This is a genomic window from Variovorax flavidus, from assembly GCF_030317145.1.
In the GTDB taxonomy this organism is placed as follows: domain Bacteria; phylum Pseudomonadota; class Gammaproteobacteria; order Burkholderiales; family Burkholderiaceae_C; genus Variovorax; species Variovorax flavidus.
In genome coordinates this window covers 167951-224375 of sequence record NZ_JASZYE010000001.1, presented here as the reverse complement: position 1 = coordinate 224375, position 56425 = coordinate 167951, and the positions used below count along the sequence as shown (strand labels likewise).

Annotated in this window: 51 protein-coding genes, 4 tRNA genes and 1 riboswitch (2 of these 56 cut by a window edge); of the genes, 17 read left to right on the top strand and 38 right to left on the bottom strand. The window is 65.9% G+C overall.

Annotation, left to right across the window (positions count from 1 at the left end; all coding sequences use genetic code 11):
• The 3 genes from QTH90_RS01090 to QTH90_RS01080 all read right to left on the bottom strand — a co-directional run.
• Positions 1 to 2880: the 5' portion of an efflux RND transporter permease subunit gene (locus tag QTH90_RS01090; protein WP_286662700.1), read on the bottom strand. 390 nt of this gene lie to the left of the window's left edge; the window shows 2880 of its 3270 coding nt (coding positions 1-2880); its start codon is at positions 2878 to 2880; its stop codon lies off the left edge, out of view.
• A gap of 24 nt (positions 2881 to 2904) precedes the next feature.
• Positions 2905 to 4149 (bottom strand): efflux RND transporter periplasmic adaptor subunit, encoded by a 1245-nt coding sequence (locus QTH90_RS01085; protein WP_286662699.1) that lies wholly within the window; start codon positions 4147 to 4149, stop codon positions 2905 to 2907.
• A 248-nt stretch (positions 4150 to 4397) separates the two neighbouring features.
• Complete coding sequence (locus QTH90_RS01080) at positions 4398 to 5258, bottom strand: alpha/beta hydrolase (protein WP_286662698.1); 861 nt, start codon at positions 5256 to 5258, stop codon at positions 4398 to 4400.
• A 164-nt stretch (positions 5259 to 5422) separates the two neighbouring features.
• Here QTH90_RS01080 and QTH90_RS01075 point away from each other — a divergent pair, with 164 nt between their 5' ends.
• From QTH90_RS01075 to QTH90_RS01065, 3 genes are all read left to right on the top strand, one after another.
• The gene (locus QTH90_RS01075) at positions 5423 to 6337 is read left to right on the top strand and encodes a LysR family transcriptional regulator (RefSeq protein ID WP_286566495.1); all 915 of its coding nucleotides are present in this window, start codon (positions 5423 to 5425) and stop codon (positions 6335 to 6337) included.
• Positions 6338 to 6432: 95 nt separating this feature from the next.
• The gene (locus tag QTH90_RS01070) at positions 6433 to 6810 is read left to right on the top strand and encodes a hypothetical protein (RefSeq protein WP_286662697.1); all 378 of its coding nucleotides are present in this window, start codon (positions 6433 to 6435) and stop codon (positions 6808 to 6810) included.
• An 11-nt stretch (positions 6811 to 6821) separates the two neighbouring features.
• Positions 6822 to 7058, top strand: coding sequence for a YMGG-like glycine zipper-containing protein (locus tag QTH90_RS01065; RefSeq protein WP_286662696.1), 237 nt, complete (start codon positions 6822 to 6824; stop codon positions 7056 to 7058).
• 5 nt (positions 7059 to 7063) lie between these two features.
• Here the strand turns inward: QTH90_RS01065 and QTH90_RS01060 are convergent, their stop codons facing one another.
• The 8 genes from QTH90_RS01060 to QTH90_RS01025 form a co-directional block, all read right to left on the bottom strand.
• Positions 7064 to 8065 carry an aminotransferase class I/II-fold pyridoxal phosphate-dependent enzyme gene (locus QTH90_RS01060; protein ID WP_286662695.1) on the bottom strand — a complete coding sequence of 334 codons (1002 nt, stop codon included), beginning with the start codon at positions 8063 to 8065 and terminating at the stop codon, positions 7064 to 7066.
• Positions 8062 to 9018: an adenosylcobinamide-phosphate synthase CbiB gene (gene cbiB, locus QTH90_RS01055; RefSeq protein ID WP_286664436.1), complete on the bottom strand. Its 957-nt coding sequence runs from the start codon at positions 9016 to 9018 to the stop codon at positions 8062 to 8064. Before cbiB ends, QTH90_RS01060 begins: the two co-directional genes overlap by 4 nt.
• Positions 9019 to 9114: 96 nt before the next feature.
• A complete protein-coding gene (gene cobO, locus QTH90_RS01050; RefSeq protein WP_286662694.1) occupies positions 9115 to 9684 on the bottom strand; it encodes a cob(I)yrinic acid a,c-diamide adenosyltransferase in 570 nt (189 codons plus the stop codon).
• 19 nt (positions 9685 to 9703) lie between these two features.
• Positions 9704 to 10480, bottom strand: a complete 777-nt coding sequence (locus QTH90_RS01045) for an ABC transporter ATP-binding protein (RefSeq protein WP_286664435.1) — start codon at positions 10478 to 10480, stop codon at positions 9704 to 9706.
• Positions 10481 to 10491: 11 nt separating this feature from the next.
• Positions 10492 to 11496: a FecCD family ABC transporter permease gene (locus tag QTH90_RS01040; protein ID WP_286662693.1), complete on the bottom strand. Its 1005-nt coding sequence runs from the start codon at positions 11494 to 11496 to the stop codon at positions 10492 to 10494.
• 28 nt (positions 11497 to 11524) lie between these two features.
• Positions 11525 to 12388 (bottom strand): ABC transporter substrate-binding protein, encoded by an 864-nt coding sequence (locus QTH90_RS01035; RefSeq protein ID WP_286662692.1) that lies wholly within the window; start codon positions 12386 to 12388, stop codon positions 11525 to 11527.
• Positions 12385 to 12954, bottom strand: a complete 570-nt coding sequence (gene cobU, locus QTH90_RS01030) for a bifunctional adenosylcobinamide kinase/adenosylcobinamide-phosphate guanylyltransferase (protein ID WP_286662691.1) — start codon at positions 12952 to 12954, stop codon at positions 12385 to 12387. Before cobU ends, QTH90_RS01035 begins: the two co-directional genes overlap by 4 nt.
• Positions 12951 to 14834, bottom strand: a complete 1884-nt coding sequence (locus QTH90_RS01025) for a TonB-dependent receptor domain-containing protein (protein ID WP_286662690.1) — start codon at positions 14832 to 14834, stop codon at positions 12951 to 12953. The genes cobU and QTH90_RS01025 overlap by 4 nt, the downstream gene beginning before the upstream one ends.
• Positions 14835 to 14915: 81 nt before the next feature.
• Positions 14916 to 15154: riboswitch (cobalamin riboswitch) on the bottom strand.
• Positions 15155 to 15193: 39 nt separating this feature from the next.
• On the opposite strand from QTH90_RS01025, the gene QTH90_RS01020 reads away from it, so the two are divergent.
• The 5 genes from QTH90_RS01020 (at position 15194) to QTH90_RS01000 (ending at position 17963) form a co-directional block, all read left to right on the top strand.
• Positions 15194 to 15418, top strand: a complete 225-nt coding sequence (locus tag QTH90_RS01020) for a DUF904 domain-containing protein (protein ID WP_286662689.1) — start codon at positions 15194 to 15196, stop codon at positions 15416 to 15418.
• Entirely contained in the window at positions 15418 to 15735 is a 318-nt protein-coding gene (locus QTH90_RS01015; RefSeq protein WP_286662688.1) for a cell division protein ZapA, read from the top strand. The genes QTH90_RS01020 and QTH90_RS01015 overlap by 1 nt, the downstream gene beginning before the upstream one ends.
• Before the next feature lie 374 nt (positions 15736 to 16109).
• Positions 16110 to 16925 carry a sulfite exporter TauE/SafE family protein gene (locus QTH90_RS01010; protein ID WP_286662687.1) on the top strand — a complete coding sequence of 272 codons (816 nt, stop codon included), beginning with the start codon at positions 16110 to 16112 and terminating at the stop codon, positions 16923 to 16925.
• Positions 16926 to 17028: 103 nt separating this feature from the next.
• On the top strand, positions 17029 to 17472 hold the full coding sequence (locus QTH90_RS01005) for a universal stress protein (protein ID WP_286662686.1): 444 nt from the start codon (positions 17029 to 17031) through the stop codon (positions 17470 to 17472).
• 65 nt (positions 17473 to 17537) lie between these two features.
• The gene (locus tag QTH90_RS01000; RefSeq protein WP_286662685.1) at positions 17538 to 17963 is read left to right on the top strand and encodes a universal stress protein; all 426 of its coding nucleotides are present in this window, start codon (positions 17538 to 17540) and stop codon (positions 17961 to 17963) included.
• Between the two features lie 4 nt (positions 17964 to 17967).
• Here the strand turns inward: QTH90_RS01000 and QTH90_RS00995 are convergent, their stop codons facing one another.
• The 7 genes from QTH90_RS00995 to QTH90_RS00965 all read right to left on the bottom strand — a co-directional run bounded on the left by QTH90_RS00995 (position 17968) and on the right by QTH90_RS00965 (position 25452).
• On the bottom strand, positions 17968 to 19518 hold the full coding sequence (locus QTH90_RS00995) for a malonate--CoA ligase (RefSeq protein WP_286662684.1): 1551 nt from the start codon (positions 19516 to 19518) through the stop codon (positions 17968 to 17970).
• 7 nt (positions 19519 to 19525) lie between these two features.
• Complete coding sequence (locus QTH90_RS00990) at positions 19526 to 20302, bottom strand: enoyl-CoA hydratase/isomerase family protein (protein ID WP_286662683.1); 777 nt, start codon at positions 20300 to 20302, stop codon at positions 19526 to 19528.
• Positions 20299 to 21288, bottom strand: coding sequence for a Bug family tripartite tricarboxylate transporter substrate binding protein (locus QTH90_RS00985; protein WP_286662682.1), 990 nt, complete (start codon positions 21286 to 21288; stop codon positions 20299 to 20301). Before QTH90_RS00985 ends, QTH90_RS00990 begins: the two co-directional genes overlap by 4 nt.
• A gap of 72 nt (positions 21289 to 21360) precedes the next feature.
• Positions 21361 to 22797, bottom strand: coding sequence for a malonyl-CoA decarboxylase (locus QTH90_RS00980; protein ID WP_286662681.1), 1437 nt, complete (start codon positions 22795 to 22797; stop codon positions 21361 to 21363).
• On the bottom strand, positions 22794 to 23462 hold the full coding sequence (locus QTH90_RS00975; protein ID WP_286662680.1) for a GntR family transcriptional regulator: 669 nt from the start codon (positions 23460 to 23462) through the stop codon (positions 22794 to 22796). Before QTH90_RS00975 ends, QTH90_RS00980 begins: the two co-directional genes overlap by 4 nt.
• A gap of 126 nt (positions 23463 to 23588) precedes the next feature.
• A complete protein-coding gene (lgt, locus tag QTH90_RS00970) occupies positions 23589 to 24416 on the bottom strand; it encodes a prolipoprotein diacylglyceryl transferase (RefSeq protein WP_286662679.1) in 828 nt (275 codons plus the stop codon).
• Positions 24417 to 24525: 109 nt separating this feature from the next.
• Complete coding sequence (locus QTH90_RS00965) at positions 24526 to 25452, bottom strand: LysR family transcriptional regulator (protein WP_286662678.1); 927 nt, start codon at positions 25450 to 25452, stop codon at positions 24526 to 24528.
• A 98-nt stretch (positions 25453 to 25550) separates the two neighbouring features.
• Here QTH90_RS00965 and ilvD point away from each other — a divergent pair, with 98 nt between their 5' ends.
• Entirely contained in the window at positions 25551 to 27245 is a 1695-nt protein-coding gene (ilvD, locus tag QTH90_RS00960) for a dihydroxy-acid dehydratase (RefSeq protein WP_286662677.1), read from the top strand.
• Positions 27246 to 27369: 124 nt separating this feature from the next.
• Here ilvD and QTH90_RS00955 read toward each other — a convergent pair whose 3' ends face one another.
• On the bottom strand, positions 27370 to 27606 hold the full coding sequence (locus tag QTH90_RS00955) for a TIGR04438 family Trp-rich protein (RefSeq protein WP_286662676.1): 237 nt from the start codon (positions 27604 to 27606) through the stop codon (positions 27370 to 27372).
• Between the two features lie 105 nt (positions 27607 to 27711).
• Here QTH90_RS00955 and QTH90_RS00950 point away from each other — a divergent pair, with 105 nt between their 5' ends.
• Positions 27712 to 28017, top strand: coding sequence for a c-type cytochrome (locus tag QTH90_RS00950; RefSeq protein ID WP_286662675.1), 306 nt, complete (start codon positions 27712 to 27714; stop codon positions 28015 to 28017).
• A 12-nt stretch (positions 28018 to 28029) separates the two neighbouring features.
• Here QTH90_RS00950 and QTH90_RS00945 read toward each other — a convergent pair whose 3' ends face one another.
• Both QTH90_RS00945 and acs read right to left on the bottom strand, forming a co-directional pair.
• Entirely contained in the window at positions 28030 to 28536 is a 507-nt protein-coding gene (locus QTH90_RS00945; protein ID WP_286662674.1) for a LapA family protein, read from the bottom strand.
• Between the two features lie 84 nt (positions 28537 to 28620).
• Positions 28621 to 30615, bottom strand: coding sequence for an acetate--CoA ligase (acs, locus tag QTH90_RS00940; RefSeq protein ID WP_286662673.1), 1995 nt, complete (start codon positions 30613 to 30615; stop codon positions 28621 to 28623).
• A 151-nt stretch (positions 30616 to 30766) separates the two neighbouring features.
• On the opposite strand from acs, the gene QTH90_RS00935 reads away from it, so the two are divergent.
• Positions 30767 to 31384: a YqhA family protein gene (locus QTH90_RS00935; RefSeq protein WP_286662672.1), complete on the top strand. Its 618-nt coding sequence runs from the start codon at positions 30767 to 30769 to the stop codon at positions 31382 to 31384.
• Between the two features lie 21 nt (positions 31385 to 31405).
• Here the strand turns inward: QTH90_RS00935 and fumC are convergent, their stop codons facing one another.
• Together fumC and QTH90_RS00925 are read right to left on the bottom strand one after the other, a co-directional pair.
• Positions 31406 to 32803, bottom strand: a complete 1398-nt coding sequence (gene fumC, locus QTH90_RS00930) for a class II fumarate hydratase (RefSeq protein WP_286662671.1) — start codon at positions 32801 to 32803, stop codon at positions 31406 to 31408.
• A gap of 12 nt (positions 32804 to 32815) precedes the next feature.
• Positions 32816 to 33271, bottom strand: a complete 456-nt coding sequence (locus QTH90_RS00925) for a GAF domain-containing protein (RefSeq protein ID WP_286662670.1) — start codon at positions 33269 to 33271, stop codon at positions 32816 to 32818.
• Between the two features lie 123 nt (positions 33272 to 33394).
• Here QTH90_RS00925 and QTH90_RS00920 point away from each other — a divergent pair, with 123 nt between their 5' ends.
• From QTH90_RS00920 to QTH90_RS00910, 3 genes are read left to right on the top strand one after another with little or no spacing between them, the layout of a single operon-like run.
• Entirely contained in the window at positions 33395 to 34945 is a 1551-nt protein-coding gene (locus QTH90_RS00920; protein ID WP_286662669.1) for a fumarate hydratase, read from the top strand.
• 2 nt (positions 34946 to 34947) lie between these two features.
• Complete coding sequence (murI, locus tag QTH90_RS00915; RefSeq protein WP_286662668.1) at positions 34948 to 35796, top strand: glutamate racemase; 849 nt, start codon at positions 34948 to 34950, stop codon at positions 35794 to 35796.
• 8 nt (positions 35797 to 35804) lie between these two features.
• Positions 35805 to 36572 (top strand): PA3715 family protein, encoded by a 768-nt coding sequence (locus QTH90_RS00910; RefSeq protein ID WP_286662667.1) that lies wholly within the window; start codon positions 35805 to 35807, stop codon positions 36570 to 36572.
• 18 nt (positions 36573 to 36590) lie between these two features.
• On the opposite strand, the gene QTH90_RS00905 is transcribed toward QTH90_RS00910, so the two are convergent.
• The 13 genes from QTH90_RS00905 to QTH90_RS00845 all read right to left on the bottom strand — a co-directional run bounded on the left by QTH90_RS00905 (position 36591) and on the right by QTH90_RS00845 (position 51550).
• Complete coding sequence (locus QTH90_RS00905; RefSeq protein ID WP_286662666.1) at positions 36591 to 37889, bottom strand: MFS transporter; 1299 nt, start codon at positions 37887 to 37889, stop codon at positions 36591 to 36593.
• A gap of 62 nt (positions 37890 to 37951) precedes the next feature.
• Positions 37952 to 38584, bottom strand: coding sequence for a DUF6806 family protein (locus QTH90_RS00900; RefSeq protein WP_286662665.1), 633 nt, complete (start codon positions 38582 to 38584; stop codon positions 37952 to 37954).
• A 22-nt stretch (positions 38585 to 38606) separates the two neighbouring features.
• Positions 38607 to 38699: transfer RNA gene (locus QTH90_RS00895), tRNA-Leu, on the bottom strand.
• An 87-nt stretch (positions 38700 to 38786) separates the two neighbouring features.
• Positions 38787 to 38860: transfer RNA gene (locus QTH90_RS00890), tRNA-Cys, on the bottom strand.
• A 77-nt stretch (positions 38861 to 38937) separates the two neighbouring features.
• Positions 38938 to 39013, bottom strand: a tRNA-Gly gene (locus QTH90_RS00885).
• A 53-nt stretch (positions 39014 to 39066) separates the two neighbouring features.
• Complete coding sequence (gene lon, locus QTH90_RS00880) at positions 39067 to 41508, bottom strand: endopeptidase La (RefSeq protein WP_286662664.1); 2442 nt, start codon at positions 41506 to 41508, stop codon at positions 39067 to 39069.
• A gap of 122 nt (positions 41509 to 41630) precedes the next feature.
• Positions 41631 to 42896 carry an ATP-dependent Clp protease ATP-binding subunit ClpX gene (gene clpX, locus QTH90_RS00875; RefSeq protein ID WP_286566532.1) on the bottom strand — a complete coding sequence of 422 codons (1266 nt, stop codon included), beginning with the start codon at positions 42894 to 42896 and terminating at the stop codon, positions 41631 to 41633.
• Positions 42897 to 43004: 108 nt separating this feature from the next.
• Positions 43005 to 43613, bottom strand: coding sequence for an ATP-dependent Clp endopeptidase proteolytic subunit ClpP (clpP, locus tag QTH90_RS00870; protein ID WP_286662663.1), 609 nt, complete (start codon positions 43611 to 43613; stop codon positions 43005 to 43007).
• A gap of 97 nt (positions 43614 to 43710) precedes the next feature.
• Positions 43711 to 45024, bottom strand: coding sequence for a trigger factor (tig, locus tag QTH90_RS00865; protein ID WP_286662662.1), 1314 nt, complete (start codon positions 45022 to 45024; stop codon positions 43711 to 43713).
• A gap of 29 nt (positions 45025 to 45053) precedes the next feature.
• Positions 45054 to 45140: transfer RNA gene (locus QTH90_RS00860), tRNA-Leu, on the bottom strand.
• 112 nt (positions 45141 to 45252) lie between these two features.
• Positions 45253 to 48426 (bottom strand): efflux RND transporter permease subunit, encoded by a 3174-nt coding sequence (locus QTH90_RS00855; RefSeq protein WP_286662661.1) that lies wholly within the window; start codon positions 48424 to 48426, stop codon positions 45253 to 45255.
• A gap of 10 nt (positions 48427 to 48436) precedes the next feature.
• The gene (locus tag QTH90_RS00850; protein ID WP_286662660.1) at positions 48437 to 49606 is read right to left on the bottom strand and encodes an efflux RND transporter periplasmic adaptor subunit; all 1170 of its coding nucleotides are present in this window, start codon (positions 49604 to 49606) and stop codon (positions 48437 to 48439) included.
• 99 nt (positions 49607 to 49705) lie between these two features.
• Complete coding sequence (locus QTH90_RS00845) at positions 49706 to 51550, bottom strand: potassium transporter Kup (protein WP_286662659.1); 1845 nt, start codon at positions 51548 to 51550, stop codon at positions 49706 to 49708.
• A gap of 115 nt (positions 51551 to 51665) precedes the next feature.
• Here QTH90_RS00845 and hpnC point away from each other — a divergent pair, with 115 nt between their 5' ends.
• Genes hpnC through hpnE form a run of 3 tightly spaced genes read left to right on the top strand, consistent with a single transcriptional unit; the run spans position 51666 to position 54709 of the window.
• Positions 51666 to 52571, top strand: coding sequence for a squalene synthase HpnC (gene hpnC / locus QTH90_RS00840; RefSeq protein WP_353506609.1), 906 nt, complete (start codon positions 51666 to 51668; stop codon positions 52569 to 52571).
• Between the two features lie 13 nt (positions 52572 to 52584).
• A complete protein-coding gene (gene hpnD, locus QTH90_RS00835; protein ID WP_286662658.1) occupies positions 52585 to 53424 on the top strand; it encodes a presqualene diphosphate synthase HpnD in 840 nt (279 codons plus the stop codon).
• Position 53425: 1 nt separating this feature from the next.
• A complete protein-coding gene (hpnE, locus tag QTH90_RS00830) occupies positions 53426 to 54709 on the top strand; it encodes a hydroxysqualene dehydroxylase HpnE (protein ID WP_286662657.1) in 1284 nt (427 codons plus the stop codon).
• Here the strand turns inward: hpnE and QTH90_RS00825 are convergent.
• Positions 54706 to 56208 (bottom strand): sigma-54 interaction domain-containing protein, encoded by a 1503-nt coding sequence (locus QTH90_RS00825; RefSeq protein WP_286662656.1) that lies wholly within the window; start codon positions 56206 to 56208, stop codon positions 54706 to 54708. The two genes, hpnE and QTH90_RS00825, sit on opposite strands and share 4 nt — an antisense overlap.
• Before the next feature lie 8 nt (positions 56209 to 56216).
• Positions 56217 to 56425: the 3' end of an acetate kinase gene (locus QTH90_RS00820; RefSeq protein ID WP_286662655.1), read on the bottom strand. 1132 nt of this gene lie beyond the right edge of the window; 209 of the gene's 1341 nt are visible here — the last part of the coding sequence; the start codon falls outside the window, past its right edge — the gene reads right to left on this strand; its stop codon occupies positions 56217 to 56219.

Below are 56425 nucleotides of genomic sequence, written 5' to 3'. Positions count from 1 at the left end.
CAGCTCGCGCGCGAACTCCACGATCAGGATCGCGTTCTTCGCCGACAACCCCACCAACACCATCAGACCGATCTGCGTGAAGACGTTGTTGTCGCCGTGGGACAGCCACACGCCCGTCATCGCGGCCAGCAATCCCATCGGCACGATCAGGATGATCGCAACCGGCAAGGTCAGGCTCTCGTACTGCGCGGCCAGCACCAGGAACACCAGAAGGATGGCGAGCGGGAACACCCACAGCGCCGAGTTGCCAGCCAGGATTTCCTGGTAGGTCAACTCCGTCCATTCGAAGCTGATGCCCTTGGGCAGTGTTTCGGCGGCAATGCGCTCGATCGCGTCTTGCGCCTGGCCCGACGAGAAGCCCGGCGCCGGGCCGCCGTTGATGTCGGCCGAGAGGAAGCCGTTGTAGCGCATCGCACGCTCCGGCCCATAGCTGGGCTGGATGTTCATCAGCGCGGACAGAGGCACCATCTCGCCGCTGGCTGAACGCACCTTGAGCAAGCCGACATCCTCGGCGCGCGCACGGTACGGCGCGTCGGCCTGCACGCGAACGCTGTACGTGCGGCCGAAGCGGTTGAAGTCGTTCGCGTAGAGGCTGCCGAGGTAGATCTGCATGGTGTCGAACACGTCCGTCACCGACACGCCGAGCTGGCGGGCCTTGGTGCGGTCGATGTCGGCATAGAGCTGCGGCACGTTGACCTGCCAGCTCGTGAACATGCCTGCGAGTTCCGGCGTCTGGTAGGCCTTGGCCATGAACGCCTTGACTGCGCTGTCCATCGCCGCGTAGCCGAGCGAGCCGCGGTCTTCGAGCTGCAGCTTGAAGCCGCCCGTCGTTCCGAGACCCTGCACCGGCGGCGGCGGGAAGATCGCGATGAAGGCATCCTGGATCTGGCTGAACTGCCCGTTGAGCTGGCCCGCGATCGCTCCTGCGCTGAGGTTCGCCGCTTTGCGTTCGTCGAAGTCCTTCAGGCTCACGAAGACGATGCCGGAGTTCGAGCTGTTGGTGAAGCCGTTGATCGACAGGCCCGGGAAAGTGATCGCGTGTTCGACGCCCGGCTGCTTCATGACGATTTCGTTCATGCGGCGGGTCACCTCTTCCGTGCGGTCGAGCGTGGCGCCGTCGGGCAGTTGCGCAAAGCCGATCAGGTACTGCTTGTCCTGCGCCGGGACGAAGCCGCCGGGCACCGCCTTGAAGAGCCCGAAGGTCACGGCCACCAGCGCGAGGTAGATCACCATCATCAGTGCCTTGCGCGAGATGGCACCTTTCACACCGGCGCTATAGCCCTCCGCACCGCGATGAAAGACGCGGTTGAAGCCGCGGAAGAATCCGCCGAACACGCGGTCCATTCCGCGCGTCAGCGCATCCTTGGGCGCGTCATGGCTGCGCAGCAGCAATGCGGCGAGCGCTGGCGACAAGGTCAGCGAGTTGACGGCCGAGATCACGGTCGAGATCGCGATCGTCAATGCGAACTGCTTGTAGAACTGCCCGGTGAGGCCGCTGATGAAAGCGAGCGGCACGAACACCGCCACCAGCACCAGCGCAATCGCGATGATGGGCCCCGACACTTCGCGCATCGCGCGGTAGGTCGCCTGGCGCGGACTCAGGCCAGCCTCGATGTTGCGCTCGACGTTCTCGACCACCACGATCGCGTCGTCCACCACGATGCCGATCGCGAGAACCAGTCCGAAGAGGCTCAGCGCGTTGATCGAGAAGCCGAAAAGATGCATCACCGCGAAGGTGCCGATCACCGAGATGGGAACCGCGAGCAGCGGGATGATCGATGCGCGCCAGGTCTGCAGAAACAGGATCACGACCAGCACGACGAGCGCGATCGCTTCGAGCAACGTGTGCACCACGGATTCGATCGAGGCACGCACGAACTGCGTCGGGTCGTAGACGATGCTGTAGTCGACGCCGTCAGGCATGTTCTTCTTCAGTTCGGCCATGGTGGCGCGAACGTCGTTCGAGATCTGGATCGCATTGGAGCCCGGCGCCGCGAAGATCGGCACCGCCACCGCGTCCTTGTTGTCGAGCAGCGAGCGCAGCGCATAGCTCGATGCGCCGAGTTCGAGCCGCGCCACGTCGCGCAGCCGCGTCACGGCGCCGTCGCCACCGGTCTTGACGATGATGTCGCCGAACTCTTCCTCGGTCTGCAGGCGGCCCTGGGCATTGATCGAGATCTGCATGTCGACGCCCTGCAGGCCGGGCGATGCGCCGACCACGCCGGCGGCTGCCTGCACGTTCTGTTCGCGGATGGCGCGCACCACGTCGCTCGCGGAGAGGCCGCGCTGCGCGACCTTCTGCGGATCGAGCCAGACACGCATCGAGTAGTCGCCCGAGCCGAACAACTGCACGTCGCCCACGCCCTGCACGCGCGCCAGCCGGTCCTTGACATTGAGCACCGCGTAGTTGCGCAGGTAGGTCATGTCGTAGCGGCCGTTGGGCGAGAGCAGGTGAACCACCATCGTGAGATCGGGTGAACTCTTGATGGTCGTGATGCCGAGGCGGCGGACTTCCTCGGGCAGGCGCGGCTCGGCTTGAGAAACGCGGTTCTGCACCAACTGCTGCGCCTTGTCGGGATCGGTGCCGAGCTTGAAGGTCACGGTCAGCGTGAGCAGCCCGTCGGTCGTCGCCTGGCTGCTCATGTAGAGCATGCCTTCGACGCCGTTGATCGACTCCTCCAGCGGCGTGGCCACCGTCTCGGCAATCACCTTCGGATTGGCGCCGGGATAGTTGGCGCGCACCACGACCGAGGGCGGCACCACCTCGGGGTACTCGGAGATCGGCAGCCCGCGCAGCGCGATCAGCCCCGCGATCAGCATCAGCAGCGAGAGCACGCCGGCAAAGATCGGCCGGTCGATGAAGAACTTGGATAGATTCATGATGATTCTCCGGAAGCCCTGCGATCAGGACTTCGCGTCAGCCACGTGTTGAGCCGGTGGCTGGACTTCGGCCTTGGCGTCCATGGTCACTGTCTGCGGCGCCACGAGGGCACCCGGGCGGATGTGCTGCAGGCCATTGACGACCACCCGTTCGCCGGCCTTCAGGCCTCTGGTCACGACGCGCAGGCCATTGACCGGCGCGCCCAGCGACACCTCGCGGTACTCGGCCTTGTTGTACTCGCCGACGACCATCACGAACTTCTTGTTCTGGTCGGTGCCCACGGCGCGTTCGTTGACCAGCAGCGCCGTGTCGTTGCGCGCCTGGCCCATGCGAATGCGCGCGAACTGGCCGGGAATCAACGCCCCGTCCTTGTTGTCGAAGGCTGCGCGCACGCGCACGGTGCCGCTCTTGGCGTCGACCTGGTTGTCGATCAGCTGCAGGCGGCCTTCGTAGGGCGTGCCGTCGATGCCGGCGGTGCCCATCTGCACGGGGATGCCCTCGATGCGCGTGCGTGCGCTCGCACCGCCGGGCAGGTCCTTCAGTGCCCGGACGACGATCTGCTCGTCGGCATCGAAGCTGGCGTAGATCGGGCTGACGGACACCAGGGTCGTCAGCACCGGCGCACCGGGGCCGGCCGCAACCAGGTTGCCGACTGTCACCTCAAGCTTGCCGATGCGGCCGGCGACCGGCGCGCGCACTTGCGTGTAGCCCAGGTTCAGGCGCGCGCTCTGCAGCGAGGCCTGCGCCGCACGCAGGTTGGCTTCGGCTTCGCGGCCTGCATTGGTGCGTTCATCCAGTTCGCGCTGGGCGATCGCCTTTTCATCCCAGAGGCGGCGCGCGCGTTCGTGCTCACTGCGGGTGAAGGACACCCTGGCCTGGGCCGAGGCCACCTGTGCCTCGGCGCGCTCCACTTCAGCGGCGTAGGGCGCGGGGTCGATGGTGATCAGGAGCTCGCCCTGCTTCACCAGGGTGCCCTCGCGAAAGTGGACGGCTTGCACTGCACCTGCCACGCGCGACCGCACATCGACCCGTTCGACGGCTTCGAGGCGACCCGAGAACTCGTCCCAGGTATTGACTTCGGTCGCGGCCACGGTGGCAACCGAGACGGGCGTGGCGCGCGGCGCCGACACGGCCGGTGCGTCGTTGGCTTCGGCGTTGAAGCTGTGGAAGCCCAGAGCCGCAGAGACGATCGCCACCAGTGCAGTGACACCGGTCACCGCAGGCCAGAGGCCGCGGCGGGCCGAGGAGGAAAGCTTGGGATTCGTCATGATGAAACGTCCTTTTGGTAACTCTTGGGATGCAAAACGCCCTCCCGCGCAGATGGCGCAGGACAGCGGGAAAACGGAAATCAGGTGGGAGCGCGTCGCCGGGGCACTACGGATTTGCGGTCGCGCAGGCGAAAGCTTTCCCCGCACGGCGGTCGTGCCGCCATGCAGTTCGAGGTGCATTCACCTCACCTTCGGGGTGATCCCGCGCGACGGGATCCTTCAGTGCACGGGGCGCCGTGCTTCGCCGCTCAGTGAGGCGGCGGTGCCGCGCTGAAGAACTCGCGGAAGTGCTTCTGTACGACCGCCTCGCAGGCCGCACAACCAGAATCGTCCGGCCGGTAGAGCGCTTCGGGCCAGTTCGAAGCGCCGGGCAGCACGCTGCTGGTGACCGCGATGCCGGCATCGCTCAGCCGTTTGGCGAAGTTCAGCGCCTCGTCGCGCATCGGGTCATCCTTGCCGACAAGCACGAGCGTTCGCGCCAGTTCGGCCAGACGAAGCGACCCGCCGGGCACAGCGTACGGGTGCGTGGCATTCATCGGCCGGCTGAGGTATTCCTGCCAGCCCGACGCCCACTTGCACTGCACGGCATCACCCTTGGCCTGTCGCAGCGAAGGCGTGCCTGCGCACGGATCGAGCATCGGCGACAGCAGGATCTGCCCCGCCAGTGGCGGATGGGCCCTGTCGCGCGCCATCAGTGCCACCGCGGCCGCGAGGTTGCCGCCGGCCTCCTCGCCGGCCAGGAACAACTGGGCGCCCCTGCCCGCCAGCTTCATGCGCTGCTTGAAAACCCATTCGAGCGCCGCAAAGCCGACTTCGATGGGCTCCGGAAACGGTGCTTTCGGCGCCAGCGGATAGTCCAGCGAGACGACCACCGCCCCCGCACCGGCAAGCAACCGGGCCACGTTGCGGCCATTGTCCAGGTCGCCACACACGAAGGTGCCGCCATGGAAGTGCAGCACCAGCGGTGACGTGGTGCCCCGTACTCGCTCGCCGTACAGGCGTGCCAGCACTGGCTCCCGGTCGGGCAGGTCGATGCGGATGTCGGTTTCGGCCCCCCGCGCGGGAGCCGCGGAGGCTTCAGCAGTTGGCAGGGTTGGACGGGTGGGCATGGACGACCTCGGTGGCAGAACGATGGCTTGAATATAAGACGTCGCCGATATGCTTCAACAAGACCACGGACCTCACTCTGTTTCCAATCGGCTAACAATCGCCTCAAGGGGCCGTGTGAGAATTCCGCTCCCCCCGGCCCCGTGCCACCCCAGGAGCAGCATAGATGGATCAGATCCAGGCCATGCGGATTTTTGTCCGCGTCGTCGAAGCAGGCACATTCACTCGCGCCGCCGATTCGCTCGGCCTGCCGAAGGGCACGGTCACCAAGCAGATCCAGGCACTCGAGTCGCGCCTGCACGTGAAGTTGCTCAACCGCACCACGCGCCGAGTCACGGTCACGCCTGACGGGGCGGCGTACTTCGAGCGCACCGCGCGCCTGTTGAACGACTTCGACGACATCGAGGCCAGCATGACCAATGCGCAGGCCAATCCCACGGGCCGGTTGCGCATCGACGTGGGGTCGTCGATGGCGAGGCTGGTCATCCTCCCTGCCCTGTCGACCTTCTGCGATCGCTACCCCGACATCCAGGTCGATGTGGGCGTGAGCGACCGCGCGGTCGACCTGATCACAGACAACGTCGACTGCGTGATCCGTGGCGGCGAGCTGGCCGATCAGTCGCTGGTGGCTCGCCGGATCGGCAATCTGCCCTGGATGACCGTGGCGTCGCCGGCCTACCTCAAGCGCTACGGTGCACCGCAGCATCCGACGGACATCGAGAAGCGCCACCTGGTGGTGAGCTTCTTCTCGGGCAGCACGCGCCGCGTGTACCCGCATGAATTCCATCGCGGCGACGAACAGTTCGAGATCGCCGGACCCTATCGCGTAGCGGTCAACGACAGCAACGCCCACATGACCGCAGTGCTGGGTGGTTTCGGCCTGTCGCAGGTGATTACTTATATGGCGGAGCCCTACATCGCCAGCGGCGAGCTCATCGAGATCCTGCCGGACTGGAAGCGGCCGCCCCTGCCCGTGCACGTCGTGTATCCGCCCAACCGCCATCTGAGCGCCAAGGTCCGGGCGTTCGTCGACTGGGCAGCGGACCTGTTCGCGAAGCACCCGCAATTGCAGCGGATCTGACGGCGCGCGGGCCTTGGCCGTGCTCTTCGACACGTTTGACATCCGTCCGCGCCCAAGCGCAATATGCAACGTACGTAGTTCGATTGGAGAGTTCGATGAACATGAAACTTCAGTTGCGCACGGCCGTGGCCGTGACATGCATGGCGCTGGCGATGGCGGCTGCACCGGTCCGCGCGGCCGACGTCCAGATGGTCACCGGCGAGCAATGGACGCAATCGAGCGACGCCGTCAAGAAGGCGTACCTCGTCGGCCTTGCCAACATGGTCCAGGTCCAGACCGCCTATCACGGGGCCAATCCGCCCACCGATGCGCAGAGCTTCATCCCGCGCCTCGCCAAGGGCATGCAGGGCCAGACGCTGGACGGCGTGCGCGAAAACCTCGACCGCTGGTACGCAGCCAACCCCACCAAGCTCAAGCGGCCGGTGCTCGACATCATCTGGTTTGAAATGGCCGTTCCCGGCCTGAAGAAGTGACGGAGCCAACGATGAAACGACTTGCATCGACGCTGACGGTTGCGGCCTTGGCGCTCCTGGCCGCCTGCACGGACATGACCCCGCGGCAGCAGGGGACGATGAGCGGCGCCGGCATGGGGGCCTTGGGTGGCGCTGGCATCGCGGCCATCGCCGGGGGCGACGCGTGGACCGGTGCCGCGATCGGCGGCATCGCCGGCGGTATCGCCGGAAACATCAAGGGTGGCCGGCAACAGCAGTCCGGCTGGTGACCGGATCAGGGTCGCGACGCGATCCATGCCCGTTGCAGCGCGGCCTGGCTGGCGGGCGGCAGCACCCCCAACCTCACATGCCCGGGAATGCCGAACGAAGCTGTATCGCGCAGCTTGATGCCCTCCGCCCTGAGCTCGGAGACGCGTGCCCCTGAATACGGCAAGTCCGGTTTCGCGCAAAAGTAGTTCGCGACGCTGGACTCACACACCCATCCGAGCGATTCGCACATCGCGCGTTGCTCCGCCTTCCAGGCCTTGAGCTTGACCCGGCTCTTGCCAAGCCATTTCTGAGCGCTCTCGCCGGTCCACGATTCGAGCAGGGCAACGCCATGCGCGCCCAAGGGCCAGGAAGGTGCCAGACGTTCGAGGCGACTCGCCATGTCCGGGGCATCGAGCGGCGCAATGGCGTAGGCGGCGCGGATACCCGTGAGGCCGAGGGCCTTGTTGGGGGTCCAGAGCTGCCAGATGCGGTCCAGTTGGTCTCGCCCCAAAGCCAATGCCCCTTGCAGGCGCAGCGGCTCGTAGGCCAGGTCCACCACGCACGTCGCCTCAGCGCGCAACTGCGTCACCACATCCGCGCGTTCACCCGGCTGGCCGAGCGGGCTGGACGGATCGCAGCACCACACCAGATCCGCAGCACTCACCTCGGGCTCCGGCTCGAAGCGCCATGCGCTTGCGGCGCGCAGGTAGTCGCCGTAGCAATGCCGGGGCACCCAGACGCGCCGGCTGTCGCCCTGCGCCACGGCCGCCGTGATGCGGCCGATGAACTCGCTGGCGCTCGCGGCGATCACGATTCGCCGGACGTCGACCTGGTGAAAACTAGCGAGCCGTTCACGCAAAGTGGTGTAGAGCGGATCGGGGTAGCGTCCGACGTCCACGCGTTCGAGTGCCAGCCGCGTCGCGGGGCGAGGACCGCAGGCATTGGCATTGGTGGAGAAATCGTGCGGCGCTGCACCTTGGGCATCGGTGCCGCCATGCAGAGACTCGAAGATGTGGGATGAAGTCATCGCGATCCCCATGCCATGGAGCCGAGCGCAAGTGTGGCGCAAAGCGCGGCCGCTATGACCATTCGATTCCCCAATGCCACTGCGCGCAGTGTGTCCGGCGTGGACGGCGGGCGTCCCGCCGGATTCAATGCGTAGACACCCGGCTTTGCGAGCCGCACGCCCAGCGACAGGGCCATCGCGGCCATCGGCCAACCGCTGTTGGGGGACGGGGTTTTTCGCGCCTCCGAACGGACCTCACGCGCTCCCTTTCTCGTGCAGGAGAAGAAAGAGCAGCCCAGAAGCAGCAGCGCCGTGAGACGGGCCGGAAGCCAGGAGAGCACGTCGTCGGCCCGCGCAGCCCATTTGCCGGCCCACTCCCACACTCGGCCCTCACGTTCGCCGCGATAGCCCCACATCGCATCGGCCGTATTGGCGAAGCGATACACCGCTGCGCCCGGCAGTCCGACGAGCACGAACCAGAAGACCGGCGCAACCAGCGAATCGTTGAGGTTCTCGGCCAGCGATTCGATGGCGCTCTCGCGAACCTCGCTGGCGCTCAACTTGCTGACGTCGCGGCTGACAAGCCTTGCGAGTTGCGCGCGGCCGGCGTCAAGCGAATGGCCGAGCGCATTTTCGACCGCGAGCACTTCATCGCGCAGCATGCGCCAGGCCAGCAACGGCTTGAGCGCGATGCCTGTCAACAAGGCAGCAGCCCACTCGGGCAGGTGCCGTAGACCGGCGGCCAGGCTCCAGGCCACGATCATCACCACGATGGCACCCGCACACCAGGCGACAGTGCCAGCGGTAAAACGAGAGAGATCACGGGTCGCGCCGGCGACCGGGGGCGGCGCGATGCGTCGGCCGGCCCATCCCAGGTAGCGGCCGAACCACACGACGGGATGCCATCGTGCGACAGGTTCGCCCCACCAATGGTCGAGGGCCAGGGCGAGCCAGAGGGCTGCGATGGACGCCAAGGCTGGCGAGCCCCCAACCCAGCTCCAGTCCTCTCCCGCAGGGGGAAAGAGCCATGGGGAGACTGCCAGGGTGATCACCAGAAAGGCCGGCAGCGTCTAGTCTTCGATGCCGCGTTGGGCGGGGACACCCGCCTTGAAGGCGTGCTTGATCATCTGCATCTCGGTGACCGTGTCCGCCAGTTCGATGATTTCGGGCGGGCAGCGGCGTCCCGTCAGCACGACGTGCATTTCCCTCGGCCGCGCGCGTAGCGTTTCCAGCACGGCTTCGAGGGGCAGCCACCCGTAGATCAACGGATAGGTGATCTCGTCCAGCACGACGAGGAAATACTCACCGGACAGGATCGACGCCTTGGCCTTCTCCCAGCCATCGCGGGCCAGTTGCGCCGAATGCTCCAGGTCCTGGCTCTTCCAGCTGAAGCCATCGCCCAGGCCTTCGATGGGGATGCCGATCTGCTCGAATATCCGGTGCTCGCCGAAGCGTGCCGTCGGCACCTTCATGAACTGGTAGATCTTCACGGCCTTGCCCCGGCCGTGCGCGCGCAGCGCAAGCCCGAAGGCCGCCGTGCTCTTGCCCTTGCCGTCGCCCGTGTTCACGATGACGACGCCTCGGCGTTCGCCTTCGGGCTTCTCGTAGGGCTTCTCGCTCGGTGGATTTTCGATTTGCATGAGTGAAGTGAGTGATTCGCTATTTGGGAACAGCCATCCAGTGATCCGCTACGCGGTGCACGACCACACGCTGGTCGAACACGGCTTCCAGCGCGCGGTGGGTGGCGGTGTCGTCGCAGGCGCCGTGATGCAGCACGCGGCCCCGCGCCATCACAACCATGGCGTCGGCGGCGAGCGCGGCGTTGAGTTCGTGAAGCACGCTCACGACCGTGCGGCCGTTGGCGACGAGTTCACGGGTCGTCTGCATCCAGTCGGCCTGGTGCGGTGGGTCGAGATTGGCGAGCGGTTCGTCCATGAGCAGCACTTCGGCTTCGACGGCCAGCGCACGCGCCAGCAGGACGCGCTGTCGTTCACCGCCCGAGAGTTGGCCGAGGGGGCGATCGCGCCAATCCCAGGCCTGTGTGCAGCGCAACGCGCGCTCGACCGCCGCGCGGTCGGCTTCGCTCGGTGTCGCGAGCCAGCGCTGGTGCGGCAGCCGGCCGAGCATGGCGACGTCGTACACCATGAGGTCGTCCGCACTGCCCTCGCCCGCCCCACCCTGGCCGAGCCAGGACATCCGACGTGCACGCGCCCGCCCGGACAGGGCGCCGAGCGGATGCCCGAGCAACCTGACCTCCCCACCATGCGCCAGCAGGCCTGCCAGCACCTTGAGCAAGGTCGACTTGCCCGCGCCGTTGGGCCCGACGATGCTGGTCCAGCGACCGGCCGCCAGCGTGAGGTCGATGAAATGCAGCACCTCGGTGACGCCCAGCGTGGCGCTGACTCTCCGCGCTTCGAGCGCGGGTTCTCGGGTGATGGCGGGCGCGCTCACATGCCACCCCGCGCACTGCGCCGATGCATGAGCCACAGCAGATAGCTTCCGCCGAGCACCGCGGTCAGCACGCCGACCGGCAGTTCCTGCGGCGCGATCAGCCAGCGCGCAAGCAGGTCGGCCGTCATCAACAGCAGGCCGCCCATGGCACTCGACAGCACGATCAGACGCGCGTGCGTGGTCTTCACGGCCGAGCGCACCAGATGCGGCGCCGCGAGTCCGACGAAGGCGATCAGCCCGGTCTGTGCCACGGCCGTGCCAGTGGCAAGAGCCAGCACCGCGACCAGCGCCGCGCGCATCGCGCCAAGCGGCAGCCCCAGGCTGCTGGCAGTCGCCTCGCCAAGCGCCAGTCCGTCGAGCATGGGCGCCAGGGCCCAGCCGAGCAACAGGCAGAAGGCGCCGAGCCCGCCCATCACGGCACAGGCACTCCATCCGACGAGCCCGGTGCTGCCGAGCATGAAGCCCTGGATGGCCTGCAGAATGTCCGCCGAGGCGATGGTGATCAGGTCCTTGGCTGCACCGAGCACCACGCCCACGATCACGCCGGCGAGCAGCAGGCGCAGGGTCTGCTGCACGCCGCGCGCCAGTGCCAGCGTGAGCAACACCGCCAGCACTGCGCCGATGAAAGCCGCGCCCGTCAACCCGAGACGCACGACCCACTGCGTGCTCACCGGCGACACGCCGAACATCATCAATGCGACAGCCATGCCGAGCGACGCACCGGAAGCGCTGCCCAGCAGATAGGGATCGGCCAGCGGATTGCGAAACAGTCCCTGCGCCACAGCGCCCGCAAGCCCGAGCAACGCACCCGCGAGCCACGCGCCCAAGGTACGCGGCAGGCGGATGTCCCAGACGATCTGCAGCGCAACCGGATCGTGCCGTGCCGCGAGCACGCTCTCGAACCCGGTGCTGCCGATGCCTGCCCCCAGCAACAACAGCCCAGCGGCCAGCGCCAGCAGCACGACACCCAACACCAGCGCGCGGCGATGCTGGTTCTTCACGCGCGCTGACCTCCTGCGGCGTGGCCGGTCACTTCGCCTTCTCCTGAAGGCACTGCGCCATCAGCCGCGCCGCCTCGCCCATGCGAGGGCCGGGCCGCACCAGCACGTCCGATTGCGCAGCCGTGAAACGGCAGATGCGGCCTTCGCGCACTGCCTTGATGCCGCCCCACCCCGGCCGCTGCTCCATCCCCTGCGCACTGCGCTCGCCGACCATGATCAAGTCGGGATTGGCGCGGACCACGAATTCCGGGTTGAGCTTGGGAAACGGCCCGAGCGAGGCCGGCACGATGTTCCGGACGCCGAGTCGTGCGAGTGTCTGGCCGATAAAGGAGTCTTCGCCTGCCGCATACGGCGTGCTGTTGATCTCAAAGTAGACGCGCGTATTCCTCACGCTGGCGGGCAGCGACTGCGCCGCGGCCGACACGCTGGCGTCGATGGCGCGCCACGCGCGCTGCGCATCGTTAGTGCCCAGTACCTGCCCGAGCACATCAAGCACTCGCCGCACGTCGGCGTGGCTCTTCGGTTCGAGCACGAGCACCTTGAGTCCCAATGCTTCGAGGCGCTCCGTGACGCGCGACGACTTGGCGAGCAACACCACGTCGGGCTTCAGCGCGACGATGGCCTCGACGTTCGGATCGATGCCGCCGCCGACCTGCGGCAATCCACGAACCGAATCCGGCCAGTTGGAATAGCGATCGACGCCGACCAGCCTATCGCAGGCGCCCATGGTGCAGACGAATTCGGTCAAGGACGGCAGCAGCGTGACGATGCGCTGCGGCGGCCTGGGCAGGTCCACGTTCACGCCGCGCTCGTCGGTCACGACGACCGCCTGCGCCGCGGCGGCCAGCAGGGCCAAGGCTCCGGTGAGGACCAGCCTTGCAAGAAAATTCATTCGGGTTCTTTCAGGGTCATGGGCAGCCCCGCCATCATCATCGTGACACGGTCGCAGGCGCCGGCCACCTCCTGGTTGAGGCGACCCAGCGCATCGACGAACGCACGCACCTCGCGGCCGAGCGGAATCACCCCCAGGCCGATCTCGTTGCCCACCAGCACCAGCGGGCCGGCCGATCCCTTGATCGCTTCGAGCAGGTCGTCAACTGCCGGGTCGACCAAAGGCATCGCATCCATCGGCCCACTCACCGGCATCAGCAGGTTCGTCAGCCAGAGCGTGAGGCAGTCGACCAGCACCAGCGTCTCCGGGCTGGCGTGCTGGCGGATGACTTGCGCGAGCGCGATGGACTCTTCCACCGTCGACATCGCAGGCACGCGCACTGCTCGATCGTTGCGGTGACGCTCGATGCGCGCGCGCATCTCGTCATCGTGCGCATGCGCCGTCGCGACAAGGACCGCCCGGTGCGCGGGCGACTGCGAAAGCCACGCCGCGGCGAGTTGCTCGCCGCGGCGCGATTTGCCGCTTCTCTGACCACCGAGGATCAGTTCGCGGCGGGCGATGCTCACTTCGGCTGCCACCGCAGAGTCAGGTAGAAGGCACGGCCGGGCTGGTTGTAGCCGTACGCCGTTTCGTATTCCACATCGCCTACGTTCGCAACACGGCCTTGCACGGACCATTCCCTCGCGAAGCGATATTCCGCGTAGAGGTCGACCGTGGTGTAGCTGCTGAGGAAACGCAGGTTGGCAGCGTCGTCGAATCGACTGCCCACGTACAGCGCCGATCCGCCGAGCTTCCAGTCGCCCGCCGCGTAGTCGATGCCGAGCGTCGCCTGGTCCTTCGACCGCCGGGGCAACAGCTTGCCGGTGATCTCGTTGTGCGGATCGAGCGAGTCGTAGCTCGCGTGCAATCCGACATCGCCGAACTGGCCGTCGTAGCTCAGCGTCGCGCCCTGGATACGCGCACGCGGAATGTTCTGAGGCAGCGTCTCGTTGGTGATGAAGCCGTTGATCTTGTTGTCGTAGCCCACCAGTTTCACGGTATGAGCGCCCTGGGTCCAGGTGATGCCGACATCGGTGTTCTTGCCCTCTTCCGGCTGCAGCGCAGGATTGCCGAAGCCTGGGTAGTAAAGCTGGTTGAACGTCGGGGCGACGAAGCTGGTGCCCTGCGAGACGTTGACCCGCCAGTTCGGCGTGATCCGGTAGCCATAGCCTGCGAACCAGTTGTTGTTGTCGCCGAACTGCGAGTTGCTGTCGCGCCGCGCGTTGAGCTGCCAACTGTGCGGGCCGGCATTGCCGTTGAGGCCGACAAAGCCGGAGTTGATGGTGCGATCGGTCACCGAGTACCGCGTGTCGCTGTTGACCTTCTGCTCGCGACTCTCGAGCCCCGCAATCACCGTGCCGATCGACGTGGCGATGTCGTTCTGCCAGAGATACTGGTTCTCCACTGTCTCGAACAGTCCCGGCAGGTTGAAGGGCGCGGCCACGATGGCTCGGCTGTAGTCCTCGCTGCGGGCATAGCGCAGTTGGGTCGTCCAGTTCGACATGACCGCGCCACGCGCACCGACATACGCGGTCTGCGTGCGCAAGGTGCCGCGGGTGTCGCGGTTCGGTCCGTCGTCATAGTGGTTCAGGCCGTCGGCATACAGAATGCCGGCGTCGACCTTCCAATCGGGGTTGATCTGGTAGCCCAGCGAAGCGTTGACCGCGCTTTGCGAGAAGGGGTCGCGATCAGGGTTGTAGTTGCCGAACTGCACCTTGCTGTTGGTCGCTGAAAAACTCCTGTCGATTGTGCGCTGGATGTCCAGCGAATAGGTCGCAGCCCCCGAGGCGCCGCTGAAGCCGCCCGTGATCTGCTTGTAGCTGTCGGTGCCGACCGTGGCCGACGCCCGCGGGCTGAACGCCGGGTCGCCTGCATTGGCCTTGCGGGTGAAGATCTGCACCACCCCGCCCACGGCATCGCTGCCGTACAGCGCCGAGGCAGGCCCCTTCACCACTTCGATGCGGTCGATCATCTCGACGGGAATGTTTTCCCAGGAGGGCGTGCCAGCGGTGGCCGATCCATAGCGGATGCCGTCGATCAGAAGAATGGAGTGGCGCGCCTCGGCGCCGCGGATGAACACGCTGCTCGTCTTGCCGCGCCCGCCGGTGGCCGACACCTGGACACCCGCGAGACGCGCGAGGATGTCGGGCAAGGTGCGATTCGCAAGCTGCTCGATCTGCGCGCGCTCGATGACGACGGTGTCGGACACCAGTTCATCGACGCGCGTCGGCGTGCGGGTCGCGGTCACGACCGTCTCGGGGAGCGCGGGCGTCGTGCCTTGCGAGAGCGCGGGAAGGGCAAGCCCCGCCAGCAAGGGAGCGACCGACAGGGACACGGCATGGGCGCGCGCGAGCGGCCACGGCGAAGCACACCGGGCGGCGCGGATGGAGGAAACGCAAATTTTCATGGGAGCGACAAAGATCAATGTCCTTCACCGGCTTCCCCGCCGGTGCTTGGACGTCATGGCCGCGCGCATGCTTTCAGACATGCGGCAGCCGCCTCGTTGGCCGGTATCCGGGCTGGCAGCGCGACCCTCGTCGCCTTCCCAGGTGCCTGTTTCAGGGCATCCAGTGGCTGATTGACGAGGGCGGCACCCATGGGGCGCCGTCTGCTTGACCGTTGCGGGGGCAGCGCAGGCTGGCTCGGCCCTGGGGGGCCTCGACTCCTGCTTCCCGTTGAACTGCGACGCGTGAACCGCGGCGCGAGCACCAACGCGCGGGATTTTAGGTGGAAACCCGCCACCGCCGGAATCTACAATCGCCCCCCATGCCTGCATCCAGCCGTATTGAACAGATCGCCGAGCGAGTCGAACGCCTGCTCGTGCGCCATGAAGAAGTACAGCGCACCAATGCGTTGCTGCAGGACCAGGTGGACGCGCTCACGCGCGAACGCGATGCGCTCAAGTCCCGGCTCGCCGCGGCGCGCACACGGCTCGATGCCTTGCTCGAGCAGCTGCCGGCCGATCCCTCCCAAGACGCATCCTCTACCTGATGAAACAAATCGAAGTCCAGATCATGGGCCAGAGTTACCTGCTCGGCTGCCCCGAAGGCGGCGAAGCGCAATTGCGTGAAGCAGTCGAAAGAGTCGATGCCGCCATGTGCAAGATCCGGGACGCGGGCAAGGTGAAGGCGCGGGACCGCATCGCGGTGCTGGCATCGCTCAACCTGGCTTTCGACCTCGTGCAGCGCGAGGCCGCGCCTGCCCCGGAAACCGCGGCAGCGCCCGATGCCGGCCCCGACGACGCGCGTGCGTCGCAGTTGATACAGCGTCTCGACCAGGCGCTGGCCGGCGACGGCCATCTGCTGTAACTCGCCGCACGCTGCGCAGTTCGAGTCGTTTCGCCCGCCCTTCCGGGGCCAGCACCTGCGGCCGGCAAAGCCGATTCCGTGCTGTTACCGATCCGGGGTCGCCACAGAGGGTTGCGGTGGGCGTAAAATCCACCGTGTCTGCGGTGCGCGTCGGGCTCTATATGTCCTTGTTCCAATGCTCTACGGAGCAGGGCTTGGTATATCGCTCGGCGGGTGTGATCATCTCGCGTCAGATGAACCCGAAGCCTTGCTGCCCTCGCCCACCTGAACCCCGGTTCAGGATGCGAGTCCGGCCCACACTCGCAGACACCTATTCATGACGGCCACGGCCCCTCCCACGGGGCCGTGGCTTTTTTCTGGACTCGCTTGCTTTCATGACGATCGAACCCATCCTGATCGCCGAACTCGCCCTGCTCGGCGTCGGCACCGGCTTTCTCGCAGGCCTGCTCGGCATCGGCGGCGGCATGCTGATGGTGCCCTTCATCACGATCATCCTGGGCAACCGTGGCGTGGCCGCCGACCTGGCGGTCAAGATGGCGATTGCGACTTCGATGGCGACGATCATCTTCACGTCGATCTCCAGCGTACGCGCGCACCACAAGCGTGGCGCCGTGCGCTGGGACATCGTGCGGCGTCTCGCACCCGGCATCGTGATCGGCAGCCTGATCGGCAGCCTCGGCGTCTTCGCGCTGCTCAAGGGCACAGCGCTCGCGATCTTCTTTGCGCTGTTCGTCGGCTTTTCGGCGACGCAGATGTTCCTCGACAAGAAGCCGAAGCCCACGCGCCAGATGCCGGGCACGGCCGGCCAACTGGGCGCAGGCGGCGCCATCGGCTTCATCTCCGGACTGGTCGGCGCTGGCGGCGGCTTCATCAGCGTGCCTTTCATGACCTGGTGCAACGTCGCGATCCACAACGCGGTGGCAACCAGCGCAGCGCTGGGCTTTCCGATCGCGGTCGCCAACGTGGTCGGCTATGTCTGGAGCGGCCAATCGGTACAGGGACTTCCGGAAGGGTCCTTCGGCTACATCTGGCTGCCCGCGCTGGGCGTGATCGCGATCTGCAGCTTTCTCATCGCGCCACTGGGGGCCAAGGCGGCGCACAGCCTGCCGGTAAGCAAACTCAAGCGGGTGTTCGCGAGCATCCTCTACGTATTGGCTGCCTACATGCTCTGGAAGGGGCTGCACGGCTGAGATAGCGGCGCGGGCACGGGCGCAGTCCGGAAAGCTTGAGGTGGCGCAACACACGGCGCCGTGCCTCGCTTAAAGTCTGTGCACTCGTACTCAGGAGAACTCCATGTTCCAGCGCATCCTGGTTGCCACCGACGGCTCTCCGCTTTCGAAGAAGGCCGTGGCGAGCGCCATCGAGCTTGCAACGCAGAACGGAGCCGAGTTGGTCGCGCTGACGGTCGTGCCCCGCTACCCCAAGAACTACTTCGACGGCGCCGCCGTCTTCACGCCCGAAGACGTCGCGCGCATCGAGAAGCAATGGGCGGATGCCGCGCAGGAAACGCTCGATGCCGTCGCCAAGCGCGCCAAGGCCAGCGGCGTGAAGATCAAGACCGTGACGGTCAGTTCCGACCTCGTGGCGGAGGCGATCGTCAATGCCGCGAAGAAGCACAAGAGCGACATGATCGTGATGGCATCGCATGGCCGCAAGGGCATCAAGCGACTGCTGCTCGGCAGCGAAACCCAGCACGTGCTCACGCACTCCGAATTGCCGGTCTTGGTGCTGCGCTGATACCGGTTTATAACGAGGTCGCGCGGTGCTTTCGCCGCGGACTGCGAAACATCGAGAGGTAGTGCATGAAGATCCTGATCGCCATTGACGGCAGCTCGCACACGCAGAAGGCCATCGAATACCTGGCCAAGCATCGGACCATGTTCGTCGACGGCAATGAACTGGTACTGGTGCACGTATGCATCGGCGTTCCGGGCCACGTGGCACGCCATCTCAGCAAGGGAGTGATCACCGACTACTACGCCGAGGAAACCGCGAAGGTGATCGACCCGGTCAAGGCGCTGCTCGCGAAGGGCGGTATCACCAACTACGTCATCGACCAGCGGCACGGCCATGCCGCCGAAGAGATCCTCAAGGCAGCAGAGGCCGCCAAGGTCGACCTCATCGTGATGGGCACCCACGGCCATGGCATCTTCGGCCGCGCATTGATGGGCTCGGTCGCCACCAAGGTGGTGGCGGAAACCGATATCTCCGTGCTGCTGGTGCAGTAAGGACTCAGCCCTCGAAAAGGCGCTTGTGCTGCTCCCGCAGCAGCGCCTTCTGCACCTTGCCCATCGCGTTGCGCGGCAATTCGGCCACCACGAAGCAGCGCTTGGGAATCTTGAAGTTCGCGAGTTTCGACTTGAGTTCGGCGATGATCGCCTCGCCGTCGAGCGATGCACCCGGGCGTGGTGTCACGATTGCTACGCCCACCTCGCCGAAGTCCGCATGCGGCACGCCCACCAGGGCACTTTCGGCAACACCGGCCATCTCGTTGATGTAACCCTCGATCTCGGCCGGGTAGACGTTGTAGCCGCCGCTGATGATCAGGTCCTTGCTGCGTCCGACGATCGTCACGTAGCCGAGTCCGTCGACCTTGCCCACATCGCCTGTCTTGAAGTAGCCGTCGGCGGTGAATTCCTCCTTCGTCTTTTCCGGCATGCGCCAATAGCCAGCGAAGACATTGGGGCCATCGACTTCGATATGGCCGATCTCGTCGGTCGGGCACGCCTCGCCTGCGTCGTTGCGCACGCGAAGCTGGACGCCGGGCAGCGGAAAGCCCACGGTGCCGCCACGGCGCTCTCCCGCAACCGGCTTGTAGGGGTTGGAGGTGAGCATCACCGTCTCGCTCATGCCGTAGCGTTCGAGGATGGTGTGGCCCGTGCGCTCGCGCCATTCGTTGAAAGTCTCGATCAGGAGCGGCGCCGAACCGGAGATGAAGAGCCGCATGTTGCTGCACGCCTTGCGCGTAAGGCCGCGCTCCGCAAGCATGCGGACATAGAGGGTCGGCACGCCCATGAACACCGTGGCCTCGGGCAAGCGCGCCACCACGCGCTTCGGATCGAAGCGGTTGAGCCAGATCATCTTGCTGCCGCTGATGAGCGCACCGTGGATCGCAACGAAGAGCCCGTGGACGTGAAAGATCGGCAATGCATGAATCAGGACGTCGCCGCCCTGCTCCGCCGTTCGCCAACCCCAATAGTCCTTCAGCACTTCGGCATTCGACCGCAGGTTGCGATGCGTGAGCATGGCGCCCTTGCTGCGACCCGTGGTGCCGCTGGTGTAGAGGATGGCGGCAAGGTCGTCGTCCGCCTTCCGCGCGACGGCGTGCCTGTCGCTGCATTGCGCAGCCACTTCGAGCAAGGTGCCCTTGCGGTTGTCGTCGAGCGTGAAGACATGCCGCGTACCGGCCGCCGTGGCAATGGGCGCAACCCACGAGGCGTTCGCGCTGCTGCAGACCACGACCTCCGGTTCGGCATTGCCGATGAAGTATTCGATCTCCGCTTCGCGATAGGCGGTGTTGAGCGGCAGGAAGACATACCCTGCGCGCAGGGTGGCGAGATAGAGCAGCAAGGCCTCGACGGATTTTTCGACCTGCACGGCGATGCGCGCGCCCTCCTGGAGCTTCAGTGCATCGAGAAGGTTGGCGATCATCGCGCTCGCGCGGTCGAGGTCTCGCCACGAATACAGAAGCCCGTCATCGGTCTCGATCGCGATCTGGTCGAGGTCGGACGGAAAAGCCGCGCGCAGTGCGGCGAAGAGATTGGCGTTGGTCGGTTCGGTCATGGTGTTTTCAGAAGACGGGTGCGCGCTTGGAGAGGAAGGCCGCGATGCCTTCACGATGCTCGGTGGAGTCCGCGTAGTCGTAGGCGGCCGCGAGCAGCGGCCCGATCGATTCGTGCCCCGCGGATCGGCGGAGGGCCGCGAAAGTGCGCTTGTTGAGTCGAGCGGCCTCGGGTGCCAGCGCGGCAATGCGATGTGCATGGGCCAGAACCTCTGCGGTCAGCTCCGCATCGGGCAGCACGCGCAACAGGAAGCCAGCGTCGTAGAGGCGATCGGCGCCATGCACACTGGCGGCGAGCAGCATGTCGCGCGCGAGCGCGTCGCCGACCGCGCCGTGCACGAGCGCCGCCTCGCGCGGCGCCATCGGAAAGCCCAGCTTCGCGATGGGCGCGCCGAACCTGGCCGAAGCACTCGCCAGGCGAATGTCGCAACAGCTCGCGATTTCAAGGCCGGCGCCCATGCAGGCGCCTTCGATGCGGGCCACCATCGGCAACTCGCAGGCCAGCATCGCGGCGAGCGCGGCCCACACTTCGTTCTCGTGGAATTCGCGCAGGCGCGCTTCGTCGAAACGGAAGGACGGGTACTCGGAAATGTCGCCTCCGGCACAGAAGGCCGCGCCTTCGCCCACGACGACGACACAGCGCAGCGACGCATCCTGCGCCAGCCCTTCGAAGACGGCGCGGAGTTCGCGCCACATGGCGCGCGTCATCGCGTTGAGCCTGCTCGCGTTTGCAAGCGTCACGAACGCGACCGGGCCCTCGCTGCACAACCGGATCGAAGCCGTCATTCCAGCTTGGCTCCCGAAGCCTTGACCACCTCGGCCCAGCGCTTGATCTCGGCGTTCACGAACGCACCGTATGCGGGGCCGTAGAGGCTTGGAATCTCCGAGCCGTTACTGGCCCAGATGGTCTTGAGCTCATCGGTTGCGAGCGCTTTCTTCATGTCGTCGATGATTCTCGACTGCACGTCGGCGGGGGTGCCCTTGGGGGCCCAGAGGCCGTACCAGGTGGTCACGGTGTAGTCCGGCAGCCCGACCTCGGCCGCGCACGGCACGTCGGGAAAGGCGGGGTTGCGCTTGCCGCCTGCGACCATCAGTGCCTTGATACGGCCCGCCTTGATGTGCTGCGCCGATGAGCCGAGTCCGTCGAACATCACATCGACGTTGCCGGCGATCAGGTCCTGCAGCGCGGGACCGGCGCCCCGATAGGGAATGTGCGTGATGAAAGTGCCCGTCTGGATCTTGAACAACTCGCCCGCCAGGTGGTGCGAGGTCCCCGCGCCGGCAGAAGCGTAGTTGAGCTTGCCGGGGTTCTGCTTGGCGGCGGCAATGAATTCCTTCAGCGTCGCTGCGGTCACGCGCTTGGGATTGACAACGACCACCTGCGGCACATTGGCCAACAGCATCAGCGGCACGAAGTCCTTCACGATGTCGTAGTCCAGCTTCGGGTAGACCGACGGCGCGATGGCATGGTGGACGGCGCCCATGAAGAGCGTGTAGCCGTCCGGCTGCGCCTTCGCCGCGATGCTGGCGCCCAGGGTTCCGCCAGCGCCGCCCCGGTTGTCGATCACCAGCGTCTGGCCCGTGATCCGGCTGAACTGCGCCGACAGCGGCCGCGCGAAGGCGTCGGTACCACCGCCTGCCGGGAACGGAACGATCATCGTCACCGGTTTGGTCGGCCAACCGGCCTGGGCGCCCGCGCCACCGGATAGAACCGCGGTGGCGGTGGCGGCGGCGAGGCGCAACACGTCGCGCCGCTGGAAATTGGGGGTCATTTGCTTGTCTCCTGTCGTTGTGGACTCTCGTGCGCCGGGGCCTTCGGCGCGCTGGAATAGGCCCTCTGCCAATCAATTCTTGAGGAAGAGATCGTCGATGTCGCCGGACACAGCGACCTTGCCTTGCGCCAGCAGCGCCCGATGCTTGTCGAGGCGCTTCAGATCGTAGAGATAGTTGACCATGAGCCCGTAGGACTGCTTCAGCCCCTTGGGCGAGGGATCGCCGGCCCAGTTGAGGCGCTCCACCCGGGCGCCGTTGCCCAGATGAAAGCGCGCGACCGGATCGACCGGCTTGCCGTCGGCGGTCGCCCGGCCGAGGTATTCGGCAGCCGAATTCAGCAACAGCTGGCGCACCGGCGACTTGGCATCGAGCGCACTCGTCTCGTCGGCCGCGGCCAGAAAGCGCTCGGCCGTGGGCGGCAGCGAGCCGACGACACGGCCCAGCTCCGTCGCCCGCTTTTCGTCGAGCCGCTCCACCATGCCGGCCGCGTGCTTGGCGAGCCACGCGCGAAACCCCGGGATCGGCGACAGCGTCGCGAAGGTCTTCAGGCGCGGCAGTTCTTCCTGCAGCGTCTCGACCACGCGCTTGATCAGCGAGTCACCGAAGCTCACCCCGCGCAGGCCGGTCTGCGTGTTGCTGATCGAATAGAAGATCGCGGTCGTGGCCTTGTCGGGCTTGACCAGCGCAGCCGCTTCGTCGAGCAGGGGCACGATGCCTTCGCTGACCTTGTCGACCAGCGCCACCTCCACAAAGATCAGCGGAGTATTCGGCAGCCGCGGGTGGAAGAAACCGTAGCAACGGCGATCGCTGTCGAGCCGGTTCTTGACGTCGGCCCAGCTCTTGATGTCGTGAACGGCCTCGTACTGGATCAGCTTTTCGATGAGGGAGGCCGGCGAGTCCCAGCTGATGCGCCGCAGGTCCAGGAAAGCCACGTCGAACCATGTCGAGAACAGGTGTTCGAGCTCGGCGTCCAGAGGCACCAGCCGGCGGTCACCCTTGAGGTGCGGCAGCAGTTCGGCGCGCAGGTCGACCAGGAAACGCATGCCGTCGGGGTCGATGGCAAAGCGCTGCAGCAGACGCGCACGCGGAGAGGCCAGCGCACGCCGCAAGTGCACCTCGGCCTGCCCTTCGTCGGGCGTACCGACGGCGGCCTCGTGCCGGTCGCGGGCGCTGCTGAGCTTTTGCACGTCAGGCGCGAAGCGTTCGCTCATGAGCAGCCAGATGTCGCGCCGCTCATCCAGGTCGCGGCCGGCGTACCACTGCACGACTGCGTGGGCGCGGCGGCCTGCCTCGACCTCGCTCACGCTGGGGTCGACCACCGCCTGGAGTTCGACCAGCGCGCGGCGCAGCGCACGCGGCGCGAGCGCCTCGCCGTTGCGGCGCAGCGTGGCCTCCAGCCGGTCGGCCAGCGGTCGCGGGCCGGAAGTGGATGCCGTCTTCTTCGCTTCCGGGTCGTTTCCCGGGCGCAAGCGCGAGACGCTGCGCGTGATCCAGTCGCTGGCATTCATGAAATGAGCTTGGCCTTCTGTTGCAGCGCAACCGCCCGCAGGGCTTCGCGCTGCCGGTTGAGATGGGTGCGCATCGCGGCCTCCGCGCCGTCGCTGTCGCGCGCCTTGAGCGCGGCGAACACTGCGAGATGCTCCGAGAGGCTCTGGTCCAGCCGCCCCGGCGCATGCAGCTGCTGCAGCCGCGCGAGCTTGAGGATCTTGCGCAAATCGCCGATCACCTGCGCGAGCCAACGGTTGTCGGCCAGCATGATGATGGCCTCGTGGATCGCGAAGTTGGTGGCGTAGTACTCGTTGATGCGCCTGGCACGCGCGTTCTTCGCGAGCCTGAGGTGCAAGGTTTCGAGGGCTTCGAGGTCGGCGTCGCTCGCATTGCGTGCAGCCTCCCAGGCACAACGACCTTCCAGCAGTGCGATCACCGGAAAGATGTCGTCCAAGTCACGTTGGGTGACCTCTGCCACGAAGCAGCCGCGCCGCGGTTCGTGCCGCAGCAGCCCTTCGGCCGTGAGCACCTTCAGCGCTTCACGCAGCGGCGTGCGCGAGATCTCCAGGCGCGCGCACAGCGCTGCCTCATCGACAAAGCTGCCCGGCGCCATCGTCCCGGCGAAGATTTCCTCGCGCAGGGTGGCGGCGACTTCGTCGTGCAGGGAGTTGTGGACGAGGCGCATGGGCAGGCGAAAGATTCAATTCGGAGTCGACTGTGATTTCTGGAAATTACGCGTAATTATCAGAACTGCACGCCCCGCAAGCAAAGCATTTCTGCCCTCGGAAATACCCTGCCACGCGGCCAGCGCTCAGGCTCGCGCGGTCGCGACCGTCCTCTGGGCAGGCGCGCTGACATAAAGCCAGACGCCGAACACGATCATCGGTACGCAGAGCCATTGCCCCATGCTCATATTGAGTGCGAGCAGCCCGAGGAAGTCATCCGGCTCGCGGAAATATTCCGCGATGAAGCGCATGAGGCCGTAGCCGATCAGGAATACCGCGGACACCCGGCGTTCGCGCCGTTCCTTGCGGGCATAGAGCCACAGCAGCGCGAAGAGCAGCAGCCCCTCCAGCAGGAATTGATAGACCTGCGAAGGATGGCGCGGCAGCATCGATCCGCTTTGCGGAAACACCATGCCCCAAGGCAGGTCCGGGCTGCTGAAGCGGCCCCAGAGCTCGCCGTTGATGAAATTGCCGACGCGGCCCGCGGCCAGCCCGGTGGGAACACAGGGCGCCACGAAATCCATCACCTGCCAGAAGGGCCGCGAACGCGAGTGCGCAAACCAGACCATCGAGGCGATCACGCCCAGCAGCCCGCCATGGAAGCTCATGCCGCCCTGCCACACAAAGAAGATCTCGAGCGGGTGCGTGAGATAGAAGCCTGGCTTGTAGAACAGGCAGTAGCCCAGCCGGCCTCCGACGATCACACCCATCACGCCGAGGAAAAGGATGTCTTCGAGGTCCTTGCGGGTCCAGGCGCCCGGTCCGGTGATGGAGCGGAACGGCTCGTGCCGCAGCCTGCGCGTGCCGAGAAAAAAGAACAGCGCGAAAGCGGCGAGATAGGTCAGGCCATACCAATGGATGGCGATCGGCCCGAGCTGCAGGGCCACGGGATTGATCTGCGGGTACATGAGCATGGGTGGATTAAAACACCCCGAGGCTTGCCCACTTCCTGTGGCCGCCTCCCCTCTTGCAGGGGGCAATCTCCGCAGATCAGCGGAGCCGGACCCGGTGGCATTCCGGACTTCAGGCCTTGATGAAGCTGATGAAGCGAGCCAAGGCCGGGTTGTTGGCGTGGGCAGGCCAAACGAGGCTGGTTTCGCAGCTGGGCAGAGGTACGGCCGAGCGACGGCGCCCGGCGGGCTCGAACTCGCCCGCGGCACGGTAGACCACGCCGGAGCGCCGGAACTGCGTGACGCTTTCGGGGACCCAGGCGACCCCGAGGCCGCCCCACACCAGGTTCACGATGGTCTGCATCTGGATGGCTTCCTGCGCGATTTCGGGGGCCCGGCCGGCCGCGTGGTACAGACCAAAGATGGCGTCGTGCAGCGACGGGACGATACGGCGCGGGAAGATGACGAGTGGCTCGGCGAGAGCGTCGGCGAGGGACACCTTGCTCGCCTTCGCCAGCGGGTGCCCGGCCGGCAGCGCAAGGACCAGGGGCTCCTCGGAAACCGCCAGCCGGTCCAGGCCCGGCGGCGCGAAGCCGGGGGAATGCAGCATCAGGCCGGCATCGATCTCGCCGCGTGAAATGGCTTCGAGCTGCACGTCGCCGGTGGCTTCGACCAGCTCCAGTGCCACCTCCGGGCACTGGATGCGGAACTCACGCACCCACGCGGGCAGGCGCTCGAAGCCGATGGTGGAGACGAAAGCGAGACGTACGCGGCCCACCTCGCCTGCAGCCGCCGCCTTGGCCCGCGCCGGTAGCGCCTGTGCACGAGCCAGCAGTTCGCGGACGTCGGGCAGCAGCGCCTCGCCAGCCGGCGTGAGCGCGACGCGCCGCCGCGTGCGGTCGAACAGCACGACGCCCAGCGTCTTCTCGATCTGCGCGATGGCCTGCGTGACTGGGGGCTGCGTCATGTGCAGGCGCTGAGCGGCGCGGCCGAAATGGAGTTCTTCGGCGACGGCGACGAACTGCCGCCAGGCGCGCAAGTCGATCCAGGCTTCTTTCATATGCCGAGCATATCAATCGGACACAAAAAACGGATTGGAACCAATCAATCAATCGTCCGATACTTGGCGTCCCCGATTCCCGACCCACGAGACACACGATGGACACCAAAACGATCCAGATCAACCGCCGCAGCGCCAACATCGTCGAAGGCAAGAGCCGCGCGCCGAACCGCTCCATGTTCTACGCCATGGGCTACGAGGAAGGCGACTTCAAGAAGCCGATGGTCGGCGTGGCCAATGGCCACAGCACCATCACGCCCTGCAACTCGGGCCTGCAGAAGCTGGCGGATGCGGCCATCGCCGGCATCGAGGAAGCCGGCGGCAACGCCCAGGTGTTCGGCACGCCCACCATCTCGGACGGCATGGCGATGGGCACCGAAGGCATGAAGTACTCCCTCGTGAGCCGCGAAGTCATCTCCGATTGCATCGAGACCTGCGTCGGCGGCCAATGGATGGACGGCGTGCTGGTCGTCGGCGGCTGCGACAAGAACATGCCCGGCGGCCTCATGGGCATGCTGCGCGCCAACGTGCCGGCCATCTACGTCTACGGCGGCACCATCCTGCCGGGCAGGTACAAGGGCCAGGACTTGAACATCGTGAGCGTGTTCGAGGCCGTCGGCCAGAACGCCGCCGGCAACATGAGCGACGAGGACCTGAAGGAAATCGAGATGCGCGCGATCCCGGGCACGGGTTCCTGCGGCGGCATGTACACGGCCAACACGATGAGCTCCGCTTTCGAGGCGCTGGGCATTTCGCTGCCCTACTCGTCGACCATGGCCAATCCGCACGACGAGAAGGCCAACTCCGCCAAGGAATCGGCCAAGGTGCTGATCGAGGCGATCAAGAAGGACATCAAGCCGCGCGACATCGTGACCAAGAAGGCCATCGAGAACGCGGTGGCCGTGATCATGGCCACTGGCGGATCGACCAACGCGGTGCTGCACTTCCTGGCGATCGCACACACGGCCGGCGTGGATTGGTCCATCGACGATTTCGAGCGCATGCGCAAGAAGGTGCCGGTGTTGTGCGACCTGAAGCCCAGCGGCAAGTATCTCGCCGTCGACCTGCACAAGGCTGGCGGCATCCCGCAAGTCATGAAGGTGCTGCTGAACGCGGGCCTGCTGCATGGCGACTGCATCACCATCACCGGCCAGACCATCGCCGAAGTGCTGAAGGACGTGCCCGACCAGCCGCGCGCCGACCAGGAAGTGATCCGTCCGATCAGCAATCCGATGTACGCCGAAGGCCACCTCGCCATCCTGAAGGGCAACCTCTCGCCCGAAGGCGCGGTCGCGAAGATCACCGGTCTCAAGAACCCGGTCATCACCGGACCCGCACGCGTGTTCGACGACGAGCAATCGGCGCTGCAAGCCATCCTTGACGGCAAGATCAAGGCGGGCGACGTGATGGTGCTGCGCTACCTCGGCCCGAAGGGCGGCCCCGGCATGCCGGAGATGCTGGCTCCGACCGGCGCGCTGATCGGTGCCGGTCTGGGCGAAAGCGTCGGCCTCATCACCGACGGCCGCTTCTCCGGCGGCACTTGGGGCATGGTGGTCGGCCACGTCGCGCCCGAAGCCGCGGCCGGTGGCACCATCGCGTTCGTCAACGAAGGCGACTCCATCACCATCGACGCCCATCAGCTCAAGCTCGAACTCAACGTCCCCGACGCCGAGATCGCCAAGCGCCGCGAAGGCTGGAAGGCCCCTGCGCCCCGCTACACCCGCGGCGTGCAAGCCAAGTTCGCCTTCAACGCCTCCAGCGCCAGCTCAGGCGCGGTACTCGACAAGTTCTAAATAGGCGAGTCCCAGACTCTAAAGCCAGTGAATACCGCGGATCCGGCTCGGCCGGTCCGCAGGTATTGCCCCCTGCAAGGGGGTAGGCGAAGCGACACGAAGTGCGCGCAGCCTGGGGGTGTACCTATTTCCGCCGGAGAGTCCCCAGCTTGCTCCGCTGGCGATCGATGCGTTCCTGCCGGCGCGCGTTTTCCCGTTCGACCACCTTGCGCTTGGTGTAGCCGGACGAATCGGCCCAAGCCCACCAGACGATCGCGAGCGCGAACGGGATCAGCACGATCCACCAGCTCCAGACGGCGACGGGGCCGACTTCGAGCAATTTGAGAGCCACCCCGAGCAGGCCCAGCATCAGAAACCACATCGCGAACTCCTCGTTATTCTGCAGACGCGCGTGGAAGCCGGGCGTGCACCGCCTTACCTACAATCGCGTTGGATCGACTTTAACGCACCGACTCGACAACACCCGATGAAAAAAGCGCTTCTGCTTGCCGCATTGAGCCTCGGCTGTGCCGCCCCCGCTTTCGCCGACCTGGCCCTCGCCACTTCGAAGAACTGCATGAGCTGTCATGCGGTCGATCGCAAGGTGCTCGGCCCGTCCTTCAAGGATGTGGCAGCGAAGTACAAGGACAACAAGGGCGCAGTCGACGCGCTCGCCACCAAGATCGTGAAGGGCGGCTCGGGCGTCTGGGGCCAGATACCGATGCCGGCCAACAACCAGGTCAGTGAAGCGGACGCCAAGAAGCTTGCTGCCTGGGTGCTCTCGACCAAATAGGCGCGGGTGCGCTCAGACCGCCGGCGGCATGCCAGCGGCCGTCGCCGCCGCCCGGCGGTCGAAGCGATCTTCCAGCTGGCCGATATGGGCCGCGATCGTGTTATCCGATTGTTCGCAGCGCATCTTGAACGCGGTCTCGAGTTGCTCCACCCGAGCCAGCAGCGCGGCATGACGCTCGGCGTTGCGCGCCATGTGGGCGTTCTCTTGCGCCTCCAGGAAATTGCGCAATTCGGTGAAGCGTGAAGCCTCGGCCTTGTCGGCGAGGTCGCGCTGGGCCTGCATCTCCTTGGTGTGGCGGCGCGTCTCCATCAGGATCGAGCTCTGCAGGTAGACCACATAGGCCACGAAGAAGATGCCCAGCAACGCCGTGAGCCCCAGCATGATCAGCCCGAATGGCGCAGTGACCTGCATGAAGCCGACCGACATGGCGGTGGGCGTGACGAGCAGGCCCCAGTTCAACGCCGCCAGCGCCGCGATCAGCAGCACGACGACCAGCAGCACACCGGTTCTCAATCCCATGACGTTGTCTCCTCGACGATCAATGGGCCATTTGTAACGCATGCCCGCCGCCCACCGTGTCGGACGGAGGCGCGGACGGCGAGATCAGTACGCCTGGCCCAGCTGTTCGAGGATGGCGGGATTCTCGAGCGTGGAGGTGTCCTGCGTGATGGCCTCGCCCTTGGCGATGCTGCGCAACAGGCGCCGCATGATCTTGCCGCTGCGCGTCTTCGGCAGGTTCTCGCCGAAGCGGATGTCCTTGGGCTTCGCGATGGGGCCGATTTCCTTGGCCACCCAGTTGCGCAGCTCGGCGGCAATCTGCTTGGCCTCTTCCCCGCTCGGACGGCCGCGCTTGAGCACGACGAAGGCGCAAACCGCTTCGCCGGTGAGATCATCCGGCCGGCCGACGACGGCGGCCTCGGCCACGAGGTCGGTCTTGGCGACCAGCGCGGATTCGATTTCCATCGTGCCAAGCCGGTGGCCCGACACGTTGAGCACGTCGTCGATGCGCCCGGTGATGCGGAAGTAGGCCCGATCGGCGCTGCGCACGGCACCGTCGCCGGCGAGGTAGACCGTGCCGCCCATCTCCTCGGGGAAGTAGCTCTTCTTGAAGCGCTCGGGATCGTTCCAGATCGTGCGGATCATCGATGGCCACGGCCGCTTGATCACCAGCATGCCGCCGGCACCGTGCGGGATGTCCTTGCCCGTCTCGTCGACGATCGCGGCCATGATGCCCGGCAGCGGCAGTGTGCAGGAGCCCGGCACCAGCGGCGTCGCGCCCGGCAATGGCGTGATGACATGGCCGCCGGTTTCGGTCTGCCAGAAGGTGTCGACGATCGGGCAATTCTCATGGCCGACGTTCCGGTAGTACCACATCCAGGCTTCGGGATTGATCGGCTCGCCCACCGTGCCGAGGATGCGCAGTGAGGAGAGGTCCCAGTTCTTCGGGTGCACCTTCTCGTCGCTGTCGGCCGCCTTGATGAGGGAACGGATCGCGGTAGGCGCCGTGTAGAAGATCGAGACCTTGTGCTTCTCGATCATCTGCCAGAAGCGGCCCGCGTGCGGGAAGGTCGGAATGCCTTCGAACACGACCTGCGTGGCGCCGGCCGCGAGCGGGCCGTAGGCGACATAGGTGTGGCCGGTGATCCAGCCGATGTCGGCGGTGCACCAGAAGATGTCTTCCGGCCGGATGTCGAAGGTCCAGTCCATCGTGAGCTTTGCCCACAGCAGGTAGCCGCCCGTCGAATGCTGCACGCCCTTGGGCTTGCCGGTCGAGCCGGAGGTGTAGAGGATGAAAAGCGGGTGCTCCGCGCCGACCGGCACCGGGGCGCACTCGGTTCCCTGCCCCTTGAGCGCCTCGTCGAAGGTCTTGTCGCGACCCGCCACCATGTTGCAGGGCGTCGCCGTGCGCTGGTAGACCAGCACCGTCTTGATCGACTCGCAGCCGCCCAGCGCGATGCCGTCGTCCACGATGGCCTTGAGCGGCAGTTCCTTGCCGCCGCGCAACTGGAAGTTGGCAGTGATGACCGCCACCGCGCCGGCGTCGATGATGCGTTCCTGCAGCGCCTTGGCCGAGAAGCCGCCGAACACCACGCTGTGGGTCGCGCCGATGCGGGCGCAGGCCTGCATCGCAATCACGCCCTCGATCGTCATCGGCATGTAGATGATGACGCGGTCGCCCTTCTGGATGCCCTGGGCCTTCAGCGCATTGGCGAACTGGGAGACGCGTGCCAAGAGTTCCTTGTAGCTGACCTTCGTGACGGCGCCGTCGTCGGCCTCGAAGATGATCGCGGTCTTGTTCTCGACCGGCGTTCCCATGTGCTTGTCCAGGCAGTTGGCCGAGGCGTTGAGCTCGCCGTCGTCGAACCACTTGTAGAACGGCGGGTTGGATTCGTCCAGCGTGCGGGTGAAAGCCTTGCTCCACACCACGTTGGCGCGCGCCTGACGGGCCCAGAAGCCCTCGAAGTCGTCCGCGGCCTCCTTGCAGAGGGCGTCGTACGCCGCCATGTCGGCCACGCGCGCGCCCTTGCTGGCCCGGGCGTCGGGCGGAAACACGCGGTTTTCGACCAGAACGGATTCGATGGTGGAAGCGCTGCTCATTCGTTGTCTCCTGTACCTGCGTTCACTACGGCCGGTAATGTGGGCGTCTGCACTTACGGATCACTGACGGGACATGTTAACGAGAGGGGACATCCTGTCGACGCCGGCATGCGCCCCCCTAAAATCGCGCCTTTCCCACCGATTCGCATCGATGTCCAACACCGACCCCCTCCTCCCGCCCACCGGTAAGACCTCGCCGCTTCGTCCGCTGCCCAACCTGATCTTCGCGAGCCGCTGGCTGCAGCTGCCGCTGTATCTGGGGCTTATCGTGGCGCAGGGCGTGTACGTCGTGCACTTCCTGGTGGAGCTCCTGCATCTGGTGGAAGCGGCCTTCGGGAGCAAGGACGCACTGGAGGCGCTCGTCACCAGCATCGGCTACAAGACCACCGCGCCGGTCGTCTCTCTCAACGAGACCGTCATCATGCTGGTGGTACTGGCGCTGATCGACGTGGTGATGATCTCCAACCTGCTCATCATGGTGATCGTCGGCGGCTACGAGACCTTCGTGAGCCGGATGAACCTCGAAGGCCATCGCGACCAGCCGGAGTGGCTGAGTCACGTGAACGCCTCGGTCCTGAAGGTGAAGCTCGCGACGGCCATCATCGGCATCAGCTCGATCCACCTGCTCAAGACCTTCATCAACGCGGACAACTACACCGATCGCGTGCTGATCGCTCAGACGGCGATCCACATCACTTTCCTGCTTTCGGCGATGGCGATCGCGGTCACTGACCGGCTGATGTCGCCCGGCCCGGCCGCCGACCACTGAGCCAGTCCGGGCGCGGGGCGATCACCGCCCCGTCATGTTCTCGGGAATGACCCACTGATCGAATTGCTCGGCGGTCAGATGCCCCGACGCGATCGCCGCCTCACGCAGGCTGCTGCCTTCCTTGTGCGCCTTCTTTGCGATGAAGGCTGCCTTGTCGTAGCCGATGTGGGTGTTGAGCGCGGTCACCAGCATCAACGAGCGCTGGACCAGTTCGGTGATGCGTTCCCGGTTCGGCTCGATGCCCACCGCGCAATGGTCGTTGAAGCTCACCATGCCGTCCGCCAGCAGGCGCACGCTCTGCAGGAAGTTGTGCGCCACCATCGGGCGGAAGACGTTGAGCTCGAAGTTGCCCGAGGCGCCGCCGAAGTTGATCGCGACGTCGTTTCCGAAGACCTGGGCCGCGAGCATCGTGACGGCCTCGCTCTGCGTCGGATTGACCTTGCCCGGCATGATGGACGAGCCGGGCTCGTTCTCGGGGATGCTCAGTTCGCCGATGCCGCTGCGCGGACCGCTGGCGAGCCAGCGCACGTCGTTGGCAATCTTGGTCATGCTCGCGGCCAGCGTCTTCAGCGCGCCATGCGCATGCACCATCCCGTCGATGCTCGCCATCGCCTCGAACTTGCTCGGCGCGGTGACGAAGGGCAGGCCCGTGAGCCTCGCCAGTTCGGCTGCCACCTGCTCCGCATAGCCCTTGGGCGCGTTGAGGCCGGTGCCGACCGCCGTGCCACCCAGAGCGAGTTCGCACAGGTGCGGAAGCGCCGCGCGCACATGCGCCTCGCCGTGCGCAAGCTGCGCCACATAGCCCGAGAACTCCTGGCCCAGCGTGAGCGGGGTTGCGTCCTGCAGGTGGGTGCGGCCGATCTTCACGATGTCGGCGAAGTCCTTCGATTTCTTGTCAAGCGTGGTGCGCAGCTTGGCGATGGCAGGCAGGAGCTTGTGCGTGATCGCGTCGACCGCCGCGACGTGCATGGCCGTGGGGAACACGTCGTTGGACGACTGGCTGCGGTTGACGTCGTCGTTCGGGTGTACCAGCCGCCCTTCCCCGCGCTCGCCGCCCAGCAGTTCGCTGGCACGATTGGCGAGCACTTCGTTGACGTTCATGTTCGTCTGCGTGCCCGACCCCGTCTGCCAGACGACAAGGGGAAACTCGTCCGCATGGCCGCCGGCGATGACCTCGTCGGCCGCCGCGACGATCGCGTCGGTCTTCTTGTCGTCCTGCAGGCCCAGCGCGCGATTCACCACCGCCGACGCACGCTTGACTTGCGCCAGCGCGCGAATGATCTCGCGCGGCTGGCGCTCGCCGGAGATGTCGAAGTTCTGCAGCGAGCGCTGCGTCTGCGCGCCCCACAGCTTGTCGGCGGGCACTTCGATGGGGCCGAAGGTATCGCGCTCGACGCGGGTCTTGGATGTAGTCGCCATGAGGAAAGCTTCTCAGAGATGGGTTGACAGAACGCGAGCGGCCTCTTGCAGGAACTCGAATTCCTGGTCCGACAGCCGGCGCGGCTCGAAATCGAAATGGCACAGGGTGCCGAACAGTTGCCCGCTTTTGTCGACCAGCGGGATGCCGTGATACGCCAGAACCACGCCCTTGAAGGGGCTGCCGTCGACCCGCGGATCGGCACGCGAGTCGTCGGTCAGGAAGGCGCCTTCGCGGATGGCGTGCTGGCAGAAGCTGTCGCCGAGGGGCACCACGCCCAGCGATTCCGGCAGGAGCGCGCCCTCGCGGTCGTACAGATACAGATTGCGCACCGTCATTGCCTCGAGACGATAGATCGCGGTGCAGCGGTGTTCCACGCGCTGGTTGAGAAACCGCAGGCCGGCCAGCACTCCTTCGTTGCGGAGGATCTGCTCGAATTCGGCGGTGGGCGTGGCGACGGCGGCGGTCATGGGGCTGGATCCTTGCTCGACAAATGAAGATAGCACAAGGCTATCCGGGTCGCAGTCGGGCGGGCGCCAACCGCGGCTGGGATAATTGCGGGGTTTGTCTGCCACCCTCCCCCACGAATCGCCATGACCATCATCCAGCAAGCCGACCTGATCGAGTCGGTTTCCGCCGCGCTGCAATACATCAGCTACTACCACCCGACCGACTACATCGCCCACCTGGCCAAGGCCTATGAGCGCGAGCAGAGCCCGGCGGCCAAGGATGCGATGGCGCAGATCCTCACCAACAGCAAGATGAGCGCCACGGGCCACCGGCCGATCTGCCAGGACACGGGCATCGTCAACGTATTCCTGAAGGTCGGCATGGATGTCCGCTGGGGCGGCTTCACCGGCAGCCTCGACGACGCCATCAACGAAGGCGTGCGCCGTGGCTACAACCATCCCGACAACATGCTGCGCGCCTCGGTCGTGGCCGACCCGCAGTTCGACCGCAAGAACACGAAGGACAACACGCCAGCCGTGATCTTCACCGAGATCGTCCCGGGCAATACCGTTGAAGTGACCGTCGCGGCCAAGGGCGGCGGCAGCGAGAACAAGAGCAAGCTCGCCATGCTGAATCCCGGCGACAGCATCGTCGACTGGGTGCTGAAGACCGTGCCGACCATGGGGGCCGGCTGGTGCCCGCCCGGCATGCTCGGCATCGGCATCGGCGGCACGGCCGAGAAGGCCACCCTGCTCGCCAAGGAAAGCCTGATGGACGACCTCGACATGCACGAACTGCAGGCCAAGAAGGCATCGGGCGCGGAACTCAGCAAGGTCGAGGCGCTGCGCATCGAGCTGTACGAGAAGGTCAACGCACTCGGTATCGGCGCGCAGGGCCTGGGTGGTCTTTCCACCGTGCTCGACGTCAAGATCAAGATGTACCCGACGCACGCGGCCAGCAAGCCGGTCGCCATGATCCCGAACTGCGCTGCGACCCGCCACGCGCATTTCGTGCTCGACGGCTCCGGCCCCGTGTACCTCGAAGCACCCTCGCTGGACCTCTGGCCCAAGATCGACTGGGCGCCCGACTACAACAAGAGCAAGCGCGTCGACCTCGACACGCTCACGCCCGCCGAGGTCGCCAGCTGGAAGCCGGGCGACACGCTGCTGCTCAACGGCAAGATGTTCACGGGACGCGACGCGGCGCACAAGCGCATCGCCGACATGCTCGCCAAGGGCGAGAAGCTGCCGGTGGACTTCACCAACCGCATGATCTATTACGTGGGCCCGGTCGATCCGGTCGGCGACGAGGCCGTCGGCCCCGCCGGCCCGACCACCTCCACGCGCATGGACGGTTTCACCGAAATGATGCTCGCCGAGACCGGCCTGATCGGCATGATCGGCAAGGCCGAGCGCGGCCCGGTCGCCATCGAGGCGATCAAGAAACACCAGAGCGCCTACCTGATGGCGGTCGGCGGCGCGGCCTACCTCGTGAGCAAGGCGATCAAGACCGCCAAGGTGGTCGGCTTCGCCGACCTCGGCATGGAAGCCATCTACGAATTCGACGTCGTCGACATGCCCGTGACGGTCGCCGTCGACGCCGGTGGCACCAGCGCCCACATCACCGGCCCGGCCGAGTGGCAGAAGCGCATTGCGAGCGGCGAGTTCAAGACGATCGCGCTGCAACCGGCCTGAGCATGACGCCGGCCGGCCACCTCACGAATGCCGATCGACCGATCGGCGTGTTCGACAGCGGGGTCGGGGGTCTGAGCGTCCTCAACGCGCTGCGTGAGGAGTTGCCGCACGAGCGATTCGTCTACTTCGCGGACACCGCCCATGCGCCCTATGGAGAGCGCGGCGATGCCTATGTCGGCGAGCGCAGCGGGACGATCGCGCGGTACCTGCTGGAGACGCATCGGATCAAGGCGCTGGTCGTGGCGTGCAATACCGCCACGGCGGCGGCGATCCACCGGGTGCGGGCGGATCACCCGATGCTGCCGGTGATCGGCGTCGAACCGGCCCTCAAACCCGCGGTGGCGCTGAGCCGGACGGGGCACATCGCGGTCATGGCGACGCGCGTGACCGTGGAAAGCCGAAAGTTCGAGACACTGCGCGCCTCCCTCGCCGCGCAGGCCAGCTTCCACATCGTGCCTTGCGACGGGCTGGCCGGTGCGATCGAGCGATCCGACCTTCCAGCAATCGCTTCGCTCTGCCAGAAGTACACGGCTGATGCGGGTGTCTACGGGAGCGATGCCGGACAGATCGACACCCTGGTGCTCGGCTGCACGCACTACCCCTTCATCGCCGACGAACTGCGACGCCACACGGGCGAAACCGTGCGCTTCATCGATACCGGATTGCCGGTGGCCCAGCAGACCCGCAGGCTCCTCGGCCAGGCGGGACAACTCGCACTCGAAGGGGACGGTGCCGTGCTGCTGCTCAGCAGCGCAGCGCCCGAATCGCTGGATGCGGCCGCATCACGCTGGCTCGCGTTGTCCGCGGGCCCCGCAAGCCTTGCCCGGACCGCCATTGCGGCAACCGTCTGACGCCACGCATGGTCCGCAGGTTCCTTTTTGCCACCTGCCTTCTGGGCGCCTTCTGCGCCCCAGGCCACGCCGCCTGCGATACGGGCCTCGCGGAACGCATGCACGCCAAGCTGCACCCCAAGCGTGCGCTCGATCACGAACGCGCCGTGTGCGAGCCGTGGAGGGGCTTGCCGGGCCGCTTCATCGTCGTACTGCCCATGCCAAGGCCATCGTCCGAGCCGGGCGCCACGCAGTTCGACCTCGACGTGCTGGTGGTCCAGCAGGCCGACAACGGCAACACGGACCGCGCCAGGATCGTCAGCCGCCTGTTCGAAGAGTCCGCCTTGACCGAGGACGCCGTGCGCATCGGCGAGATCAAGATCGACACGGCGCGCTACACGCTGGCCGCCGACACGCGGGCCTTCGGCGTGCGAATCCTTCGCCAGGGCTCCTCGCGCGCCAGCCCCTATTCCGAAGAAACGCTGACGCTCTACGTCCCGCAAGGGCAGAAGCTCGCCAAGGTTCTTGACAGCCTCCAGATGACCCTCGAGCGCGGCGAGTGGGACACCAACTGCACCGGTAATTTCGAGACTGTTCGCGGCAGCCTGTCCGTGGCGCGCGGCAGTACGCACAGCGGCTATGCCGACCTGATCCTGCGCGAGGCGCAATCGAAGAGCCGCTCCGCACTGCAGGGGGAGGAATGCGCAACGCACGAACGGGCGCCGACCTTCAAGGCGACCGTGCTGCGCTATGACGGCGCGGGCTATCGCGCCTCAAAGGCGGTCGCCTCCGACTAGCGTCGGCAGATTTCCGCGTCAGGCGCGCAACGCTGCCTCACGACCGCGGCGCATGTCGATCGGCAGCAGCAGCAGCAGACCCGCGATGAACAGCGCTGCCGTCGAAAGGATGGCGATGCGCTGGTTGCCGCCGGTCATCCAGGTGATGGCACCGTAGCTCAGCGGACCGATGATGCTGGCCAGCCGGGTCGCGAAGGTCCAGAGGCCGAAGAATTCGGCGAGTTGGCGCGGCGGCGCGAGAACGCCCGTCATGGCTCGCCCGGCCGACTGGCTCGATCCCATCGCCAGCCCGGCGATCGATGCAGCCCACCAGAAGCCGCCTTTGGTCGTTACCGAGGCCGCGATCACGCACACGGCGATCCAGGCCACCAGGGTGCCCGCGAGCGAGCGCTTGTGGCCGAGCCGATCCTGCCAATAACCGAACACGAACGCGCCGAGCGCCGCGGCGATGTTCAGCACGAAGATCAGCACCATGGTTTCGCTCGGCACGAAGCCGATGACCTGCTCGGCGTAGATGGCTGCCAGCGTGATCGCCACCGCGACCCCACCCTGGTAGCAGACGGTGCAGGCCAGCAGCCACATGAAGTCGCCATAGGCGCGTGCCTCGCGAAAGGTGCTGCTCAGTTGGAGCCAGGCGCTCTGCTCTTCGCCGCGCTTCTGCGGCACGGCGCGTTCGGGCAGCAGCGCAAAGGTGACGCACGCCGCAACGCCGTAGATCGCAGCGGTGATGAGCATCGTGACCGGCACGAAGTGCGCAGCCGGCAAGCCCTTGGCCTGTGCCGATAGCACATAGGCCAGGCACAGGCCCAGCGCGAGCATTCCGCCGATGTAGCCGAAGGCCCAGCCCCAGCCGCTGACCTTGCCCATGCCTTCGGCGGTCGCGAGTTCCGGCAGGAAGGCCCCGGTGAGCGACTCGCCATAGGAATAAAAGGTGTTGGAAATGATCACCAGAACCATCGCCAGCGCCACGGCATAGGTGCCGACCAGGCGCGGTGTGAGAGCCAGCGCCGCCGTGCCGATCACGCAGCCCGCGGTGACGATCATCAGCACGCGCTTCTTGGCTGCGTGAAGGTCGGCCCAGGCGCCGATCGCGGGCATGGTGAGCATCACGATCGCGTACGAGATGCTCAGGGCCGTCGTCCACGCAAAAGCGCCCCAGGGCGCGCCTTTCGCGATGCCGCCGACAAAGTACGCGGCAAACACCGCGGTGATCACGACGGTGGTGTAGCCCGAATTGGCGAAGTCGTACATGGCCCAGCCAAAGACCTCGCGCTTGCGCACGCCGGGCTGGAGGGCAGACTGGGGGAACAGGGCCAAGCAACGTCTCCTCGAAAAACGTCGCCGAGCATAGCGGAGCGGCTTGACCGCCCCGTGTCGCGTCAGTGCAGGTGTCGCGGCCGGCGACCACCGCCGTGGCCACCGCTGCCCGCGCCGCCGGTGCCACCGCGCGGGCGCTTGCCGATCTCGAGCGAGTTCACCAGGGCGTCGAAGCGATCGCCGAACAGCTTGTCGATCTCGGCCACCACGCCGCCGAGCTCGGCGCCGTCGAAGTGGCGCTCCATCAGGTTGACGACGTCCTCGACCAGCAGGTCGCGCTGCACCTGCATGATGGCGGCGGGATTGGGTCCGACGAAGAGCATGAGAAAGTCGTCGCGCGATTCCTCGTCGGGGTCGCCCTCTTCCTCGTCGAAGTCGGTGTCGTAGAAGGTGACTTCGAGCGCGGCGCCCTGCTCTGCCAGTTCGTTGAGCGCCATGCACATCTCGTCGAGCGCCTGGCGGAAATCCTCGTCACCGGCGACCGTCCAGCAGATCTGGAGCATGTGGTCCTTCTGCTCGAAGCGGATGCCCGGCTCTTCTTCATAGACGCTGGTCGCGCCATCGGCCAGCGAACGCGCGCCGGCATATTTCCAGAGCGGCTTGAGCGCTTCCTGGATCTGCTCGAAGTTCACATCGGAGCGCAGCGGCACATCGCCGTGCACATGGATTTCGAACGGAGCGTTATAGCGAGGCATGTCTTGCTCCCTTGTAGTGTGGTGGTGCCCGGAACCGGGGTCGAACCGGTACGCCCCTTATGCAGGAAGCGGCGGATTTTAAGTCCGATGTGTCTACCAATTTCACCATCCGGGCCGTCCAGTCGGACGTTGACGATACCCCAAACAAAAACAGCCCCGACAACATTGGTTGGCGGGGCTGCGTTTTCAGTACCGAAGGCAGTGGAGGCGCGACCCGGAGTCGAACCGGGCTAGACGGATTTGCAATCCGTTGCATAACCGCTTTGCTATCGCGCCACGTTTTTTCTCGAGACTTTCGAAGTCCTGCGAATACCGCGAAAAAAAGGGAAGCCTGGGCTTCCCTTTTTCAAAACTGGAGCGGGAAAAGAGTCTCGAACTCTCGACCTCAACCTTGGCAAGGTTGCGCTCTACCAACTGAGCTATTCCCGCGTTTCGAGCCTCGAATTATATACTATTTTTTCGAGGTCCCGCAACTGTCGTCATCAATGTTTGACGGAACCCTCGACCGGCGTTGCTGCGCGCTGCTTGGCCAGTTCGGCCACGGCAGCGGCCGAGGCTGCAACCTCTTCGTCGGACAGCGGCGTCGGCATCTTCTCCAGCGCGATCTCGAGCACCTTGTCGATCCACTTCACCGGCACGATCTCGAGGCCGTTCTTCACGTTCTCCGGAATGTCCTGCAGATCCTTCGCGTTCTCCTCGGGGATCAGCACGGTCTTGATGCCGCCACGCAAGGCGGCCAGCAGCTTTTCCTTCAGGCCGCCGATCGCCGTGACTTCGCCACGCAAGGTGATTTCGCCGGTCATCGCGACATCGGCCCGCACCGGGATGCCGGTGAGTGCCGACACGAAGGCCGTCGTCATCGCTGCGCCAGCGCTGGGGCCATCCTTGGGCGTTGCACCGTCTGGCACGTGGATGTGGATGTCGCGCTTCTCGAACACTTCATCCTTGATGCCAAGGCGGCGAGCACGGCTGCGCACCACGGTGCGCGCGGCCTCGACCGACTCCTTCATCACGTCGCCGAGCGAACCCGTGCGGCTGATGACGCCCTTGCCGGGCATGGTGACCGCCTCGATGGTGAGCAGGTCGCCGCCGACTTCCGTCCAAGCGAGACCCACCACCTGACCCACCTGGTTCTGCTTCTCCGCCAGGCCGAAGGTGTACTTGCGCACGCCGAGGAAGTCGTTGAGGTTTTCGCCATTGACGACCACCTGGGGCTCCATCTTCTTGAGCAGCAGCCCCTTGACCACCTTGCGGCAGATCTTCGACAGCTCGCGCTCGAGTGAACGCACGCCGGCTTCACGGGTGTAGTAGCGCACGATGTCGCGCACCGCTTCCTCGGTGATGAGCAGCTCCTCTTCCTTCACGCCGTTGTTCTTCATCTGCTTGGGCAGCAGGTACTTCAGCGCGATGTGCGTCTTCTCGTCTTCGGTGTAGCCCGCGAGGCGAATGACTTCCATCCGGTCCAGCAGTGCCGGCGGGATGTTCATCGAGTTCGAGGTGGCGACGAACATCACGTCGCTCAGGTCGAAGTCGACCTCGACGTAGTGGTCGCCGAAGGTGTGGTTCTGCTCCGGGTCGAGTACTTCGAGCAACGCGCTCGACGGATCGCCGCGGAAGTCGGTGCCGAGCTTGTCGATCTCGTCGAGGAGGAACAGCGGATTGCGGGTGCCGACCTTGTTCAGGCTCTGCAGCACCTTGCCCGGCAGTGCGCCGATGTAGGTGCGGCGATGGCCGCGGATCTCGGCCTCGTCACGCATGCCGCCCAGGGCCATGCGCGTGTACTTGCGGCCGGTCGCCTTGGCGATCGACTGCCCGAGCGAGGTCTTGCCGACCCCCGGTGGGCCGACCAGGCAAAGGATCGGCGCCTTCACCTTGTCGACGCGTTGCTGCACCGCGAGATATTCCAGGATGCGGTCCTTGACCTTCTCGAGGCCGTAGTGGTCCTCATTGAGCACCTCCTCGGCATGGGCGAGGTCGTGCTTGATCTTGGTCTTCTTGCTCCAGGGCAGGCCAATCAGGACGTCGATGTAGTTGCGCACCACGGTCGCCTCGGCCGACATCGGCGACATCAGCTTGAGCTTCTTGAGTTCGCCCTCGGCCTTCTTCAGCGCTTCCTTGGGCATCTTGGCGAGCTTGATCTTCTTCTCGATCTCCTCGATGTCCGCGCCCTCTTCGCCTTCGCCCAGTTCCTTCTGGATGGCCTTGACCTGTTCGTTCAGGTAGAAGTCGCGCTGGTTCTTCTCCATCTGGCGCTTCACGCGGCCGCGGATCTTCTTGTCGACGTTGAGGATGTCGACCTCGCGCTCCAACTGCCCGAAAAGATTCTCGAGGCGCGCCTTGATGTCGTCGAGGTCGAGCACGGCCTGCTTGTTGTCGAGCTTCAGCGGCAGGTGGGCAGCAATGGTGTCCGCCAGCCGGCCTGGATCGTCGATGCTCGAGATCGAGGTGAGGATCTCGGGCGGGATCTTCTTGTTGAGCTTCACGTACTGGTCGAACTGCTGCATCACCGCGCGGCGCAGCGCTTCTACTTCCGTGCCCTTTTGCGTCGCGACTTCGGGCGCCTCGACCGGCGTCACGTTTGCGGAGAAATGCGTTTCGCCGTCGTCGATGCGGTTGACTCTTGCGCGCTGCTGGCCCTCGACCAGGACCTTCACGGTGCCATCGGGCAGCTTCAGCATCTGCAGGATGGTCGAGATGCAGCCGACCTCGAACATGTCCTCGACCGAAGGTTCATCCTTGGCAGCGGCCTTCTGGGCCACCAGCATGATGCGGCGTTCCGCTTCCATCGCGAGTTCGAGCGCCTTGATGCTCTTGGGGCGTCCCACGAACAGCGGAATGACCATGTGAGGGAACACGACCACGTCGCGCAGCGGAAGCAGCGGCAGGTCGAGCTCGGTAGCAGGCAGGGGGGTATGACCGGACATGGGAATCCTTTACTTGATCATGGAAAGTTGGTCGGCCGCGCGCACTTTTCAAGTGCGCGGGCACGGTCTTCGTCGAAGACGACGCCGGACGCCTGGCGGGGAGCGACCGGCTGCTTATGCATTCAGGCCTTCTTGGCCGCTTCGCGATAGACGAGCAACGGCGGCTTGTTCTCGTCGATCGTCGATTCCTCGACCACGACCTTGTCGACATTGGTCGCGTTCGGGAGTTCGAACATCGTGTCGATCAGCGACTGTTCCAGGATCGACCGCAGGCCGCGCGCTCCCGTCTTGCGGGCCAGCGCCTTGCGCGCGATCGCCTTCAGGGCGGCGGGGCGGATTTCGAGGTCCACGCCTTCCATCTGCAGGAGCTTGGTGAACTGCTTGACCACCGCGTTCTTCGGTTCGGTCAGGATCTGCACCAGCGCGTCTTCGCTGAGCTCGGCGAGCGAGGCCACGACCGGCATCCGGCCGACCAGCTCGGGAATCAGGCCGAACTTGATCAGATCTTCGGGCTCGACCTCGCGGAACACCTCGGTGATGCTGCGCTGCTTCTTGCTCTTGACCGATGCGCCGAAGCCGATGCCGGAGGCTTCGGTGCGGTTTTCAATGACCTTTTCGAGGCCCGCGAACGCACCGCCGCAGATGAACAGGATGTTCGTCGTGTCGATCTGCAGGAAGTCCTGATTGGGATGCTTGCGGCCGCCTTGCGGGGGCACGCTGGCCATCGTGCCTTCGATCAGCTTCAGCAGCGCCTGCTGCACACCTTCGCCCGACACGTCGCGGGTGATCGAGGGGTTGTCGGACTTGCGCGAGATCTTGTCGATTTCGTCGATGTAGACGATGCCGCGCTGGGCGCGTTCGACCTCGTAGTTGCAGCTTTGCAGCAGCTTCTGGATGATGTTCTCGACGTCCTCGCCGACGTAGCCGGCTTCGGTCAGCGTCGTGGCGTCAGCCATCACGAAGGGCACATCGAGCATGCGGGCGAGCGTTTGCGCCAGCAGCGTCTTGCCCGAACCGGTCGGGCCGATCAGCAGGATGTTGCTCTTGCTGAGCTCGACGTCGTCGCCCTTGGCCTTTTCCTTGTGGCGCAGGCGCTTGTAGTGGTTGTAGACCGCGACCGACAGCATCCGCTTGGCGGGTTCCTGCCCGATCACGTAGTTGTCGAGGTTGGCCTTGATCTCCAGCGGCGTCGGCAGGTCGCTGCGCGCCTCGCGAGACTCGTCGCCCGTGGGCAATTCATCGCGAATGATCTCGTTGCACAAATCGATGCATTCGTCGCAGATGAACACCGAAGGTCCTGCAATCAGCTTCTTGACCTCGTGCTGACTCTTCCCGCAGAACGAGCAGTAAAGCGTTTTTTCGCTGGAGGAGCCTTTTTTCTCGGCCATGGACAAATGCCTCGTAACAGGGGGTTTAACAATGATAGCGAAACAAAAACGGCGTTCCCCGTGTGGGGAAACGCCGTTGTTGCTTGGGCGCCTCAGCGCCGGGGTGCGTTAACTGCGCTTCGCGATCACTTGGTCGATCAGACCATACTCTTTGGACTCGTCCGCCGTGAGGAAATAGTCCCGTTCGGTATCGCGGGCAATCTTCTCGAAAGACTGGCCGGTGCGCTCCGCCAGGATGCGGTTCATCTGCTCACGCGTCTTGAGGATGTCGCGGGCGTGGATCTCGATGTCCGTGGCCTGGCCGCGGGCGCCGCCCAGCACCTGGTGGATCATGATCTTGGAGTTCGGGAGCGAGAAACGCTTGCCCTTCTCGCCTGCCGCCAGGAGGAAGGCGCCCATGCTGGCCGCGAAGCCGATGCACAGCGTCGACACGTCGGGCTTGATGAACTGCATCGTGTCGTAGATCGCCATGCCGGCGCTCACGCTGCCGCCCGGGGAGTTGATGTAGAACGAAATGTCCTTGTCCGGGTTCTCGCTCTCGAGGAACAGGAGCTGCGCCACCACGAGATTGGCGGTCTGGTCGTTGACTTCGCCGACCAGGAAGATCACCCGTTCCTTGAGAAGGCGCGAATAGATGTCGTAGGACCGTTCGCCACGGCCCGACTGCTCGATGACCATCGGAACCATGCCGAGGCCCGTAATTTCCTGTGCGCTCATGTTTGCTCTCCAGAGGGGTTTGTACTGTACCCAGACGAAATGGGGCTCGTGCCGCAAAGCACAAGCCCCATGGATGGACCCGCGGTGCTCCGCCCGATCAGCCCTGTTGGGCCATCAGTTCGTCGAAGGAAACCGACTTGGCGTTGACCTTGGCCTTGCCGAGCACGAAGTCCGTCACGTTGTTCTCGATCACGACGGCTTCGACTTCCGCGAGGCGGCGGTTGTCGCTGAAATACCAGCGAACCACGTCGGCCGGCTTCTCGTAGCTGGCGGCGAGTTCGTCGATGTGGGCCTTGATCTGCTCGGGCTTGGCTTGCAGGTTGTTCGCGCGGACCAGTTCGGCCACGACGAGGCCCAGGCGCACTCGGCGCTCGGCTTGCGGGCGGAACACGTCGTCGGGGATCGGTGCCTTGTCGGCGTCCTTGATGCCGCGCTGCTTGAGCTCGGCGCGGGCGCCTTCGATCATGCGGTCGACTTCGGCCTGCACGCTCGACTTGGGCAGGTCCAGCTCGGCGTTGGAGATCAGCGCGTCCATCACCGCGTTCTTGTTGCGGGCCAGCAGGCGGAACTTGACTTCGCGCTCCAGGTTCTTCTTGATGTCGGCGCGCAGGCCTTCGACCGTGGCGTCGGCGATGCCGAGCGACTTGGCGAGCTGTTCGTTGACTTCGGGCAGGTGCGAGGCCTCGATCTTCTTCACGGTGACCATGAAGTCGGCTTGCTTGCCGGCCACGTCCTTGCCGTGATAGTCGGCCGGGAAGGACAGCGGGAAGGTGCGGCTGTCGCCGGACTTCAGGCCGCGCACGGCGTCTTCGAATTCCTTGAGCATCTGGCCTTCGCCGACGATGAACTGGAAGTCCTCGGCCTTGCCGCCCTGGAAGGTTTCGCCGTCGATCTTGCCTTCGAAGTCGACCGTGACACGGTCACCGTCCTGAACGGCGGCGTCCTGCGCGCGCTGCGCGAAGGTGCGGCGTTGCTTGCGCAGGATGTCGAGCGTCTTGTCGATCGCGTCGTCGCCCACTTCGGCGCTGAGCTTCTCGACTTCGGCGCCGGACAGGTCATTGATCTTGACTTCCGGGAAGACTTCGAAAACCGCGTCGAAGGCGAGTTCGCCCTCGGGCGCGTCTTCCTTCTCGGTGATGCGCGGCTGGCCGGCCACGCGCAGCTTGGCTTCGTTGGCGGCCTGCGAGAAGGCCTCGCCGACCTTGTCGTTCATCACTTCGTAGTGGACCGAGTAGCCGTAGCGCTGCGCCACGACGTTCATCGGCACCTTGCCGGGACGGAAGCCGTCCATCTTGACGGTGCGGGCCAGCTTCTTGAGGCGCGAATCGACCTCGGACTGGATGGTGCCGACGGGCAAGGTCAGCGTGATCTTGCGTTCGAGCTTGTCGAGGGTTTCAACGTTCACGGTCATTTCAGTCTTCCTTGTGAGGGGTCTTGTGCTGGTGCGCGGGGCCGGACTCGAACCGGCACGCCATTGCTGGCGTCAGGACCTAAACCTGGTGCGTCTACCAATTTCGCCACCCGCGCGGTTCCAGTGTTTTCAGGTGTTGAATATCGAAGGCGGCCCGCAGGCCGCCTTCGGATATTCAGGAGCGGACGACCCGGAAGCCCCCCGCTTGAAATCGGTCAACCGCGTATTTTAAGCGCGAACGAGAGCCTCTTCGGCCTCCACCACCGGGTTTCTCTCATCCCGTTTAACCCGGAACCAGGCCGCGTACATGGCCGGCAGCGCCAGCAGCGTGAGCACCGTCGCTACGATGAGCCCGCCCATGATCGCCACGGCCATCGGGCCCCAGAACACGCTGCGCGACAGCGGAATCATCGCCAGCACGGCCGCCGCCGCGGTCAGCACGATCGGCCGCAAGCGCCGCACCGCTGATTCGACGATGGCATCCCATGCCGGAACGCCGGCGGCGCGGTCGCTCTCGATCTGGTCGATCAGGATCACCGCGTTGCGCTGGATCATCCCCATCAGCGCGATCACGCCCAGCAGCGCCACGAAGCCGAACGGCCGGTTCAGCGCCAGCAAGGCGCCCGCCACGCCGACGATGCCCAGCGGCCCGGTGATGAACACCAGCAGCGAACGGCTGAAACTGTGCAGTTGCAACATCAACAGCGTGAACACCAGGAACAGCATGATCGGCACGCCGGCCACGATGGACGCCGAGCCCTTGCTGCTTTCTTCCACCGCGCCCGCCACCTCGATGCGGTAGGCGCCGTCGCCGGCCGCGTGCCATCTCGCCTCCAGCTCACGCAGCTTCGGCAACAGCTGGTTGGTCACGGTCGCGCCTTGCAGGCCTTCGACGATGTCGCCCTGCACCGTGATCGCATAGTCGCGGTTCTCGCGCCACATGACGCCAGGCTCCCAGGTGAAGACCGGCTTGGCGATCTGCGTCAGCGGAATCGAGCGGCCCGAGCTCGTGGGCAGGTAGGCGTTGCCGATGTCCGAGATCGCCTCGCGCTCGTCCGGGGACTGGCGCAGCGTGATGTCGATCAGCAGGTCGTTCTCGCGGTACTGCCCCACCGTCGTGCCGCTGAACATGGTCCGTGAGGCCTGGGCGATCGCCTGGCTGGTGACACCGAGCGCGCGCGCCTTGTCCTGATCGACTTCGAGCCGGATCACCTTGACAGATTCGTTCCAGTTGTCGTTGACGCCGCGCATGTTCGGGTTCTCGCGCATCAAGGCCTTGACCTCGTCGGCATGCGCGCGGAGCTTCGCGGGGTCGGTGCCGATCACGCGGAACTGCACCGGATACGGAACCGGCGGGCCGTTGGGCAGCAACTTGACGCGGCCACGCGCCTCGGGGAATTCCTGTGCCAGCACGGCTGGCAGCTTGATGCGCAGCGATTCGCGGTACTTCAGGTCCTTCGTCAGCACGATCATCTGCGAGACGTTGGTCTGCGGGAACACCTGGTCGAGCGGAAGATAGAAGCGCGGCACGCCCGAGCCGATCCAGCTCGTGACCGTGCTGACGCCGTCTTCCTTCTGCAACCGCTGCTCGACCCGCTTCGCCACTTCCTCGTTCGCCGCGAAGGAAGTGCCTTCCGGAAACCACAACTCGACCAGGATCTCAGGCCGGCTGGAATCCGGGAAGAACTGCTGCTGCACCTTGCCCATGCCGAAGATGCCCAGCCCGAAGACCAGCAGCGTGGCGCCGATGGTCAGCCAGCGATGCTCGACGCACCAGTTCACCGTGCGGCGGAAGGTGTTGTAGAACGGCGTGTCGAACAGTTCGTGCGGCGGTGCGTCCGGGTCATGCGGCTTGACCTTGAGCAGCAGCGTGCCGAGGTAAGGCACGAAATACACCGACACGAACCAGCTCAGCACCAGTGCGATCACCGTCACCGCGAAGATCGCGAAGGTGTACTCCCCGGTGACCGATTTCGCGATACCGATCGGCAGGAAGCCTGCCGCGGTGATCAGCGTGCCCGTGAGCATCGGCTTGGCGGTGACGTCGTAGGCGAAGGTGGCGGCACGCACCTTGTCGTAGCCCTCCTCCATCTTCCGCACCATCATCTCGACCGCGATGATCGCGTCGTCCACCAGCAGGCCCAGCGCGATGATCAGGGAGCCAAGCGAAATCTTGTGCAGGCCGATCCCGAAGTAGTTCATCGCGAGGAAGGTCACGGCCAGCACCAGCGGAATGGTGATCGCCACCACCAGGCCCGGTCGGATGTCGATGTACCAGCCGAAGCGCCCGCCCTTGTGCAGCCCCAGCGCGACGAAGCTCACTGCCAGCACGATCGCCACCGCCTCGATCAGGACGTGTATGAATTCATTGACGGACCGCGAGACGGAGACGGGCTGGTCCTGGACCTGGACGAGCTTCACGCCGAGCGGCAGCCGCTTGTCGATCTCCGCGGTAGCGCTGCGCAGCGACTTGCCGAGCTCGATGATGTCCCCGCCCTTGGCCATCGAGACACCGAGCGCAATGACCTCCCTGCCCTGGTGGTGCACCTTGACGGCCGGCGGATCGACGTAGGCACGGTGGATCTCGGCAATGTCGCCCAGGCGCATCTGGTTGCCCGAACTGCCGCGGATCGGCATCGAACGCAGCTGCTCCACGCTCGTGAACTGGCCGCCGACGCGCACCTGCACCACATCCTGCGGCGACTGGATCGTCCCGGCGCTCTCGATCGCGTTCTGCGACCCGAGCTGGGCCAGCACCGTGTTGAAGTCCAGGCCGAGCTGCGCCAGCCGCTTCTGCGAGACCTCGATGAAGATCTTTTCGTCCTGCACGCCGAATTGCTCGACCTTGGCCACGTCCTTGACGCGCAGCAGGCGCTGCCGCACGTCGTCCGCGAAGGTCTTGAGTTCGGCGTAGCTGAAGCCGTCGCTTTCCAGCGCATAGATGACGCCGTAGACGTCGCCGAAGTCGTCATTGAAGAACGGCCCCTGGACGCCCGCCGGCAGGCTGCCGCGCATGTCGCTGACCTTCTTGCGCACCGTGTACCAGACGTTCGCCACTTCGCTGGCCTTCGACGAATCCTTGATCTGGAAGATGATCTGCGACTCGCCCGGCTTGGAGTAGCTGCGGATCTTGTCGGCGTACGGCGCTTCCTGCAGCGTGCGTTCAAGCTTGTCGGTCACCTGCTCGGCCACCTGCTGCGCCGTGGCGCCCGGCCAGTAGGTGCGCACCACCATCGCACGGAACGTGAAAGGCGGGTCCTCATCCTGGCCGAGCTGGAAATAGGACGCGAAGCCCAGCAGCATCAGCACCAGCATCAGGTAGCGGGTGAGCGCCGCGTGCTCGAGCGCCCATTTCGAGAGGTTGAAGCCGGCCTTGCCGGACGCATCGGTCTGGGACGTCATCGCGGCGTCCTCAGCGCGTGGCAACGGGAGCGACGGGTGCCTGCATCGGCGCGATCGCCTGTGCGGGACTGCCGGGCGCTGCGCCCTTCCCTTTCTCCTGATAGATCGAGACTTTCTGCCCCGGGGACAGGACGTGCACGCCCGCGGCGACCACCAGCATGCCGGGGGAGACGCCGCTGCCGATCACGGCCTCGTTGCCGTCGGCGGTAGCGACCTGAACCGGCTGCGAGCGGACCGTCATCGTGTCCTTGTCGAGCACCCACACGGCGGTGCCCTGGCCCTCCTGGCGCAATGCGCTGGTCGGCAACTTCAACACGGCCGTGCCAGTGCGCGACAGCGCCTTCGGCCGCGCGTAGACAGTCGCACCGAGCGCCGGCGCCGTCGCGGCATCGATCGTCACCTTGACCGTGTAAGTGCGCGTGACCGCGTCGGCGCTCGCCGCCACTTCACGCACCTTGCCCTCCAGCTCGGCGCCGCCGGCCCAGCCGCGCACCGCGACCGCGGAGCCCGGCTTGACGAGCGCCGCCCGGTCTTCGGGCACTGCGAACACGACGTCGCGCGCGCCGTCCTGGGCGATGCGCACGACCGGCGTTCCGGCCGCGACCACCTGCCCCGGCTCGGCTTCGATCGCGGTGATGATGCCCGGCACGTCGGCGACGAGCGTCGTGTAGTTGGCCTGGTTACCCTGCGACGCCAGTTGCGCCTGTGCCTGTTCCAGCTGTGCCTGGGCAGCCTTGTAGGTCGTCTCCCGGCGTTCCAGGTCGGCACCGCTGATGAAGTTCTGCTCGCGCAGTTCCCGGTAGCGCTTGAGGTCTGCCGAGGCGAGATCGCGGTTGGTCAGCGCCGCGGCGTGCTGGGCGCGGGCGCCCTCGGCGGCCAGCTTGTAGTCCTGCGGATCGAGTTGGGCCAGCACCTGTCCGGCCTGCACATGCTGGCCGAGTTCCGCCTGGCGACGCGTGATCTTGCCGGCCACCCGGAACCCGAGCCGCGACTCGACGCGCGCCCGCACCTCGGCCGAGAACTCCGGCTCCGTGTCATAGGTACTCGCTCCCACCGTGACCACCTTGACGGCACGCAGCGGCTCTTCGGCTGCGGGCGGACGGGAACAGCCGGCCACTGCAAGGATGGCCAGCACCACCCAGGCGCGGCCAGGGAACGAAGAGAGGGACGACGCGGTCATGAAGCACCCTTGAAGATACGAACGGGGGTCATTAATGACCAGCCGGTTAGTAATCTAGGGTAAACGCCAATCGCTGTCAATAAAAAGACCGCACCCGCGCTAATTCCGCTGGCCCATCTCGACGAGCCGATTGCCCGGCAATTCGAAGTAATCGGATGCCCGCCCGGCATTGCGCTGCAGCCAGCCGAACAAGGCCCTTCGAAGCGGATTCATTCCTGGCAAGGCCTCGTCGCCGATCGAGGCACGCGAGACGAAGTACGAGGTCGTCATCGAATCGCAGGCGAGCCCCTTCTGGTAGGCCAGGATGCGGATGAATTCGGGCACATCCGGCCGCTCCATGTAGCCGTGACGGGCCGTGACGACCCACACGCCCTGCCCCAGCGACTCGGCCTCGATCCGGTGGTGCGCGTCGACGCGCGGCGTGTCGCAAGCCAGCACCCTGAGCACGATCACCTGCTCATGCAGCACCTGGTTGTGCTTGAGGTTGTGCAGCAGCGCATGCGGCACCGCCTCCGCGTCGGCATTCAGAAACACGGCCGTGCCCTTGACCCTGTGCGGCATGTGGGCCTCGAGCGATCGCACGAACGGCACGAGCGGCAGGCTCTCGGCCGCAGCGGCTTCCAGCCCCAGGCGCCGCCCCTTCGCCCAGGTCGTGAACACGACCATCACGACCACGGCCACCGCCAGCGTGAGCCACCCGCCGTCGGCAATCTTGAGGCTGTTGGCGAACACGAAAGCGATGTCGACCAGGGCGAACAGCACAACCCCCACCAGCACCGCCACGCGGTTCCAGCGCCACAGCTTGAACGCGACGATGCCTGCCAACAGCGTCGTGGTGACCATCGTGATCGACACCGCAATCCCGTAGGCGGCCGACAGTGCACTCGAACTCCGGAAGCCGAGCACGAGCAGCAGCACGCCGACCATCAGCAGCCAGTTGATGCCCGGCACGTAGATCTGGCCGATGGCCTCGCCCGAAGTCTGGATCACCCGCATGCGCGGCAGGTAACCCATGCGCATCGCCTGCGCGGTGAGTGAAAAGGCGCCGGAGATGACGGCCTGCGATGCGATCACGGTCGCCATCGCAGCAAGGATGACCATCGGCAGCACGGCCCAGGACGGAAAGAGCCGGAAGAAGGGGTTGTCGATGGCCGACGGATTCGACAGCACCAGCGCCCCCTGGCCGAAATAGTTCAGCACCAGCCCCGGCAAGGCAATGAAAAGCCAGGCCAGCCGAATCGGCCGGGCGCCGAAATGGCCCATGTCGGCATAGAGCGCCTCGCCGCCCGTGAAGGCGAGGAACACCGCCCCCAGCACGCCCAGCGACTGCGCGCGATGCGTGACCAGGAAACCGACCGCATGACGCGGATCCAGCGCGGCCAGCACTTCCGGGTGCTCCAGCACCTGCCGCAGGCCCCCGACCGCAATCACGAGGAACCACAGCAGCATGACCGGCCCGAACACCTTGCCCACCACGCCGGTGCCCTTGCGCTGGACGGCGAACAAGCCGACCAGGATCGCCATCGTGATCGGGATGACGAAGGGCTTCAGCGCGTGGGCCTCCACTTCCAGGCCCTCGACCGCCGACAGCACCGAGATGGCCGGCGTGATGAGGCTGTCGCCGTAGAACATCGCCGCGCCCACCAGCCCCAGAAGGCCGATCAGCTGCCAGACCCAGGGCCGCGTCGAGGTGCCCGCCACCGCGTTTCGCGCCAGCGCCTGCAGCGCCAGGATGCCGCCTTCTCCGTCGTGGTCCGCTCGCAGCACGAACACCACGTACTTGAGCGTCACAACGAACATCAGCCCCCAGAACACCAGCGAGAGCAGGCCCAGCACCGCCTCGTGCGTGAAGGCCACCCCATGCTCCGGGTTCAGTGTTTCCTTGAAGGCGTAGAGCGGCGAGGTGCCGATGTCGCCAAAAACCACCCCGAGCGCGGCGACCATCAAAGCAGGGCCGGCGCGCGGATGAGGCGATGTGTCTGCGGGTTCTAGTTTCTGCGCCGTTGCGGTCATGTCGGTGTGGGGAGGGGGAACCGATCGTACTGCGCCGTGCAGCACAATCCGCCGCGTGCCATCCACCACCCACCCCGTCGTCGCCGCCGTGCCGACGCATTACGAGAACTTCCCGGTCGCCTCCTGGCTGTGTCCGCCGCGGCTGCGGCCGCCCATCGCCGCGATCTATGCCTTCGCACGCACGGCCGACGACATCGCAGACGAGGGCGACGCCAGCCCGGCCCGGCGGCTCGACGAGCTGCGCGCCTTTCGCGCGGACCTTGCCGCCGCAGCGCGCGGCGCTGCGCCATCGGACCGCTGGCCCGAAGTCTTCGGCCCGCTCGCCCACGCCATTCGCAGCTTCGCACTGCCGGAGAGCCTGCTCGCCGACCTGCTCTCCGCATTCATGCAGGACATCGAGAAGACGCGCGACGGCGCAGGCTACGCCGACCGCACGGAACTGCTCGACTACTGCCGCCGCTCGGCCAACCCCGTCGGCCGACTGTTGCTGCATCTGTACGGAGTTGACGATGCGCCTTCGCTCGCGCAGAGCGACGCCATCTGCAGCGCCTTGCAGCTCATCAATTTCTGGCAGGACCTCAGCGTCGATCTCCCTCGGGGGCGTTTCTATCTGCCGCACGAAGACAGCCGGTCGCACGGACTGAGCGCCGGCGACTTCCACGGCTTCAGGCCGCTGGGGCCTGCAGCCCCACCACCGGGCGCCATCGCACTCGTCGCCGGCGAGGTCGCATGGGCGCGCGCGCTGATGCGCGAAGGCGCCCCGCTCGTGCACCGGCTGCCGGGACGCGCCGGATGGGAGTTGCGCTTCGTGGTCCAGGGCGGCAGCCGCATCCTCGACAAGATCGAGGCGCTGGGTTGCGACACTTTCTCGGCCCGACCGACGATCGGCAAGGCCGATGCGCCGCTGCTCGCGTGGCGGGCCCTGCGGATGCGGAGACAATCGCCCGCATGAAGAGGCCCGCACGATGACCCCCGAGCAGTACGTCCAGGACAAGGCCGCTGCATCGGGCAGCAGTTTTTATTACGCATTCCTGTTTTTGCCGAAGCCGCGCCGCGCCGCCATCACCGCTTTCTACGCGTTCTGCCGCGAGATCGACGACGTGGTGGACGAGGTCACCGACCCAGGCGTCGCCGCCACCAAGCTCGCCTGGTGGCGGACGGAAGTCGCCCAGTCCTGCGCCGGCCAGCCGCACCATCCGGTGATGCAGGCGCTGATGCCGCACGCCGCCACTTACGGCATCGAGGAACGCCAGCTGCACGAAGTGATCGAGGGCTGCCAGATGGATCTCGACCAGACCCGCTACCTCGACTTCCCGGCCCTGCGGCGCTACTGCCACCTGGTGGCCGGCGTGGTGGGCGAAGGCGCCGCGCGCATCTTCGGCCAGAGCGATCCGCAGACCACCCAGTACGCGCACAAGCTGGGCCTCGCGCTGCAACTGACCAACATCATCCGCGACGTCGGCGAGGACGCGCTGCGCGGACGCATCTATCTTCCCGTCAACGAGCTGCAGCAGTTCGACGTGAAGGCGCACGAGATCCTGAATCGCGTGCACTCGGAACGCTTCATCTCGCTGATGAGGTTCCAGGCGGCTCGTGCGCACCAGGCCTACGACGAAGCGCTGGCCCTGCTCCCGCCGGCAGACCGGCGCATGCAGAAGCCGGGGCTGATGATGGCCAGCATCTACCGCACGCTGCTGCGCGAGATCGAACGCGACGACTTCCAGGTGCTGCACCAGCGCGTGAGCCTGACGCCCGTGCGCAAGCTGTGGCTCGCATGGCGGGTCCAGGCCCTGGGGAAGCTCTGACTTGGGCAGCGTCGCGATCATCGGCGGCGGATGGGCCGGCATGGCCTGCGCGGTCGAGGCAAGGCAGGCGGGCCATGCGGTCACGGTGTTCGAAGCCGCGCGCAACTGGGGTGGCCGCGCACGCGCCTTGAGCGCCACGCTGCCCGACGGCCAGGACGTGACGCTGGACAACGGCCAGCACATCCTGATCGGCGCCTACACCCGCACGCTGGAACTGATGGCGCGCGTCGGCGTGGATGTCGAGCGCGCCTTGCAACGCGTCCCGCTCATCCTGCGCTTTCCCGACGGCGGCGGCCTGTCGCTGCCGCAGATCCCGCAGTGGCTCGACCGCGCAACCCGGCACGTTGCACCGCTCGACGTCGTGGCCGGCGTGCTCGGTGCGCGCGGCTGGACATGGCAGGACAAGCTCTCGTTGCTCACGACGTCCACCCGCTGGAAAAAGCAGGGCTTCGTATGCCCGGACGATCAAACGGTCGCCAGCCTGTGCGCCACGCTCACGCCCCGCGTGCGCGCGGAACTCACCGATCCGCTGTGCGTGTCAGCGCTCAACACGCCTGCCGACGAGGCCAGCGGCAAGGTGTTCCTGCGCGTGCTGGCCGAAGCCTTGTTCTATACGCCGGGCGGATCGCAACTGCTCCTGCCGCGCGTGGACCTGGGCGCGCTGTTCCCGGATGCGGCCGATCGCTGGCTGCGGGCGCAAGGTGCCCGGACGATGCCGGGCCAGCGGGTGCGAGCCCTCTCGCGCGCGGACCAGGGCTGGCGTGTCGACGACGAGCCCTTCGACCGGGTGGTGCTCGCCTGTTCGCCATGGGAAGCAGCCCGGCTGACGGCCGAGCGCGCCCCGCAGTGGGCCGCCGTGGCAGAGGCCCTTCCACACGAATCCATCGCCACGATCTATCTGTATGGCGACGTGTCCCTTCAGGCGCCCTTCGTTTCACTGCGCAGCGAACCCGATGCGCCTGCTCAATTCGCATTCGACCGCGGTCAGCTCGGCGGGCCGAAGGGCCTCCTGGCTTTCGTGATCAGCGCGAGCACCGGCGATCGCGAGACACTCCAACAGCAGGTGCTGGCGCAGGCCCGCCGACAACTGGGTCTCGATCGCCTGCAACCTGTTCTGACGGTGGTCGAACGGCGCGCCACCTTTGCCTGCACGCCCGGACTGGTTCGACCGCCGATGCGGATCGCGGATGGCCTCATGGCCTGCGGGGATTACGTCGAAGGCGACTACCCCGGCACGCTCGAAGGCGCGGTGCGCAGCGCCATTGCCGCGGCCGCAGCGCTCTAGGCGCGTCCGGCCGGCTTGCCGACCCCTGTCCAGTCGGCGTGGAACCCAGTGCCGGAAGATTTCAGGATCGCATCGAGCGGATTCGCGACCACGCCCGAAGGCGCCGGGCGCACCGTCGCGCCTGAAGGCGGCCACGGCGCCGCGATGCCCGGCCGCGACTCCGAATCCAGCGCAATGCTGTGCTTGTCCATGAGCCGATAGAGCGTCATGCGCGAAATGCCGAGCTCGCGCGCCGCGTGCGTGATGTTCCGCCCGACACGGGTCAGCGTGAGGCTGATGGCGTCGCGCTCGGCCAGCGTGCGGGCGGCGTCGAGGCCCATGCCCACAGGGTTGTCCGCCATCGCGAGGCCGAGATCTGCGGGCCCGATCAATCGCCGGTCGGTCATGACGACCGCGCGCTGCACACGGTTGAACAGTTCACGCACATTGCCCGGCCACGCATGCGCGAGCATCGCCGCGACCGCCTGCCGGCTGAAGCCCCTGACGCGCGTGCGGCTCTTGGCGACGCAGCGCTGAAAAAAATACTCCGCCAGGATCGGTACATCCTCCATGCGCCGACGCAATGGCGCCACGTCGATCGACAGGACGTTGAGCCGATAGAACAAGTCGTCGCGGAACTGCCCGACCGCCACGGCTTCGGCCAGGTCCACATGCGAGGCAGCCACGACCCGGACATCGACATGCAGGCTGCGCACGGCACCTACGCGGCTGATCGTCTTTTCCTGCAGGAATCGCAGCAGATTGGTCTGCAATTCCACAGGCAGATCGCCGATCTCGTCGAGGAAGATCGTTCCGCCATTGGCGGCTTCGATCAGGCCGCGCCGCTCCGTCGACGCACCGGTGAACGCGCCCCGCTCATGCCCGAACAACTCGGACTGGATCAGCGACGGGGAGATGGCGCCGCAGTTGACCGCCACGAACGGCCCGGCGGAGCGATGCGAACATTGATGGATCGCTCGCGCAGCCAGCTCCTTGCCGCTGCCGCTTTCCCCGCCGATCAGCACGGGCGCCTCCGTGGCGGCGACCTTGCGAATCTGCTGGCGCAGCCGTGTGATGGCAGGCCCCTGCCCGACCATGCCCAGCGCGTCCACGGCATGCCGGTGGGCGGCATCGTGCCGCTGCCGCAGCATGGCGCGCTGGCTGGCGTGCTCCAGCACCAGTTCCAGTTCGTGTGGTTCGAAAGGCAGGACCTGGTGGTCGAAGAAGCTGCCCAGCACCAGTTCGCGAAAAGCGGGCGACTCCAGCGCCTGCGGCTCGCAGACGCATACCCATTCCGACCCGGCGGACGCGGAGACGCATGCCTCGACGGAAGCCTCCGGCACGGGGAGCACCGAACCGACGACCAGCACGCCCACCCTGAAGTCCCGATGCGCTTGCAGACGCCCCGCCGCGACCAGATCGGTCGCCTGAGCCACGTCCCAGCCGCGGGCGATCAGCGGCCCCGCCACCTCGCCCGCGTTGCCGCCCAGCGTCACGCAAAGGAAGTTTCCGGGTTGCATGGCGCCCCCTAGAAGGACATCGGCACCCTGACTGTCAGCTGGAGGTCGGGCGTGTCGCGGGTCAACCCGGCTCCCACGCTGACGTTCAACGTCGTCCGGTCGCTGTAGCGGTACGAATAGCCCAGCAGCAGCGAGGCCAGTTGGGTGCGTACCGAGCCGATGACGTACTGGTCGTTCTGCTTCGTGCGGCCGACGGAGTACAGCTCCATGCCGAGAC

Excerpts from the sequence above, each read along its gene's own strand:
- clpP (WP_286662663.1), bottom strand. The coding sequence starts at position 43,613 with ATGAGCGCACAGGAAATTACGGGCCTCGGCATGGTTCCGATGGTCATC.
- QTH90_RS00975 (WP_286662680.1), bottom strand. The coding sequence starts at position 23,462 with ATGCGCCTCGTCCACAACTCCCTGCACGACGAAGTCGCCGCCACCCTG.
- murI (WP_286662668.1), top strand. The coding sequence starts at position 34,948 with ATGACGCCGGCCGGCCACCTCACGAATGCCGATCGACCGATCGGCGTG.
- QTH90_RS01020 (WP_286662689.1), top strand. The coding sequence starts at position 15,194 with ATGCCTGCATCCAGCCGTATTGAACAGATCGCCGAGCGAGTCGAACGC.
- QTH90_RS00845 (WP_286662659.1), bottom strand. The coding sequence starts at position 51,550 with ATGGTCGCCGCGCTCGGGGTGGTTTTTGGCGACATCGGCACCTCGCCG.
- QTH90_RS01085 (WP_286662699.1), bottom strand. The coding sequence starts at position 4,149 with ATGACGAATCCCAAGCTTTCCTCCTCGGCCCGCCGCGGCCTCTGGCCT.
- QTH90_RS00920 (WP_286662669.1), top strand. The coding sequence starts at position 33,395 with ATGACCATCATCCAGCAAGCCGACCTGATCGAGTCGGTTTCCGCCGCG.
- QTH90_RS01005 (WP_286662686.1), top strand. The coding sequence starts at position 17,029 with ATGTTCCAGCGCATCCTGGTTGCCACCGACGGCTCTCCGCTTTCGAAG.
- QTH90_RS00825 (WP_286662656.1), bottom strand. The coding sequence starts at position 56,208 with ATGCAACCCGGAAACTTCCTTTGCGTGACGCTGGGCGGCAACGCGGGC.
- QTH90_RS01010 (WP_286662687.1), top strand. The coding sequence starts at position 16,110 with ATGACGATCGAACCCATCCTGATCGCCGAACTCGCCCTGCTCGGCGTC.
- QTH90_RS01060 (WP_286662695.1), bottom strand. The coding sequence starts at position 8,065 with ATGACTTCATCCCACATCTTCGAGTCTCTGCATGGCGGCACCGATGCC.
- QTH90_RS00850 (WP_286662660.1), bottom strand. The coding sequence starts at position 49,606 with ATGACCGCGTCGTCCCTCTCTTCGTTCCCTGGCCGCGCCTGGGTGGTG.
- QTH90_RS00990 (WP_286662683.1), bottom strand. The coding sequence starts at position 20,302 with ATGACGGCTTCGATCCGGTTGTGCAGCGAGGGCCCGGTCGCGTTCGTG.
- QTH90_RS00945 (WP_286662674.1), bottom strand. The coding sequence starts at position 28,536 with ATGGGATTGAGAACCGGTGTGCTGCTGGTCGTCGTGCTGCTGATCGCG.
- QTH90_RS00935 (WP_286662672.1), top strand. The coding sequence starts at position 30,767 with ATGTCCAACACCGACCCCCTCCTCCCGCCCACCGGTAAGACCTCGCCG.
- cobO (WP_286662694.1), bottom strand. The coding sequence starts at position 9,684 with ATGCAAATCGAAAATCCACCGAGCGAGAAGCCCTACGAGAAGCCCGAA.
- QTH90_RS01070 (WP_286662697.1), top strand. The coding sequence starts at position 6,433 with ATGAACATGAAACTTCAGTTGCGCACGGCCGTGGCCGTGACATGCATG.
- acs (WP_286662673.1), bottom strand. The coding sequence starts at position 30,615 with ATGAGCAGCGCTTCCACCATCGAATCCGTTCTGGTCGAAAACCGCGTG.
- fumC (WP_286662671.1), bottom strand. The coding sequence starts at position 32,803 with ATGGCGACTACATCCAAGACCCGCGTCGAGCGCGATACCTTCGGCCCC.
- tig (WP_286662662.1), bottom strand. The coding sequence starts at position 45,024 with ATGACCGTGAACGTTGAAACCCTCGACAAGCTCGAACGCAAGATCACG.
- QTH90_RS00950 (WP_286662675.1), top strand. The coding sequence starts at position 27,712 with ATGAAAAAAGCGCTTCTGCTTGCCGCATTGAGCCTCGGCTGTGCCGCC.
- QTH90_RS00910 (WP_286662667.1), top strand. The coding sequence starts at position 35,805 with ATGGTCCGCAGGTTCCTTTTTGCCACCTGCCTTCTGGGCGCCTTCTGC.
- ilvD (WP_286662677.1), top strand. The coding sequence starts at position 25,551 with ATGGACACCAAAACGATCCAGATCAACCGCCGCAGCGCCAACATCGTC.
- QTH90_RS00995 (WP_286662684.1), bottom strand. The coding sequence starts at position 19,518 with ATGACCGAACCGACCAACGCCAATCTCTTCGCCGCACTGCGCGCGGCT.
- QTH90_RS01035 (WP_286662692.1), bottom strand. The coding sequence starts at position 12,388 with ATGAATTTTCTTGCAAGGCTGGTCCTCACCGGAGCCTTGGCCCTGCTG.
- QTH90_RS00955 (WP_286662676.1), bottom strand. The coding sequence starts at position 27,606 with ATGTGGTTTCTGATGCTGGGCCTGCTCGGGGTGGCTCTCAAATTGCTC.
- QTH90_RS00925 (WP_286662670.1), bottom strand. The coding sequence starts at position 33,271 with ATGACCGCCGCCGTCGCCACGCCCACCGCCGAATTCGAGCAGATCCTC.
- hpnD (WP_286662658.1), top strand. The coding sequence starts at position 52,585 with ATGACCCCCGAGCAGTACGTCCAGGACAAGGCCGCTGCATCGGGCAGC.
- QTH90_RS00855 (WP_286662661.1), bottom strand. The coding sequence starts at position 48,426 with ATGACGTCCCAGACCGATGCGTCCGGCAAGGCCGGCTTCAACCTCTCG.
- QTH90_RS00980 (WP_286662681.1), bottom strand. The coding sequence starts at position 22,797 with ATGAATGCCAGCGACTGGATCACGCGCAGCGTCTCGCGCTTGCGCCCG.
- QTH90_RS01015 (WP_286662688.1), top strand. The coding sequence starts at position 15,418 with ATGAAACAAATCGAAGTCCAGATCATGGGCCAGAGTTACCTGCTCGGC.
- lgt (WP_286662679.1), bottom strand. The coding sequence starts at position 24,416 with ATGCTCATGTACCCGCAGATCAATCCCGTGGCCCTGCAGCTCGGGCCG.
- QTH90_RS00900 (WP_286662665.1), bottom strand. The coding sequence starts at position 38,584 with ATGCCTCGCTATAACGCTCCGTTCGAAATCCATGTGCACGGCGATGTG.
- QTH90_RS00985 (WP_286662682.1), bottom strand. The coding sequence starts at position 21,288 with ATGACCCCCAATTTCCAGCGGCGCGACGTGTTGCGCCTCGCCGCCGCC.
- QTH90_RS01080 (WP_286662698.1), bottom strand. The coding sequence starts at position 5,258 with ATGCCCACCCGTCCAACCCTGCCAACTGCTGAAGCCTCCGCGGCTCCC.
- QTH90_RS01000 (WP_286662685.1), top strand. The coding sequence starts at position 17,538 with ATGAAGATCCTGATCGCCATTGACGGCAGCTCGCACACGCAGAAGGCC.
- lon (WP_286662664.1), bottom strand. The coding sequence starts at position 41,508 with ATGTCCGGTCATACCCCCCTGCCTGCTACCGAGCTCGACCTGCCGCTG.
- clpX (WP_286566532.1), bottom strand. The coding sequence starts at position 42,896 with ATGGCCGAGAAAAAAGGCTCCTCCAGCGAAAAAACGCTTTACTGCTCG.
- QTH90_RS00965 (WP_286662678.1), bottom strand. The coding sequence starts at position 25,452 with ATGAAAGAAGCCTGGATCGACTTGCGCGCCTGGCGGCAGTTCGTCGCC.
- QTH90_RS01025 (WP_286662690.1), bottom strand. The coding sequence starts at position 14,834 with ATGAAAATTTGCGTTTCCTCCATCCGCGCCGCCCGGTGTGCTTCGCCG.
- QTH90_RS01065 (WP_286662696.1), top strand. The coding sequence starts at position 6,822 with ATGAAACGACTTGCATCGACGCTGACGGTTGCGGCCTTGGCGCTCCTG.
- QTH90_RS01075 (WP_286566495.1), top strand. The coding sequence starts at position 5,423 with ATGGATCAGATCCAGGCCATGCGGATTTTTGTCCGCGTCGTCGAAGCA.